The organism is Pseudomonas sp. GW821-FHT09C09 (assembly GCF_059418105.1).
In genome coordinates, this window is record NZ_JBWKPF010000006.1 from 169,452 (window position 1) to 227,122 (window position 57,671).

General features: G+C 63.2%; 18 protein-coding genes (2 of these 18 cut by a window edge). 6 read left to right on the top strand and 12 right to left on the bottom strand.

The features are described 5' to 3' along the window. Window positions 1–1,419 carry the 3' portion of a TonB-dependent receptor gene (locus AC07NR_RS20475; RefSeq protein ID WP_495079297.1) on the top strand. Its footprint begins 612 nt before the window's first position, so only the last 1,419 of its 2,031 coding nucleotides appear in the window; its start codon lies off the left edge, out of view; the stop codon is at window positions 1,417–1,419. Between the two features lie 57 nt (window positions 1,420–1,476). On the opposite strand, the gene AC07NR_RS20480 is transcribed toward AC07NR_RS20475, so the two are convergent. From AC07NR_RS20480 to AC07NR_RS20500, 5 genes are all read right to left on the bottom strand, one after another. After that, window positions 1,477–3,687 (bottom strand): LTA synthase family protein, encoded by a 2,211-nt coding sequence (locus AC07NR_RS20480; protein WP_495079298.1) that lies wholly within the window; start codon window positions 3,685–3,687, stop codon window positions 1,477–1,479. Window positions 3,688–4,011: 324 nt separating this feature from the next. Continuing rightward, window positions 4,012–4,491 carry a copper chaperone PCu(A)C gene (locus AC07NR_RS20485; RefSeq protein ID WP_085708576.1) on the bottom strand — a complete coding sequence of 160 codons (480 nt, stop codon included), beginning with the start codon at window positions 4,489–4,491 and terminating at the stop codon, window positions 4,012–4,014. Then, a complete protein-coding gene (locus AC07NR_RS20490) occupies window positions 4,491–5,096 on the bottom strand; it encodes an SCO family protein (RefSeq protein ID WP_085708575.1) in 606 nt (201 codons plus the stop codon). The genes AC07NR_RS20485 and AC07NR_RS20490 overlap by 1 nt, the downstream gene beginning before the upstream one ends. 156 nt (window positions 5,097–5,252) lie before the next feature. Continuing rightward, window positions 5,253–6,665: an AdeC/AdeK/OprM family multidrug efflux complex outer membrane factor gene (gene adeC / locus AC07NR_RS20495; protein ID WP_495079299.1), complete on the bottom strand. Its 1,413-nt coding sequence runs from the start codon at window positions 6,663–6,665 to the stop codon at window positions 5,253–5,255. A 60-nt stretch (window positions 6,666–6,725) separates the two neighbouring features. Then, window positions 6,726–7,520, bottom strand: coding sequence for a helix-turn-helix transcriptional regulator (locus AC07NR_RS20500; RefSeq protein ID WP_085708573.1), 795 nt, complete (start codon window positions 7,518–7,520; stop codon window positions 6,726–6,728). A gap of 491 nt (window positions 7,521–8,011) precedes the next feature. On the opposite strand from AC07NR_RS20500, the gene AC07NR_RS20505 reads away from it, so the two are divergent. The 5 genes from AC07NR_RS20505 (at window position 8,012) to AC07NR_RS20525 (ending at window position 48,698) form a co-directional block, all read left to right on the top strand. Continuing rightward, window positions 8,012–14,422, top strand: coding sequence for an amino acid adenylation domain-containing protein (locus tag AC07NR_RS20505; protein ID WP_495079300.1), 6,411 nt, complete (start codon window positions 8,012–8,014; stop codon window positions 14,420–14,422). Window positions 14,423–14,608: 186 nt separating this feature from the next. Further along, window positions 14,609–30,877: an amino acid adenylation domain-containing protein gene (locus AC07NR_RS20510; protein WP_495079301.1), complete on the top strand. Its 16,269-nt coding sequence runs from the start codon at window positions 14,609–14,611 to the stop codon at window positions 30,875–30,877. Next, the gene (locus tag AC07NR_RS20515) at window positions 30,874–45,522 is read left to right on the top strand and encodes an amino acid adenylation domain-containing protein (protein ID WP_495079302.1); all 14,649 of its coding nucleotides are present in this window, start codon (window positions 30,874–30,876) and stop codon (window positions 45,520–45,522) included. The genes AC07NR_RS20510 and AC07NR_RS20515 overlap by 4 nt, the downstream gene beginning before the upstream one ends. 66 nt (window positions 45,523–45,588) lie before the next feature. Then, window positions 45,589–46,737 (top strand): macrolide transporter subunit MacA, encoded by a 1,149-nt coding sequence (gene macA / locus AC07NR_RS20520; protein WP_119426608.1) that lies wholly within the window; start codon window positions 45,589–45,591, stop codon window positions 46,735–46,737. 2 nt (window positions 46,738–46,739) lie between these two features. Next, on the top strand, window positions 46,740–48,698 hold the full coding sequence (locus AC07NR_RS20525; protein ID WP_305836206.1) for a MacB family efflux pump subunit: 1,959 nt from the start codon (window positions 46,740–46,742) through the stop codon (window positions 48,696–48,698). A 63-nt stretch (window positions 48,699–48,761) separates the two neighbouring features. Here AC07NR_RS20525 and AC07NR_RS20530 read toward each other — a convergent pair whose 3' ends face one another. The 7 genes from AC07NR_RS20530 to AC07NR_RS20560 form a co-directional block, all read right to left on the bottom strand. Beyond that, on the bottom strand, window positions 48,762–49,535 hold the full coding sequence (locus AC07NR_RS20530; RefSeq protein ID WP_495079303.1) for a helix-turn-helix transcriptional regulator: 774 nt from the start codon (window positions 49,533–49,535) through the stop codon (window positions 48,762–48,764). 924 nt (window positions 49,536–50,459) lie between these two features. Beyond that, complete coding sequence (gene glcF, locus AC07NR_RS20535) at window positions 50,460–51,692, bottom strand: glycolate oxidase subunit GlcF (protein ID WP_305836207.1); 1,233 nt, start codon at window positions 51,690–51,692, stop codon at window positions 50,460–50,462. 3 nt (window positions 51,693–51,695) lie between these two features. Beyond that, window positions 51,696–52,760 carry a glycolate oxidase subunit GlcE gene (glcE, locus tag AC07NR_RS20540; protein ID WP_495079304.1) on the bottom strand — a complete coding sequence of 355 codons (1,065 nt, stop codon included), beginning with the start codon at window positions 52,758–52,760 and terminating at the stop codon, window positions 51,696–51,698. Further along, the gene (glcD, locus tag AC07NR_RS20545; protein ID WP_495079305.1) at window positions 52,760–54,259 is read right to left on the bottom strand and encodes a glycolate oxidase subunit GlcD; all 1,500 of its coding nucleotides are present in this window, start codon (window positions 54,257–54,259) and stop codon (window positions 52,760–52,762) included. Before glcD ends, glcE begins: the two co-directional genes overlap by 1 nt. Window positions 54,260–54,297: 38 nt before the next feature. After that, window positions 54,298–55,137: a glutathione-dependent disulfide-bond oxidoreductase gene (gene yghU, locus AC07NR_RS20550; RefSeq protein ID WP_248743505.1), complete on the bottom strand. Its 840-nt coding sequence runs from the start codon at window positions 55,135–55,137 to the stop codon at window positions 54,298–54,300. Between the two features lie 129 nt (window positions 55,138–55,266). After that, on the bottom strand, window positions 55,267–56,766 hold the full coding sequence (proP, locus tag AC07NR_RS20555) for a glycine betaine/L-proline transporter ProP (RefSeq protein ID WP_114882313.1): 1,500 nt from the start codon (window positions 56,764–56,766) through the stop codon (window positions 55,267–55,269). Window positions 56,767–56,891: 125 nt separating this feature from the next. Next, on the bottom strand, window positions 56,892–57,671 hold the 3' portion of the coding sequence (locus AC07NR_RS20560) for a helix-turn-helix transcriptional regulator (RefSeq protein WP_248739007.1). The gene runs 66 nt beyond the window's last position; the window shows 780 of its 846 coding nt (coding positions 67–846); its start codon lies off the right edge, out of view; its stop codon occupies window positions 56,892–56,894.

Below are 57,671 nucleotides of genomic sequence, written 5' to 3' on the forward strand. Positions count from 1 at the left end.
GACCTGAAAATCCCCGGCTACGCCAAAAGCAGCCGCGAACGGGCAGGGGACGATGGCGATTCCAGCAAGCATCGCCTGGCCAACAGCGACGGTCGTCAGGACGGCAGCGCGGTGGGCGGGTCGTACACTTGGGATGACGGTTACGCGGGGTTGTCGTACAGCAACTACGACTCCAATTACGGCTCGCCGGCCGAAGACGATGTGCGGATTCGCATGCAGCAGGAGCACTACGCGTTCGCCTCGGAAATTCGCAACCTCCAAGGGCCGTTCAGTTCGGTCAAGTTCGACGCCGGCTACACCGATTATCAGCATCGCGAAATCGAGGGCGGCGAGGTCGGCACCACGTTCAAGAACAAGGGTTACGAGGCGCGGGTCGAAGCCCGGCACCAGCCGTTGGGGCCGTTCAACGGGGTAATTGGCGCGCAGGTCAGTCGCAATGAATTCTCGGCGCTGGGCGAAGAAGCCTTTGTGCCGCACACCGATACCAATGCCGGTGCACTGTTCATTCTGGAAGAGCTGCAAGCCACGGATCGCCTGCTGTTCACCCTCGGCGGTCGCCTGGAACACACCACGGTCGACCCGGACGCCAAAGGCAACGAGCGCTTCGCCAACGCCGACCGCTCCAGCAGTTTCACCGCCGGCAGCCTGTCGTCCGGTGCGGTCTACACGCTGACGCCGGTCTGGTCGGTTGCCGCCACGCTGGGCTACACCGAGCGGGCGCCGACGTTCTATGAGCTGTACGCCAATGGCGCCCACGTCGCGACCGGCACGTATGAAGTCGGGGATGCGGGTCTGTCGAAAGAGAAAGCCGTCTCCAGCGATCTGGCCCTGCGTTTCGACAATGGCACGCACAAGGGCAGCGTCGGTGTGTTCTATAGCCACTTCTCCAACTACATTGGTCTGCTCGGCACCGGTCGCACGCTGAATGACGAAGGGGAAGAGGACGCCGGCGGAATTCCCGAATACGCCTATTCCGGTGTTCGCGCGCGCTTCAGTGGCATCGAAGCACAGGATCGCTGGCAGCTCGGCGAGAGCGCCTACGGCAAGTTCGCGCTGGAATTGTCGGGCGACTACACCCGGGCCAAGAACCTCGACAACGGCCAGGATCTGCCGCGCATCGCGCCGTTGCGCTTGAATACCGGGCTGTTGTGGGAGCTGGATCGCTGGCAGGCACGGATCGATGTGGAGCACGCCAGTTCCCAGCATCGGGTGCCGGACAATGAAAGCAGCACCGATGGCTACACCACGCTGGGTGCGAATGTGGGGTATCACTTCGACGTCGGCCAGAGCAAATGGCTGGCCTTCGTCAATGCCGAGAACCTGACCAACCAGACCGTGCGCTACGCCAGCTCGATCCTGCGCGACATTGCGCCGGCAGAAGGGCGGAGCATTCAGGTCGGCCTGCGCACCACGTTCTGATCGTTCTCCGCGATCTTTCGCCAGCGTCCCGCGAACCGCGTGACGCTGGCGTCGACATCAGCTCGACTGAGCGGTGTCGTCTTCCGGGAGTTCCTCCCGCAGATCCTGTTGCCCCGGCAGCTCGGTGATCACGCTGAAATCCGTGACTTCCACCGCCCCCAGCCCATACCCCAGCAAGTGGAACGAGAAGGCCTTGCGCGGTTGCGGGTTGTCGAAGCTGAAATCCATTTCCAGCGGCTGCTCCGCCGTGGCGACCATTTCTGATGGCAGGCCCAGTTGCACATCCTGTTCGAATTCCTTGGCCTTGAGCTGGATGTACGCCGCCTGTTGCGGGTCCATCGAGCGCACGGTCAGGCGCACGCGGGTGTGCGAGCCCTTGGGCATTTCCAGGTACTGCGCGCCGATCAGGTTGTCGGCCCAGTCATCCTTGATCTGCGCTTGCAGCGGGATGACGTTGTCGCTGCCGAACTGGTAGCGCTGATTCAGTGGAGTACGCAGCAGCGACAGGTCCAGTGCATCGGCGCGGGCCGCAATCTGCCGCGCATTCTGGCCGCTGGCATTGCCCTTGAACGTCGCACTTTCGGCGATGAAGCCTTCACTGGCGTAAGCCCGGCAGCGTCGCGGCATATCGCACTCGGTCAGGATGCCGTGGCCGTCGTGGTAGCGCAGTTTGCCGTTGGTGAACGAAATGATTTCGCGCCCGGTGTCGTAGTCGCGAAACAGTGAGCGGCCGCTGAGAGCGGCGGGCACCGGCAGGTCAAAGTAGTCGAGGATCGATGCGCTCAGATCGACATGTCCGTAGACACCGGCGTTCAGGTGCGGCAACTGGGCCTGTTCCGGTGCGAGGGTCAGGTTGAAGCCCCAGGACGAGGCGAGCCGCACGCCGTCGATGCCATGGGATTCGTCCGAGGTGATCACCACCAGCGTGTCTTTCAGTACGCCCTGACGTTCGAGGCCGCTGAGGAACTGGTCCAAAGCGTCGTCCAGATAACCGACGGCAGCCTGTTTCGGCGTGTCGTAGCGTTGCAGGTATTCATCCGGCGCGGAGTAGGGCTGATGGGTGCCGACGGTCAGCAGGGTCAGCATCCACGGTTTTTTCTGTTTCTTCAGTTGGCCGACGTAACCCAGCGCGCCTTCGAAGAAGGCCTTGTCGTCCTTGCCCCACGGGAATTCCAGGTAATTGGTGTTGGTGAACCACTCCAGGCCATGGGTCGCATCGAAGCCGATGTGCGGCATGATCTTGTCTTTGGCCATGAAGCGCAGGCCGGCGCCTTGCAGGTAGTGCGTGGTGAAACCGTTCTGACGCAATTGGGCCGGCAGGCAGGCCTGGTTGCGTTCGTTCTGGGTCAGCATTTCCACGCCTTTGGGCGTGCCGTTGTTCAACTTGTCGTAATCGCCGCAGAGCATGGCGTACAGGCCGCGAATGGTCTGGTGCGTGTGCAATACGTAATCCGGCGTGTTCATGCCGCGCTCGGCCCACCGGCTGAGCTTGGGCATCAGGTCTTCCTGATAATGGCTGCCGATGGCCTCGCGATTGGCGCGGATGTAGGCGCCGGGAATGCCTTCTACGGCAACGATCAGCACGTTGCGTGCCTGACCTTTTGCGGCCAGTAACGAGTGGCCGTTCAAGTCGAGGTCGGTGAGCCCGGCCATCGAGGGTGGAGGTACTTCGCTACCGCCTTCCAGCCATTCTTCGGCCTGCATCTGCGCGTCGGCGACCTGGGCGGCGAGCAACTGATGCGGCAGGTTGTACAGGCGCCAGGGGTCGGCGTCGCTTGGCGAGAGATTCTGTGCGCCCCAATGGGCGGCGAACAGCAACACCGGTGCCGACCACACGGCGCGGGGCAGGGCCGGCGCCAGCGTTCCGCGGTTTGCCCACTGCGTCGCGAGCCACATCAACAGGCCCAGCAGCAATGCACCGGCCACTCCCGGATGGGCGAAGCCGCCGCCGGTGGAGTTCTCGACGAATTGCGGGTCGATCAGGTAATGCAGGTCCTGGGGATTGGGCAGGCGCCCGACCGCGCTGACCAGTTCCGCCGTCGCCACCGCCAGCAAACCCCAGAACACCAGCACCGGCAGGGCCAGCCACCACGGCCGGCGATGCAACAGAACCACCAGCAGGCTGCCGATAGCCAGGTCCGACAAGTAGCCGAAAAGGCTCGACCAGCCGAGTGCCGCACGCAGGCACACCGGCACGATCAGTACCAGAAAAACCAGAGAAAGAAGACGGGCGTCGGGGTGCCGAAGCCGTTGAAAAAGAGCGCTCACAAAAAAGACCTTCCAGCCATCAAACCGTCATAAAAGTGTGCGCGATGATACCAAGGGTGAGCTGTCTGATCGCTTTTTTAAACACGGGGCTGATCTGTTGTCGGAAGGCTGTAAGATCTTTGTGAATTGCCGAAGCCTTGACCTGCACCCGTATCAGCGGCAAGGGCCGCATTTTTCAGGGGCGAAGCAGGAGGGGGATTAATTGTTTCAGGCTGTTTATCCGTGTCCGCGGTGACATGACGGTGCAGACGCAAACGGGGCGACATGATCGTCGATCGTGCCGCCCCGTTTGTTTTTTGAAGCCGTAAAGCCGTCAGCCAGCGATCAATGCATCTTGCTGTGATCGTGGCCTTCCATGTTGGTCAACGAGCGTACTGGCGCCTGGACTTCGATGGCCTGTTTCTCGCCCTTGGCATTTTCCACGGTCAGGGTCAGCGGCACGGTTTCGCCTTCCTTCAGTTGACCGTTCAGGCCCATCAGCATCACGTGGTAGCCGTTCGGATCGAACTTCACAGCCTTGCCGGCCGGCAGGTCGACCGAGTTGACCGGGCCCATGCTCATCACGTCGTTCTTCATGGTCATTTCATGAATCTGTACGTCCTTGGCCACCGGCGAAGCAACGCTGAGCAGCTTGCTGTCGCTGTCGGCGGTGACGGTCATGAACGCGCCGCTGGCCGACTGGTTCGGCACGGTTGCACGGACCCAGGCGTCATCGACCCTGGTCTGCGCGGAAACCTGGAAGGCCAGGCCCAGCAGGGACAGGCCCAGTGCGGCACGTTTGATGTTGTTCAGAAAAGGGTTCATCAGCAGACCTCCATGACGGTTTGCAAATCTTCCGTACACTCTTGTGCAGAAAGCGATTGGGACAGACCCACGCGCAGGTTGCCGCGGGTGTCGTAGACATAACTGGTGGACGTGTGCGACAGGGTGTAGGTGTCGCCGGCAGGGACTTTTTCGTAGAAGACGTCGAATTCCTTGGCGGTGGCCTTGGTTTCCTCGAGGGTGCCGTACAGGGCGACGAAGCTCGGGTCGAAGGTCTTGACGTAGGCGTCGAGGATTTGCGGCGTGTCGCGTTCCGGGTCGAGGGTGATGAACACCACTTGCAGGATGTCGCCATCCTTGCCCATCAGCTTCTTGATTTTCGCCGCGCGGGCCAGGGTCGTCGGGCAGACGGCCGGGCATTGGGTGAAACCGAAGAAAATCATCGGCATCAGGCCGCGAAAGCTCGACAGCGTCACGGTGTTGCCTTCGGTGTCCTTGAGCTTGAAGGTGCGTCCGAGGATCTTGTCGCTCAGATCCTTGCCGTACTTGTACGACAGTTGGCCACGGGTGTCGCAGCCGGCGAGCAGGCCCAGACCGAGCACGCCCATTCCCGCAAGCACCTTGCGGCGAGTCAACAAAGCCGTCATCTAATACCGCCTTTTGCAGCCCGCCGGTCAGCAAGACAGGCGGGGGGTTAACCGTAAAAGCGGCGCATGATACCAAAATGAACCGGCAGGTCGGTTTTTGATCACCGACGGATGTCAGATCTGGCGACAAAAGGTGTAAGAAAACATGACCTGCGGTTATTGCGGCGACGGTTCCGCAGGGCTCCAGCTACCGCCCAGGGCGGTGTACAGGTTCACTTGCGCCACCAGTTGCGCCAACCGGTCGGAGATCAGACCTTGCTGCGAACTGAACAGCGAACGCTGGGCATCGAGAAATGTCAGGCTGCTGTCGACACCGGTCCGGTAGCGGTGCTGCGCCATGTCGTAGTAGTCCTGAGTCGCCTGCACCAGATCGCGTTGGGCCTGTAGCTGCTGCTGATAGGTCTCCCGCGCGGCGAGTCCATCGGACACTTCCTGAAATGCTGTCTGAATGGTCTTTTCGTATTCGGCGACCGTGATGTCCTTCTGCAGCTTCGCGTAATCGAGGCTGGCGCGCAGGCTGCCGGCGTTGAAGATTGGCAGGTTGATCTGCGGCTGGAAGGTCCAGGCACCGGAGCCGCCCTTGAACAGCCCCGACAGGTCCCGACTCGACGTGCCGGCATTGGCGGTCAGGCTGACACTGGGGAAAAACGCCGCCCGGGCTGCGCCGATATTGGCGTTGGCAGCTTTCAGCTTGTATTCGGCCTGGAGAATGTCCGGCCGGCGTTGCAGCAGATCCGACGGCAACCCGGCCGGTATTTGCGCCACCAGATCACTGGCCAGCGGGCGCGCCGGCAGGGTTTCCGGAACCGGCGCCCCGACCAGCAACGTCAGGCTATTAAGGTCCTGGGCCACCTGGCGTTGATAGCGGGCGAGGCTGGCACGGGTGCTGTCGACGCTGGTCTGCGCCTGGATCTGATCCAGCGCCGAGGATTTGCCGGCCTCCCGGTTGCGGGTGGTCAGGTGCAGGCTTTTCTCGTCAGCTGCCAGGGTTTCCTGGGCCAGGGCCAGCAACTCCTGGTCGGCGCGCCAGGTCAGGTAGGCGTTGGCGACGTTGGCCACCAGGCTTAGTTGCGCACTGCGGCGGGCTTCTTCGGTGGCCAGCCAGCTCATCAAGGCCTGCTCGCTGAGGCTGCGGACCCGGCCGAAAAAATCCAGTTCGTAGGCGCTGATGCCGAGGTTCGCCGAGTAGGTCGAGGTGATCGCCGCTTTGGTTTTGGTCACGGTCGCCGGCACCCGTTGGCGCAGCTCATTGGCATTGGCTGAAACTGCCGGCAGCAGATCGGCGCGCTGGATGCGGTACTGCGCCTGGAATGCTTCGACATTCAGTGCCGCAACGCGCAAGTCGCGGTTGTTGACCAGTGCGCTTTCAATCAATTGCTGCAACGCCGGGTCATTGAACAGCCCGCGCCAGTCCTCGACAGCGGTCGTGGTCCGGGTTGGCGCAGGGTAGGCGGGGCCTTTTGGATACTGCGCCGCGCTGGGTGACGCCGGGCGCTGGTAATCGGGAATCAGCGAGCAGCCGCCCATCAGCAACGCCATGGACAGCAGGGAGATCGGCAACCTGGACATCAAACAGCCTCGTTCACAAATAGGAGTGGGCGCGAAGGCCCGTGATGAGAAAACGCCGGATCAGGCCCCGGCCATCCATTTCGCCAGACCGTGACGCCCGCTGACCCCGAGTTTGGCCGCCGCGCGCTTGAGGTAGGTCTCGATCGAGCTGTTCTTGACCCGCAACCGCTCGGCCATCTGCGGCACGGTGCCGCCGGTCAGCAGGCCCAGGCAGACTTCCTTCTCGCGCACTGACAGGGTGATGTCGCCCAGTGCCAGGCGCTCGTCGAACACCTGCTGCAACGGTGTCTGCTCCTGATCGGCCTGAAGTGGACGCGGTTGTCTGGCGATGATTTGACGACGGATCTGCGCATGACGCTCGATCAACGGCAGCAGGGTGTCGGACAGGCTTTTGAGAAACGACAGCTCCGGCAGGGAAAACACCCGGTGCGTGTGAGGGCGGCAGAATGAGATGACACAGCGGCGGTTGGAGGTGCGTGACACCAGATTGCACTGGTGGACGCTGTGGTGCGGGTGTCGTTGCTGCAGCGAGGCCTTGAGTTGAATCAACAGCGAGTCATTCATCTCGATCATCTTCTGCAACAGCGGATGATCGTCCTGGCATTGCAGCGGGTCCGGGGGCGGGAAGGTATCCGGCAAACCGGCGCTGCCCAGGGCCTTGATCTCGACCACGCTAGCCTCGCGCTCGTCGAGTGTCCATTCGCTGAGATCGACCCGGTTGACCGGCACCAGGGTGTCGACCAACTGAAACATGTTGGAGGCGAATCGTTCGTTCCCCGTACTGGCGATCAACTCGCCCAGTTGCCAGTAGAAGTGCGGGTTTTCCATGTTGCGAAGACTGCCGGTCAGATTCATATCCTTGTCATCCCTGATTTAAAGCCATTGCCGAATCATCTGCCGTGCATACACCTGTGAAACCGCCAACCAGCGTTTCTCCTTGAAATCGATCTGGAGCGGGATTTAAGCCTATGCATTTGTCCTACGTCTGTAGGGGAAAACGGGGACACAAAGTGCCACTAATTCCGAAAAAATGGCGTCACGTTTCTGTCAGATCAATGTGTAAGGACTCGTAGTCCGTGACTGTACGGTCTAGTGGGAACCCCGAAATTCGGGGCTCGCACCGCCGCGTCCAACATTTGCGAGGCGCTGGTCGGTAATAGCGTGTGGCGATTGTCCTACAGGATTTTCAGCCATTTCTTTCCGAACTTTCGGGGGAATAACTGACTTGTCCGGGGCTGGCGCCCCTCGGGGCGGGGTAAAGAGGGGGGAGTTGTCCGGGTTTTACGTGTCATGCGGGTTTCGGGGCCGATGCTTGAATACGCGCCAAATCACATGAGACGGATCTTATGAACCAATTTGCTGCCGATGCGGCGGACGGTCTGTCCGCGATTTCCGAAGCCTTCCCGCTGACCGCTGCCCAGCGTGACATCTGGCTCGATCAACTGCGTCAGGGGGATTCGCCGGTGTACAACATCGGTGGTTATGTCGAGATGACCGGCGCCCTTGACCCTGCGTTGATGCACGCGTCCCTTGAAGGCCTCGTGGCACGGCATGACGCCTTGCGCACCAGCCTGCTGCTGGGGGCCGGTGAGCACGGTCTGCCGTTGCAGCGTTTTGCGCCCTCGATGCCGGTGCCGATGCCGTTCCATGACTTCAGTGCCCATCCCGAGCCGGAGACGGCGGCGCGCCGATTGACCCAGGAGCGCATCGAACTGCCGTTCACGCTGGACGGCGGCCCGCTGTTCCGTTTCTGCCTGATCCGTCTCGATGATCGCTGCCATTGGTTTTCGCTCCAGGCCCACCACCTGATTGTCGATGGCTGGGGCTTTGGCGAAATGCTCAAGTCCCTCGACGAGATCTACAACGCCCTGGCGCTCGGGCAACAGCCGCCGGATTCGGCGCCGTCCTATGTCGACTTCATCCATGACGACGCACGATATTACGAGTCCGCCCGCTACGCGCGTGACCGTGCGTACTGGCTGGACAAATACCGGCATCTTCCCGAGCCGCTGTTGTTGCCGCGCTATCAGGAACGCTTTGCCGGCGCGACGGCACCGACGCGGATTTTCTCGCAGGTGTTTCCGGCCCGCCTTCACGACCGTATGAAGCAGGTGGCCGCAGAATACGGGGCTTCGGCGCTGCACTTCCTGCTGGCGGCGATGCATGTGTACTTCAGCCGCACTGGCCAGCGTGATGAGTGGGTGGTGGGCTTGCCGTTGCTCAATCGATCCGGGGCCCGTTTCAAGTCGACCCTGGGGCTGTTCACCCAGGTCAGCGCCGTGCGCATGGGGTTCGGACGCGAGCAGGCGTTCGGTGCGCTGGTCAAGGCCGTTCGCGATGAGCTGAAACAGGATTTTCGCCATCAGCGTTTTCCCCTGAGTGAGATGAACCGTGCGCTGGGTCTGCTGCGCGAGGATCGTTCACAGCTGTTCGAAGTGACCGTCTCCTACGAGCGGGACGCCCATGAATACCGCTACGGAGAGGCCCGGGGGCGGGTGGTCAAAGTGTCCAACCACGAAGAGGGCACGCCGCTGTCCGTGCACCTGTTGAGCAGCCGTGGCGACGAAGAGGACAGTTTGTACCTGGTGTACAACGAGGCCTACTTTGACGCGGATGAAATCGCGGCGCTGTGCGGCCGATTGCTGTGGGTGCTGGAGCAGGGGCTTGAAGACACCTCGCTGGCGGTGGGCGATTTCAGTCTGAACCTGCCAGCCGAGTCGATCTTGCTGCAAGAGTGGAATGACACCCGCGCCGATTACTCCGACGGGCTGACCATCCATCAGCGCATCGAAGCGCAAGCGGCGATGCGGCCGGATGCGGTGGCTGCAGAATCCCGGGGACAACGGCTGACCTATGCCGAGCTGAACCGAAAGGCCAACGCCCTGGCCCATCATTTGATCGGGCTCGGTGTGCGACCCGATGACCGTGTTGCGCTGGTCGCCCGTCGAGGGCTGGACACGCTGGTCGCGCTGCTGGCAATCCTCAAGTCCGGCGCCGGTTATGTGCCAGTCGATCCGGCCCATCCTGCGGAACGTTTGAGCTATTTATTGAGCGACAGCGCGCCGGTCGTAGTCCTGACCCAAGGCAATCTGCGTGAACGTCTGCCGGTGCTGAATGTACCGCTGATCGACATCGACTCGCGCACCTGGCCGGTCAACGATCTCAACCCCGAGGTCTCGGGCCTGACCACCGCGCATCTGGCCTACGTGATCTACACCTCCGGTTCCACCGGCCAGCCCAAAGGCGTAATGGTCGAACATCGCACCCTGTCGAATCTGGTGGACTGGCACTGTGAGGCTTTTGATCTGAATGCTGGAGGTCACACGTCAAGCCTCGCCGGTTTTGGTTTCGACGCCATGGCCTGGGAAGTCTGGCCCGCATTGTGCGTCGGCGCGACCCTGCACCTGGCGCCGTCCCGCGACGGCGGCGAAGACATCGACGCGCTGCTCGACTGGTGGCGCGCACAACCGCTGGACGTGAGTTTCCTGCCGACCCCGATTGCCGAATACGCCTTCAGCCGCCACCTCGAACATCCGACTTTACGCACGCTGCTGATCGGCGGTGACCGTCTGCGTCAGTTCAATCGTGAGCAAACGTTTGAGGTGATCAACAACTACGGCCCGACCGAAGCGACGGTGGTCGCCACCTCAGGTCGCATCGAACCGGGCCGGACGCTGCACATCGGCAAACCCGTGAGCAACGCCACGACCTATCTGCTGGATGACCGACAGCGACCGGTGCCGATTGGCGTGGCCGGTGAGCTCTACGTCGGCGGTGCCGGGGTAGCGCGGGGTTACTTCAACCGGCCGGAACTGACCGCCGAACGCTTTCTCGACGATCCGTTCAGCGGCCAGCCCAACGCGCGGATGTACCGCACCGGCGACCTCGCACGCTGGCGCCAGGACGGCAATATCGAATATCTGGGCCGCAACGACGATCAGGTGAAAATCCGTGGCGTACGCATCGAACCCGGCGAAATCGAAGCCGCGTTGAGCAGTCATGAATCGGTGCGTGATGCGGTGGTGCAGGTGCGCGACGGGCAGTTGCTGGCCTGGTTCACCGAGCGCCAACCGCTGGACATCACGCAGCTGCATGCCCATCTGCAAACCCGTCTGCCCAGCGCGATGCTTCCATCGGCCTACGTGCGCTTGACGGCGTTGCCGCTGACAGCCAACGGCAAACTGGATCGCCAGGCGTTGCCGGCTCCGGGGCCGGAAGCGTTGATCCGCCGCGAGTACGAAGCGCCGAATGGTGACGTCGAAATCCTCCTGGCGCAGATCTGGGCCGAGGTGCTGCAAGTCGAAAAGGTCGGGCGTCACGATCACTTCTTCGAGCTGGGCGGGCATTCGTTGCTGGCGGTCAATCTGATCGAGCGCATGCGCCAGCTTGGCATGAGCAGCGACGTGCGCGTGCTGTTCGGCCAGCCGACCCTGGCGGCGCTGGCCGCGTCGGTGGGCACTGGCCGTGAGGTCGAAGTGCCGGCCAACCGCATTCCGCCGGGTTGCACGCAGATCACCCCGGACCTATTGCCGTTGGTCGAGCTGGATCAAACCACCCTCGACCGGATCATCGCCACTGTGCCGGGTGGCGCAGCCAACGTGCAGGACATTTACCCGCTGGCGCCGTTACAGGAAGGCATCCTTTATCACCACATCACCGCCGCCCAAGGCGATCCGTACCTGCTGCAATCGCAGTTGGCGTTCGACAGCGTCGAGCGGGTCGAGGCCTATGCGGCCGCGTTGCGTCAGGTCATGGCGCGGCACGACATTTTGCGCACTGCGGTGGTCTGGGAAGGCTTGACCACGCCAGTGCAGGTGGTCTGGCGCCAGGCTGAATTGCCGGTGCAGGAAATCATGCTCGACTCGGCTGAGGGCGATGTCCTCGCGCAGCTGCATGAGCGCTTCGATGCCCGGCGTTATCGCATCGACGTCAGTCAGGCGCCGCTGATCCGGCTGATGTATGCCCGCGATCCGGCCCATGGGCGGATCGTGGCGATTCTGTTGTTCCATCACCTGGCGCTGGATCACATCGCCCTGGAAGTCCTGCGCCATGAAATGCGCGCCAACCTGCTGGGGCAGGGTGAGCCGTTGCCGCCAGCGGTGCCGTATCGCAATTACGTGGCCCAGACCCGGCTCGGTGTCAGCGAGCAGGAACACGAAGCGTTCTTCCGCGAAATGCTTGCCGACATCGACGAGCCGACCCTGCCGTTCGGTTTGCAGGACGTGCAGGGCGACGGGCGCGGCATCGACGAAGCCGTGCGAACCCTTGCGCCTGAACTGGATCGCCGCTTGCGTCTGCAAGCACGGCAGGCAGGCGTCAGCGTGGCCAGCCTGATTCACCTGGCCTGGGCGCAGGTGCTGGCGGTGACCTCGGGGCAGGAACGTGTGGTGTTCGGCAGCGTGTTCATGGGCCGCATGCAGGGCGGCGAGGGCGCGGACCGGGCGCTCGGGGTGTTCATCAACACCTTGCCTTTGCGAGTGGACATGGACCGAGGCGCGCGTGATGCCGTGTTGCTTACCCACGCCCGACTGACCGACCTGCTCGGGCATGAGCATGCATCGCTGGCGTTGGCCCAGCGGTGCAGCGGTGTTGCGTCACCGGCACCGCTATTCAGTGCGCTGCTCAACTATCGGCACACCGATCTTGAGGTGCAGGAATCGACGGCGGATCCGGCCTGGCAAGGCATCCAGACCCTGGATAACGAAGAACGCACCAACTACCCGCTGACCTTGAGCGTCGATGACCTGGGCAGCGCCTTGCAGATCACCACGCGAACCCTGATCAGCATCGGCGCCCGGCGCATCGGCGACTACGTGCAAACCGCGTTGCAGGCGCTGGTCGATGCGCTGGAGCAAGCGCCGCAACAGCCGCTGAATCGCTTGTCGATCCTGCCGGCGGCGGAGCTTGAACAACTGCTGGTCGAGTTCAATGCCAGCGAAGTCGATTGCCCGATCGATCAGCCGCTTCAGGTGTTGTTCGAGCAGCAGGTGCAACGCCGTCCTGACGCCATCGCCTTGCAGGCCGGTGAACAACAGCTGACGTATCGCCAGTTGAATGAGCAGGCCAACCGCTTGGCGCATCACCTAAGCGAGCAAGGCGTGCAGCCCGATTCCCGGGTGGCGATCTGCGTCGAACGCAGCCCGGATTTGATAGTCGGCCTGCTGGGCATTCTCAAGGCGGGCGGCGCGTATGTGCCGCTGGATCCCGACTATCCGCTGGATCGCCTGCATTACATGTTGCAAGACAGCACCCCGGTGGCGGTGCTGGTACACGAGGCCACCCGCAATCTGCTGAATGATCCCGGTGTGCCGGTCATCGATTTCGACCGTTGCACCTGGCAGGAAGCACCGGCCTATAACCTGCAAGTTCCGGGTTTGAGCGCTGCGAACCTGGCCTACATGATCTACACCTCGGGTTCCACCGGCACGCCGAAGGGCGTGATGATCGAGCACCGCAGCGCCTGCAACATGGTGCACTGGGGTTCGCAGATCAGCCCGCCGACCGGGCACGGCGCGCTGTTGCAGAAGGCGCCGTTCAGTTTCGACAGTTCGGTGTGGGAGATCTTCTGGCCGCTGTGTTCAGGCCTGCGGCTGGTGCTGGCGCGTCCCGACGGCAACCGCGATTCGGCCTATGTGACCCAGGTGATTCGCCAACGGCAGATCACCGTGGTCAAGTTCGTGCCGGCGCTGCTGCAACAGTTCATCGAGCAGGACGATGTCAGCCAGTGCACCAGCCTGACCGACGTGCTCAACGGTGGCGGTGAACTGACGGCCGCACTGGCCCGGCGCGTCCGCGAGCGCCTGCCATGGGTGCGTCTGCATAACGTTTACGGCCCGACCGAAACCACGGTCGACAGTACCGGCTGGACGCTGGAGCCGGATCAATCGGTGCCGGAAGCGGTGGTGCCAATCGGCAAGGCGTTGAGCAACACCCGACTCTACGTGCTGGATGCCCACGACCAACCGGTGCCATTCGGGGTGAGCGGTCACTTGCACATCGGCGGGGTCGGGGTCGCGCGGGGTTATCTGGGACTTCCGGACATGCAGGCCGAGCGCTTCATCGACAGCCCGTTCGTGGCCGGTGATCGCCTGTACCGCACCGGCGATCTGGTGCGCTACCGGGCGGACGGCAACCTCGAATTCCTCGGGCGCAACGACTTCCAGGTCAAACTGCGTGGCCTGCGTCTGGAGCCGGGGGAAATCGAGGCGCGGCTGATCGAGCATCCGGCGGTGCGTGAAGCGGTGGTGCTGGTGCGGGACGAGCGACTGGTGGCGTATTTCACCGTCCGCGAAGGCTTCGACGCGCCACGTATCGAAAGCTTGCGCGCCCACGTGCTGGAGCGTTTGCCGGAGTACATGGCGCCGGGCGCCTACGTGAAGCTCGATGCGTTGCCCCTGACCCCCAACGACAAGGTCGATCGCAAGGCCTTGCCGGCACCGGGGGCGGAGGCGGTGCTCAGTCGTCGCTACGAGGCGCCCGAAGGAGAGGTCGAAATCAGGCTGGCGCAGATCTGGGCCGAGGTGCTGCAACTGGAGCAGGTCGGGCGCAACGATCACTTCTTCGAACTCGGCGGGCATTCGTTGCTGGCGGTCAGTCTGGTGGCGCGCATGCGTCAGGCCGGGCTGCATGTCGATGCCCGCACGCTGTTCAGCCAACCGACCCTGGCCGCGCTGGCGGCCCAGACTTCGGCGCAGGCCAGACAGGTTGAAGTCCCGCAAACCACCATACCGACGCTCAACCGCAAACGCCGGCTCTGAGCCGACATCGGCGTCGATTCGCAGTTCCCGCGGATCGACGCCATGACTGGCCGGTCACGGGGCTTGTCCCCGCTTCCCATGTCAGACACCCAAGCCCCGATGTTTTAGCTTTTCCGGGCTGCGCGTGGCCGCACGGATTCGCCGCTGCGCGCTCCTTTTTTCCCGAATTTACAGCAGGTTACCCCCATGCAATTTCGCGAGCTGATGGCTGTTATTTCCACCCATGCGATCCGCCTTCAACAGGACGATGAAGACCTGGTCATTCTGGGCGACGACGAGGCGCTGGACGACGCGCTTTGGGACAGCCTCGCCAAACACAAGGCGCAGTTGCTGGAGCTGGTGGCGAGCCATGGCGGCGACTGGTCGAGCCCGGCGCTGCGCATCACCCCGGACATGCTGCCGCTGGTGCAACTGGATCAGCCGGCCATCGACCGCATCGTCGCCACCGTGCCGGGCGGCGTGGCGAATGTGCAGGACATCTATCCGCTGGCGCCGTTGCAGGAGGGCATGCTGTATCTGCACCTCGCCGCCGGTGAAGGCGATCTGTATGTGCAACAGGCGCAATTCACTTTCGACAGTCACCAGCGCCTCGATGCGTTTGCCCAGGCCTTGCAATGGGTGATCGACCGTCACGACATTTTGCGTACCTCGTTTGTCTGGGAGCGCCTGGACGAGCCGGTGCAAGTGGTCTGGCGCCAGGCGCCGCTGGTCTGCGAAGAGGTGCAACTCGACACGTCCACGGACGTGTTCAGCCAGTTGCAGGCGCGTTACGACGCCCGTCACTTGCGCCTTGATCTGCAACAGGCGCCGCTGCTGCGGCTGGTCTATTCACGGGATCCGGCACAGGGGCGGATCGTCGCGTTGCTGCTGTTCCATCACATGATCATCGACCACGTGGCACTGGACGTGGTGCGCCGGGAAATCCAGGCCTGGCTGCAAGGGCAGACCGAACAGGTGGCGCCGGCCGTGCCGTTTCGCAATCACCTGGCGCGGGCGCGCATGGCGCTCGATGAGCAGGCCCACGAAACGTTCTTCCGCGAGATGCTTGGCGATATCGACGAGCCGACACTGCCGTGGGGGTTGCAGGATGTTCAGGGCGGCGGACAGGATTTCGAAGACGCGCAGCTGACACTCAGCGACGCACTGAACCTGCGACTGCGCACGCAGGCGCGGCAGCTCGGCGTGAGCGTGGCGAGCCTGATGCACCTGGCGCTGGCGCGTGTGTTGGGCCAGTTGTCCGGGCGCACCTCGGTGGTGTTCGGCACGGTGTTGCTGGGGCGCATGGAGGCGGGCGACGGTGGTGAGCAGGCGCTGGGCATGTTCATCAACACCTTGCCGCTGCGGGTCGATGTCGGCGCGCAAAGCGTTCACGACAGCGTGCTCGCCACGCATCGACGGCTGAGCGCCTTGCTCGCCCATGAACAGGCCTCGCTGGCACTGGCCCAGCGGTGCAGCGCGTTGAATGCGCAGACGCCGCTGTTCAGCGCCATGCTCAACTATCGCCACAGCGCTGTCGGTGATGTTGCCGCGGTGATCGAACTGGCCCCGGGCGTCCAGGTCCTGAGTGGCAAGGAACCGACCAACTATCCGCTGACCCTGAGCGTCGATGACCTGGGCAGTGGTTTCCGGCTGTCCGCCATCGCCCCGAGCAGCATCGGCGCCGAACGGGTCTGCGCCTATGTGCAAACCGCACTCGACGCCTTGCTCGATGCCCTGGAGCAATCGCCCCAGACGCTGATCAACCAGTTGCCGGTTTTGCCGGAGCAGGAGCGGCAGCAATTGCTGGTGGGCTTCAATGACAGCCGCGTCGAGCTCGACCTGGAGCGGACCGTTCATGGCCTGTTCGAGGCTCAGGTTCAGCGCACGCCGCAGGCCATCGCGTTGCAGTCCGGTGAGCAATCACTGACGTATGTTGAACTCAATGCGCGAGCCAATCGTCTGGCTCACCGCTTGCGTGAGCTGGGTGTCGGGCCGGATACACCGGTGGCGATCTGCGTCGAACGTGGGCCTGAACTGGTGATCGGCCTGCTGGGCATTCTCAAGGCCGGCGGTGCTTATGTGCCGCTGGATCCGGCGTACCCGGCGGAACGCCTGAATTACATGCTCAAGGACAGCGCCCCGGTGGCGCTGCTGGCGCACGGCGCGACCCGGGCGCTGTTCGAAGCGGGTGGCGTGCCGCTGCTCGATTTCGATCAGGATCACTGGCAGGACTACCCCGATCAAAATCCTCAGGTGCCGGGCCTGAACGCTTCGAACCTGGCCTACGTGATTTACACCTCGGGCTCCACCGGCACGCCGAAAGGGGTGATGGTCGAGCACCGTGGCCTGGGCAATCTGCTGCACTGGAGCTCGCAGGTTTGCCCGCCCGTGGCGGACGGCGCCCTGTTGCAGAAAACCCCTTACAGTTTCGACGCTTCGGTCTGGGAGCTGTTCTGGCCGCTGACATCGGGTCTGCGTCTGGTACTGGCGCGCCCCGACGCGCACTTCGAACCGGCGTATCTGACGCAAGTGGTGCGCGAGCAGCGCATCAGCGTGATCCAGTTCGTGCCGGCGCTGTTGCAACAGTTCCTCGACGTGGCAGACGTCAGCCAGTGCACCAGCCTCACGGATGTGTTCTGTGGCGGCGGCGAGCTGACGCCGGCGTTGGCCCGTCAAGTCCGCGAGCGTCTGCCGCAGGTGCGCTTGCACAACGTCTACGGCCCGACCGAAACCACGGTCGACAGCACGGTGTGGACGTTGGAGCCGTCGATGCCGGTGCCTGAGGTGCTGTTGCCCATCGGCCGGCCGGTCAGCAATACCTGTTTGTACATTCTCGATGAACAGTTGCAACCACTGCCGCTGGGTGTAGCCGGTGAGCTGTACATCGGTGGCGTGCAGGTGACGCGTGGATACCTGAATCTTGCGTCGCTCACCGCCGAGCGTTTCCTCGACGATCCGTTCAGCGACCAGCCGAACGCGCGGCTGTACCGCACCGGTGACCTGTGCCGCTATCGGGCCGACGGCAACCTCGAATACCTCGGTCGCAACGACGATCAGGTGAAGATTCGCGGCTTGCGTATCGAACTCGGGGAAATCCAGGCGCGGCTGATTCAACTCGACACCGTGCTCGCCGCCGAAGTGCTGGTGCGCGAAGACGTGGCCGGCGATCCACGGCTGGTGGGGTATTACACCGGCGAACCGTTGGACATCGGCGAGCTGCGCAGCCATCTGCTGGAGCAACTGCCGGATTACATGGTGCCGACGGCGTTCGTCCATCTCGACGCCATGCCCCTGAGTCCCAACGGCAAACTTGACCGCAAGGCCTTGCCGGCTCCGGATCAAAGCGGCCAGTTGCTGCGCGGATACGAGGCGCCGCTTGGCGATGTGGAATGCCGAATCGCCGGGATCTGGCAGGCCCTGCTGAACGTCGAGCAGGTCGGGCGTCATGACAATTTCTTCGAGCTGGGTGGGCATTCCCTGTTGGCCGTGAAATTGGTCGAACGCATGCGCCAGCAGGAATTGAGCTGCGATGTGCGGGTCCTGTTCGGTCGGCCGACCGTGGCAGGACTGGCGGCAACCCTGGGCGCGTCGCCCAGTGTTCAAGTACCGGTCAATCGCATCACCCCTGACTGCCAACACATCACGCCCGACATGCTGCCCCTGGCCTCACTCGATCAGGCCGGCATCGACCGGATCGTGGAAAGCGTTCCCGGTGGCGTCGCCAACGTGCAGGACATCTACGCGCTGGCGCCGTTGCAGGCGGGGATTCTGTATCACCACATGGCCGCGACTGCCGGTGATCCTTACGTGTTGCAGGCGCAGTTCGTATTTGACGGGATCAAGTCGGTCAAGGCGTTCGTCCGTGCCGTCAACGTGGTGATCGCGCGCCACGACATTCTGCGTTCCAGCGTGGTCTGGGAAGGCCTCGAAGAGCCGGTGCAAGTGGTCTGGCGTGCGGCGCCGCTGGCGCTTGAGCGGGTGGATGACGAAGCACTGGAAGGCGACGTGCTGCAACAGATGCAGGCACGTTTCGACCCGCGTCACTACCGTTTGAATCTGGGCCGCGCACCGATGATGCGTTTTGCCTACACCGAGGATCCGCAGCAAAAGCGCTGGGTTGGCATCCTGCTGATGCACCACCTGATGCTCGACCACACCGCGCTGGAAGTGCTGGTGAGCGAGATGAACAGCGTGCTGCACGGTCACGCCGCCGAACTGGCGACCCCGGTGCAGTACCGCAACTACGTCGCACAGGCCCGGCTTGGCGCGGATGTCGAGGTGCATGAAGCGTTTTTCCGCGACATGCTCGGCGACATCGACGAGCCGACCCTGGCGTTCGGTGTGCAGGACGTGCACGGCGACGGCAGTGCAGTGATCGACAGCCAACTTACGCTGGACACCGCGCTGGCCTTGCGTCTGCGCGAGCAGGCACGGCGGCTCGGCATCAGCGTGGCGAGTCTGGCGCACCAGGCCTGGGCGCAGGTCCTGGCGCAGATCAGCGGCCGGGACGAAGTGGTGTTCGGCACCGTACTGCTGGGCCGGATGCAGGGCGGCGAGGGCGCCGACCGGGCGTTAGGCCTGTTCATCAACACCTTGCCGCTGCGGGTCAGCATGACCGCCACCGCGGTGCGCGACAGCGTGCTCGCCACCCATGAACGGCTGGCGCAATTGCTCGGCCATGAACAGGCGTCACTGGCGCTGGCCCAGCGTTGCAGCGGGGTTTCCGGCTCGTTGCCGCTGTTCGGCACGTTGCTCAACTATCGCCACAGCGCACCGCAGGCTGCGGGGCTGACGCTGGATGGCATTGAACTGCTCAGCTCCCGCGAGCGCAGCAACTATCCGCTGGTGGTCAGCGTCGATGACCTTGGCGAAGGTTTGCGTCTGAGCGTGCAGGCGGTACCGGGCATCGATGGGGCGCGGGTCTGCGAGTACATCAATATTGCCTTCGACAGTCTGGTGCAGGCGCTGGAGCAGACGCCGCAACGGGGTGTCGATCAGTTGTCGATTTTGCCGCCGGAGGAACGGCGGGAATTGCTGGCCGGGTTCAATGCCACCCACCGGGATTACCCGTCGGGTTCGACGGTTCATGGTCTGTTCGAGCAGCAAGTGAAACGGCATCCGCAAGCCGCGGCGGCGGTGCATGGCAACACCGCGTTGACCTATGAAGAACTGAATCAACGGGCCAATCGCCTGGCCCATTACCTGATCGGGCAGGGCGTTCGGCCGGGCGATCACGTGGCGATCCTGCTGCCGCGCTCGCTGGATCTGCTGGTCGCGCAACTGGCGATCGGCAAGTGTGCGGCGGGTTATGTGCCGTTGGACATTAATGCTCCGGCCGAGCGTCAGGCGTTCATGGTTGAGGATTGCGGGGCGAAAGCGCTGCTGACCTTGAGCACCGAGTCAGTCGGCTACAGCGTGCGTCGGATCGACCTCGATGCGCTGAAACTCGACGCGCAACCGCCACATAACCCGGACCTGCCGCAGTCTTCGGAATCCGTGGCCTACATCATGTACACCTCCGGCTCCACCGGTACGCCGAAAGGGGTAATGGTGCCGCACCGGGCGATCGGTCGACTGGTGATCAACAACGGCTACGCCGATTTCAACCCGCAGGATCGTGTGGCGTTCGCCTCCAACCCGGCGTTCGACGCGAGCACCATGGACGTCTGGGGCCCGCTGCTCAACGGTGGGCGCGTGGTGGTGATCGATCACGCGACGTTGCTCGATCCTCACGTAATCGGGCAGGAACTGGCGGCTTCGGGCGTCACGATCCTGTTCGTCACCACCGCGCTGTTCAACCAGTACGTGCAGTTGATCCCTGAAGTCCTCAAAGGCTTGCGCATGGTGCTGTGCGGTGGCGAACGTGCCGATCCGGCCGCTTTCCGCCGCTTGCTGGCCGAGGCGCCGGACCTGCGTATCGTCCACTGCTACGGCCCGACCGAAACCACCACCTACGCCACAACCTTCGAAGTGCGCGAAGTGGCAGAAGATGCCGACAGCGTGCCGATTGGCGGACCGATCTCCAACACTCAGGTGTATGTACTAGATGCCCGTCAGCAACCCGTGCCGATGGGCGTGACCGGCGAGTTGTACATCGGCGGGCAAGGCGTGGCACTGGGCTATCTGAATCGCCCGGACCTGACCGCCGAAAAGTTCTTGCAAGACCCGTTCAGCGATCAGCCGGGCGCGCTGCTGTACCGCACCGGTGACCTCGCACGCTGGGTGGCGCCGGGGCAACTGGAATGCATCGGCCGCAACGACGATCAGGTGAAAATCCGTGGTTTCCGCATCGAACTGGGAGAAATCGAAAACCGCCTGCTGAACTGCGAAGGGGTCAAGGAAGCCATCGTGCTGGCCCGTCAGGACGGCCAGGAACCGCTGCGTCTGGTGGCGTATTTCACAGCCGAGGAGGGCGTTGACAGCGCCAGCCTGCGCGAACAATTACAGTCGCGCCTGCCGGAATACATGGTGCCCTCGGCCTGGGTGCAACTCGACGCCTTGCCGCTGAATAACAACGGCAAGGTCGACCGCAAAGCCTTGCCAATGCCGGATCCGGGCGCCTGGCTCAGTCAGGCATACGAAGCCCCGCAAGGCCCGGTGGAAACCGCGCTGGCGCAGATCTGGGCCGATGTCCTGAAGCTGGAAAAGGTTGGCCGTCACGACAACTTCTTCGAACTGGGCGGGCACTCGTTGCTGGCGGTGAGCCTGATCGAGCGCCTGCGCCGGATCGGCCTGAGCACCGACGTGCGCGTACTGTTCAGTCAACCGACCCTTGCAGCACTGGCCGCAGCGGTGGGCAGTGGTCGCGAAATCGAAGTGCCGGCCAACCGCATTCCTGCTGATTGCACTCGCATCACCCCGAACCTGCTGAGCCTCACCGCACTGGATCAGGCCGGCATCGACCGGATCGTCGCCACGGTGCCGGGCGGCGCCGCCAACGTGCAGGACATCTATCCGCTGGCGCCGTTGCAGGAAGGCATCCTTTATCACCACTTGAGCGCGGAGCAGGGCGACCCGTACCTGCTGCAATCACGGCTGGCCTTCGACAGTGTCGAGCGCCTGCGCACCTTCACCGATACCTTGCAACAGGTCATCGCTCGCCACGACATCCTGCGCACCAGCGTTGTCCACGAAGGCCTGGCGACGCCTCATCAAGTGGTGTGGCGCCACGCCGAACTGGTGGTACAGCACGTCGCGCTGGATTCAGCAAACGGCGACATCCTTGAACAGTTGCACGAGCGCTTCGATGCCCGTCACTACCGCCTCGACATCAGCCAGGGGCCGCTGCTGCGCATGGTGTATGCCGAAGATACGAAGCAGCAGCGCGTGGTGGCGATCCTGCTGTCCCACCACCTGATTCTTGATCACACCGCACTGGAAGTGATCGTCGAGGAAATGCGCGGTGTGATGTTCGGTGAGATCGACCATCTTTCAGCGCCGATTCCCTATCGCAACTATGTGGCCCAGGCGCGCCTGGGGCTCAGCGAGCAGGAACACGAAGCGTTTTTCCGCGAGATGCTCGGCGATATCGACGAGCCGACCCTGCCGCTGGGGCTGCGGGACGTGCAGGGCGACGGTCACGGCATCGAGGAAGCGTTGCAACCGGTGGCCACCGAGCTCAACGTGCGTCTGCGTGAACAGGCGCGGCAACTGGGCGTGAGTGCCGCCAGCCTGATGCACCTGGCCTGGGCGCAAGTGCTGGGCGTGCTGTCGAACCGCCGCGATGTGGTGTTCGGCACGGTGATGATGGGACGGATGCAGGGCGGCGATGGCGCCGACCGGGCGCTGGGGGTGTTCATCAACACCTTGCCGCTGCGCATCGATGTCGGCGCCGGCGCGCGGGACGGGGTCAAGGCAACCCATGCACGACTGACCGCGCTGCTGGGGCATGAACATGCCTCGCTGGCGCTGGCCCAGCGTTGCAGTGGTGTTGCGGCGTCGTCGCCGCTGTTCAGTGCCTTGTTCAACTATCGTCACAGTGCCCCCGCGCAGCCGTCGCAGAACGGCCAGGGCATCTGGGAAGGTGTGCAGAAACTCGGTGGTGAAGAACGTACCAACTACCCGCTGACCCTGAGCGTGGACGATCTGGGTGAAGGGTTCGCCTTGTCGGTTCTGGCGGTGAGCCAGATCGGTGCGCAACGGATTTGCAGTTACATGCACACCGCGCTGGAACAACTGGTGCAGGCGCTGGAACAGACGCCGCAAAAGCCGTTGAACCGCTTGCCGATCCTTTCGACTGCGGAGCTGGAGCGTCTGGTCGAAGGTTTCAATCCCCCGGTCACGGCCTATCCCCGTGGTGCGACGATTCACGCATTGGTCGAGGCGCAGGCCCGGCGCAACCCGAATGCCCTCGCCGTGATTCAGGGCGCGCAACAGCTGACCTACGGGCAGCTCAATCAGCGCGCCAGCCAATTGGCCCATCACTTGATCGGCCTCGGCGTGCAACCGGACGACCGCGTCGCCATTTGCGTGCGTCGCGGCCCGCAGATGCTGGTGGGGTTGCTGGCGATTCTCAAGGCTGGCGCCGGTTATGTGCCGGTGGATCCGGCGCACCCGGCGGAGCGCATTGCCTACCTGTTGCAGGACAGCGATCCGGTGGCCGTGCTGGTCCAGGCCTCGACCCGGGATCTGCCGGGCATGATGCCGGTGATCGATCTGGACAGCGACGCCTGGCAACACCTGCCCGACAGCAACCCGCAACTGCCGTACCTGACTCCGGCAAATCTGGCGTACGTCATCTACACCTCGGGCTCCACCGGCCAGCCGAAAGGGGTGATGGTCGAACACGCGACTTTGGAAAACCTCGTGCACTGGCACGCCGAAGCCTTCGACCTGCACGCCGGCAGCCACACCGCCAGCGTTGCCGGGTTCGGTTTCGATGCGATGGCCTGGGAAGTCTGGCCGGCACTGTGCGTCGGCGCGACCCTGCACCTGCCGCCGGAATCGGTGAGCAACGAGCATCTGGACGAACTGCTCGACTGGTGGCGGGCGCAGCCGTTGCACGTGAGCTTCCTGCCGACCCCGGTGGCCGAATACGCCTTCAGTCGCGAGTTGCAACACCCGACCCTGCGCACGCTGCTGATCGGTGGCGACAAACTGCGTCAGTTCAGCCGTGAACAGAGCTTCGCGGTGATCAACAACTACGGCCCGACCGAGGCCACGGTGGTCGCGACGTCCGGGCCGGTGGAAGTCGGTCAGTCGCTGCACATTGGCCAGCCGATTGCCAACGCCCGTATCTATCTGCTCGACGATCAGCAGCGCCCTGTGCCGGTAGGTGTCACGGGCGAGTTGTATGTCGCCGGCGCCGGCGTGGCCCGGGGTTACCTGAATCGTCCAGAAATGACCGCCGAACGCTTCCTCGCCGACCCGTTCAGCGACCAGCCGCAGGCGCGGATGTACCGCACCGGTGACCTCGCGCGCTGGCTGGCGGACGGTAACATCGAATACCTGGGCCGCAACGACGATCAGGTGAAACTGCGCGGCGTGCGGGTCGAACTGGGGGAAATCGAAGCCGCGCTGGCCAGCCATCCGACGGTGCAGGACGCCGTGGCGCTGGTGCGCGACGGGCAGTTGCTGGTGTGGTTCACCGAACGGGCACCGGCCGATATCGAAGCCTTGCGCAATCATCTGCAAGGGCTTCTGCCGCAAGCCTTGATCCCGGCGGCGTATGTGCGACTCGACACGTTGCCGCTGACCGCCAACGGCAAACTCGACCGCAAGGCCTTGCCGGAGCCGGGTCAGAACGCCTGGCTCAGCCGTGAATACGAAGCCCCGCAGGGCCCGGTGGAAACCGCCCTGGCGCAGATCTGGGCCGATGTCCTGAAGCTGGAAAAGGTCGGTCGCCACGACAACTTCTTCGAACTGGGCGGCCATTCGCTGCTGGCCGTCAGCCTGATCGAACGTCTGCGCCAGATCGGCCTGAATACAGATGTGCGCGTGCTGTTCAGCCAGCCAACACTGGCTGCGCTGGCCGCTGCGGTGGGCAGCGGTCGTGAGATCGAAGTACCGGCCAACCGCATTCCTGCTGATTGCACCCATATCACCCCGGACCTGTTGAGCCTGGCCGAACTGGATCAGTCGAGCATCGACCGCATCGTTGCCACGGTGCCCGGCGGCGCCGTGAATGTGCAGGACATTTATCCGCTGGCACCGTTGCAGGAAGGCATCCTTTATCACCACTTGAGCGCGGAGCAGGGTGACCCGTACCTGCTGCAATCGCGGCTGGCCTTCGACAGCGTCGAACGTGTGGAAGCGTTTGCGGCGGCGCTGCGTCAGGTCATTGCCCGCCACGACATCCTGCGCACGGCGGTGATCTGGCAGGAACTGGCCGCGCCGATGCAGGTGGTGTGGCGTCACGCCGGACTGGCGGTGCAGGAAATCGTGCTCGACCCTGCACAGGGCGACATCCTCGAGCAATTGCACGGGCGTTTCGATGCCCGTCATTACCGCCTCGACATCAGTCAGGCACCGTTGCTGCGGCTGGTGTATGCCCGTGATCCGGCCCACGATCGGGTGGTCGCGATGTTGCTGTTCCACCATGTGGTGATGGATCACACCGCGCTGGACGTGGTGCAGCACGAAATGCTCGCCTGCCTGCAAGGGCGCGAAGCCTCGCTGGGCGCAGCGGTGCCTTATCGTAATTACGTGGCGCAGGCGCGGCTGGGTGTCAGCGAGCAGGACCACGAAGCATTCTTCCGCGACATGCTCGGCGACATCGACGAGCCGACCCTGCCGTTCGGCTTGCAGGATGTGCAAGGCGACGGTCGCGACATCGAGGAAACGCAACAGGCCCTGACGGCTGCAACCGGCCAGCGTCTGCGCAGCCTGGCCCGGCAACTGGGCATCAGCGTGGCCAGCCTGTTCCACCTTGCGTGGGGTCAGGTGCTGGCGGCGACATCCGGGCAGGAGCGGGTGGTGTTCGGCACGGTGCTGATGGGCCGGATGCAGGGCGGCGAGGGGGCCGACCGGGCGCTGGGGATGTTCATCAACACCTTGCCGCTGCGGGTCGATCTCGGTGAAACCCCGGTGCGCGAAGGGGCTCGGGCGACGCATGCACGTCTGAGCGCATTGCTCGGTCATGAGCACGCTTCGCTGGCGCTGGCCCAGCGTTGCAGTGGGGTGGCCGCGCCGTCGCCGCTGTTCAGTTCGATGCTCAACTACCGGCACAGCGCCGACGAGGCGCAACAACAAAGCGTCCGTCAGGCCTGGCAAGGCATCGAGACCCTGAGCAGCGAAGAACGCACCAACTATCCGCTGAGCCTGGGCGTCGATGATCTGGGCAACGGTTTCGTGCTCACCGCCATGACCCCGGCGAACATCGGTTCGCAGCGCATCTGCAACTACATGCAGACCGCGCTGGAGAAACTGGCGGATGCCCTGGAACAGACACCGGATCAGCCGCTGAATCGCTTGCCGATCCTCGACGGTGCAGAACGTCAGCAGGTGCTGTACGACCTTAACGCCACCGGCACCGCAGACAATCTGGAGCAAACCGTTCACGGGCTGTTCGAAGCGCAAGTCCAACGTACGCCGCAAGCCGTTGCGTTGCAGGCCGGTGAGCAGCGGCGGACCTACGCCGAACTCAACGCTCAGGCCAACCGTCTGGCCCATCACCTGCGCGAGCTGGGTGTGGGGCCGGATTCGCGGGTGGCGATCTGCGTCGAGCGCGGGCTGGAACTGATGGTCGGTCTGCTCGGCATCCTCAAGGCGGGCGGTGCCTATGTGCCGCTGGACCCGGCGTATCCGGCGGAACGTCTGGATTACATGCTCAAGGACAGCGCTCCGGTTGCGGTGCTGGTGCATGGGGCGACTCGTGAGTTGCTGGGTGAGAGTAGTGCGCTGGTGATCGATCTGGATCAGGCTCACTGGACATTCAACCCGCAGGACAACCCGCAAGTGCCAGGCCTGAGCGCGTCGAACCTGGCCTACGTGATCTACACCTCTGGTTCGACCGGTGCGCCGAAAGGCGTGATGGTCGAGCACCGCGGCGTCGGCAATTTGCTGCACTGGAGTTCGCAACTTTGCCTGGCCGTGAAGGAAGGTGCCCTGTTGCAGAAAACCCCGTTCAGTTTCGATGCCTCGGTCTGGGAGCTGTTCTGGCCGTTGAGCGCCGGGCTGCGACTGGTGCTGGCGCGTCCTGACGGACACCGCGAGCCGGCGTATCTGGCGCAGGTGATTCGTGAACAGCGGATCAACGTGATCCAGTTCGTGCCGGTGCTGTTGCAACAGTTCCTCGAACACGACGACGTCAGCCAGTGCAGCAGCCTCACCGATGTGTTCTGCGGCGGAGGCGACCTGACACCGGCGCTTGCTCGCCTTGTGCGTGAGCGCCTGCCGCAGGTGCGTTTGCACAACGTTTACGGCCCGACTGAAGCCACGGTCGACAGCACGGTGTGGACGCTGGAGCCGTCGATGCCGGTGCCGGACAACGCCTTGCCGATCGGGCGACCGATCAACAACACTCGTCTGTATGTACTGGATACCGCCGAGCGGCCGGTGCCGATGGGCGTCATAGGTCAGTTGTTCATTGGTGGTGCCGGGGTCGCGCGGGGCTATCTGGGCCTGCCGCAATTGATGGCCGAACGGTTTATCCCGAGCCCGTTCGTGGCCGGCGATCGGCTGTACGCCACGGGTGACCTGGTGCGCTACCGCGCCGATGGCCAGCTCGAATTCATCGGGCGCAACGACTTCCAGGTCAAGCTGCGTGGCCTGCGCCTTGAACCGGGTGAAATCGAAGCGCAACTGCTCAGCCATCCGGCCCTGCGTGAAACCGTGGTGCTGGTGCGTGAAGAACGTCTGGTGGCGTACTTCACCTGGCACGCCGAGGCCAGGCAACCGGGGATCGAGGCGTTGCGTGAACACTTGCTCGCATGCCTGCCGGACTACATGGTGCCGTCGGCCTTCGTCGCGCTCGACAGCCTGCCACTGAGCCCCAACGGCAAGGTGGATCGCAAGGCACTGCCGGCTCCCGGCGCCGAGTCGGTGCTGGTGCGCGAGTACGAGGCTCCGCTCGGCGAGACCGAAATCGCCCTGGCCCGACTGTGGGGCGAGGTGCTGAACGTCGAGCGGGTCGGGCGCCACGATCACTTCTTCGAACTGGGCGGGCACTCGCTGCTGGCGGTGAGCCTGATCGAACGCATGCGCCAGATCGGCCTGAGCACCGATGTGCGGGTGCTGTTCAGTCAGCCGACCCTGGCCGCGCTGGCTGCGGCCGTGGGCAGCGGTCGTGAAATCGAAGTGCCGGCCAATCGCATCGCCGCCGGTTGCACTCGCATCACTCCGCAGATGCTGACGCTGGTGACGCTGGATCAAGCCGCCATCGACCGCGTGGTGTCCAGCGTGCCGGGCGGCGCTGCCAATGTGCAGGACATCTATCCGCTGGCGCCGTTGCAGGAAGGCATTCTTTACCATCACTTGAGTGCGGGCGAAGGCGATCCGTACCTGCTGCAATCGCGTATTGCATTCGACAGTCTTGAACGTGTGCAGCGTTTCAGCGCGGCGTTGCAACAGGTCATCGACCGCCATGACGTGCTGCGCACGGGTGTGGTGTGGGAAGGCTTGAGCGTGCCGGTGCAGGTGGTGTGGCGTCAGGCTGAACTGGTGGTGCAGGAGGTCGTGCTGGATCCTGCGGCCGGCGACATCCTTGAACAGTTGCATGCCCGTTTCGATGCCCGGCATTACCGCCTCGACATCGCCCAGGCGCCGTTGCTGCGTCTGGTGTATGCCCGGGATCCGGCCCGTGGCCGGGTGGTGGCGATGCTGCTGTTCCATCACATTGTGCTCGACCACACCGCGCTGGAAGTGGTGCGCCACGAAATGCAGGCGTACCTGCGCGGTTCCGACGAGCCGTTGCCGGCGGCGGTGCCGTATCGCAATTACGTGGCACAGGCGCGTCTGGGTGTCACGGAATCGGAGCACGAAGTGTTTTTCCGCGACATGCTCGGCGACATCGACGAGCCGACCCTGCCGTTCAGCCTGCGCGATGTGCGCGGTGACGGACGCGGCATCGAGGAAGTGCAGCAGGTAATCGACAGCGGCCTGAGTCTGCGTCTGCGCAGTCAGGCGCGGCAGATGGGCATCAGCGTGGCCAGCCTGTTCCACCTTGCCTGGGCCCAGGTACTGGCGGCGACCTCCGGGCAGGACAACGTGGTGTTCGGCACCGTGCTGATGGGCCGGATGCAGGGCGGCCAAGGCGCCGACCGCGCACTGGGCATGTTCATCAATACCTTGCCGTTGCGGGTCGATCTGGGCGAAACCCCGGTGCGCGAGGCGGTCAAGGCGACGCATCAGCGTCTCACTGCGTTGCTGGGCCACGAACACGCTTCGCTGGCACTGGCCCAGCGTTGCAGCGGGATCACGGCGCCGTCGCCGTTGTTCAGCGCGATGCTCAACTATCGACACAGCCACGGCGCCGAGCATGCGGACAGCGTGGTTCAGGCCTGGCAAGGCATCGAGACCCTGAGCAGCGAAGAGCGCACCAACTACCCGCTGAGCCTGAACGTCGATGACCTGGGCAACGGCTTCTCGCTGATTGCCATGGTGCCGGCGGACATTGGCGCGCAGCGGATTTGCGGCTACATGCAGACGGCGTTGCTGGCGTTGGTGGAGGCGCTGGAACAGGCACCGACGCAGGCGATGAATCGTTTGCCGGTTCTTGAGGGGGCGGAGCGGCAGCGACTGTTGTTCGACTTCAACGCGACCGATGTCGGTTATGACCTTCAGCAGAGCATTCACGGTCTGTTCGAAGCGCAGGTCTTGCGGTCGCCACAGGCTGTGGCGGTGCTTTCCGGCGAGCAGCAACTGAGTTATGTCGAGCTGAATGCTCGGGCCAATCGCTTGGCCCATCACTTGCGCGGACTGGGCGTTGGCCCGGATGCGCGGGTGGCGATCTGCGTCGAGCGCGGGCTGGAGATGGTGGTCGGGTTGCTGGCGATTCTGAAGGCTGGCGGCGGTTATGTGCCGCTGGATCCGGCGTATCCGCTGGAGCGGCTGGCCTACATGCTGGAGGACAGTGCGCCGTCGGCAGTGTTGGTGCAGGGCTCGACCCGCTCGTTGCTGGGTGAAGTCGCGGTGCCGGTGGTCGATCTGGGTCACGACACCTGGCAATCGTTGTCGGCGGATAACCTTTACGTCGATGGGCTGACTCCGCAACACACGGCTTACGTGATCTACACCTCGGGTTCGACCGGTCAGCCGAAAGGCGTGATCAACGAGCACAGCGGGGTGGTCAACCGCTTGCTGTGGATGCAGGACGCTTATCGCCTGACGGCTGAAGATTCAGTGCTGCAAAAGACGCCATTCAGCTTCGACGTCTCGGTGTGGGAATTCTTCTGGCCGTTGATGACCGGCGCGCGACTGGTCATGGCTCGTCCGGGCGGTCACAAGGATCCGCTGTACCTCAGCGAAATAATCGAACGCGAACGCATCACCACGCTGCACTTTGTACCGTCGATGCTCGACGTGTTCCTCGCCCATGGCGACACAGCCCGTTGCAACGGTTTGCGTCAGGTGATGTGCAGCGGCGAGGCCTTGCCGGGCAGTCTGGTGCGGCGCTTCAAGCAGCAATTGCCGAACACTGGATTGCATAACTTGTACGGCCCGACCGAAGCGGCAGTGGACGTCACGGCGTGGGATTGCTCTGGTCCGCTGGAGCAAACGCCGGACAACACGCCGATCGGCAAACCGATCGCCAACACCCGGATGTACATCCTCGACGCCCAACAGCAACCGGTGCCGCAAGGCGTAGTCGGCGAGCTGTACATCGGTGGTGTGCAAGTGGCGCGCGGTTATCTGAACCGTCCAGAACTGAGTGCCGAACGTTTCCTTCAGGATCCGTTCCAGCCAAACGGCCGCCTGTACCGCACCGGCGACGTCGCCCGTTACCTGGCCGACGGCAACATCGAATACCTGGGCCGTAACGACGATCAGGTGAAGATCCGTGGCCTGCGTATCGAACTGGGTGAAATCCAGTCCCGCCTGACCGACATAGGTGGCGTGCAGGAAGCGGCGGTGCTGGCCCGCGAGGATGTGCCGGGGGACAAACGTCTGGTGGCCTATTACACCGGCGCCCGGTTGGAAATCGACGTGCTGCGCGGTCATCTGCTGGAACACCTGCCGGATTACATGGTGCCGGCGGTGTTCGTGCATCTCGATGCATTGCCGCTGAGCCCCAACGGCAAGCTCGACCGCAAGGCCTTGCCGGCGCCGGATCAGGCCTCGGTGATCACTCGCGAGTACGAAGCGCCGGTCGGCGAGGTGGAAATCCTGCTGGCCGGACTCTGGGCCGAACTGCTCAACGTGGAACGGGTAGGGCGCCACGACAACTTTTTTGAACTGGGCGGGCACTCATTGCTGGCGGTCAGTCTGATCGGCCGGTTACGTCAGGAAGGCATGGAAGCCGAGGTCAGGGCGTTGTTCGAACAACCGACCCTGGCCGGTTACGCCGCAATTACGGAAAGAATGGAGATCGTCCTGTGAACGTGATCGAACTGTTGGCAACACTTAAAGCGAAAGACATCCAGTTGGCGGTCACCGACGACCAGTTGCGCGTTCAGGGCAACAAACAGGCGCTGAGCGATCCGGCAGTGCTGGCGCTGTTGCGCGAGCACAAACCGGCGCTGATCGAGCTGATCAAGGCCGGGCAATATTCAGCGACCAAGAGCGGTCAGGTCGACGTGCCGGCCAATGGCATTGCACCCGGCACCACGCGCATCACACCGGCGATGCTGACCCTGGCCGAACTCGATCAGGCGACCATCGACCGTCTGGTCGACAATGTACCGGGCGGCGCGGCCAATGTGCAGGACATCTACCCGCTGGCGCCGTTGCAGGAAGGCATCCTTTACCACCATGTCAGCGCAACGCAGGGTGATCCGTATGTGATGCAGGCGCATTTCGCTTTCGCTGACCGTGATCGGTTGAACGCCTTCATTGAGGCATTGCAGGCCGTCATCGATCGCCACGACATCCTCCGTACGGCGGTGGTCTGGGAGGGGCTGGATACACCGCAACAAGTTGTCTGGCGTGAGGCCGCATTGCCGGTGGAACAGATCGATGCCGAAGGCGATGCGCTGGCGTACTTGCACGAGCGTTTCGATGCCCGGGAATTCCGCATGGATGTAAGCCGGGCGCCGATGATGCGCCTGGCCCATGCCTGGGACGAAGCCGGGCAACGGGTGGTCGCGACATTGCTGTTCCATCACATGGCGCTGGATCACTCGGCGCTCGACGTGGTGCGTCACGAGATGCGTGCGTTCCTCACGGGGCAGGGCAATCTGCTGGGGCGGCCGGTCGCGTTTCGGGATTACGTGGCGCAGGCGCGGCTGGGTGTCAGCGAAGCCGAGCACGAAGTGTTTTTCCGCGACATGCTCGGCGACATCGACGAACCGACCTTGCCGTTCGGTTTGCAGGATGTGCAGGGCGACGGGCACGGCATCACCGAACTGAGCGTGCCGGTCGAACCGGCCTTGGGCCAACGCCTGCGAGGTCAGGCGCGGCAGCTCGGGGTCAGCGCGGCCAGTCTGTTTCACCTGGCCTGGGCGCAGGTGCTGGCCACGCTCGCCGGCAAGCAACGCGTGGTGTTCGGCACGGTACTGATGGGGCGTCTGCAAGGTGCCGAAGCCACCGACCGGGCGCTGGGCATCTTCATCAACACCTTGCCGGTGCGAGTGGACGTCGATGCTCAGAGCGTGCGCAGCGCCGTGCAGGCGACCCACGCACGCCTGACCACCTTGATGCGCCATGAACACGCGCCGCTGGCGCTGGCCCAGCGCTGCAGCAGCGTGGCCGCGCCAACGCCGCTGTTCAGCGCCTTGCTCAATTACCGTCACAGCCATGGCGCCGCTTCGGCCAGCGCACAAACCCTGTCGGCATGGGAAGGCATTACCACCCTGCACTCGGAAGAGCGCACCAACTATCCGCTGACCCTGAGTATCGACGACCTGGGCGAAGCCTTCAGCCTGACCCTGCTCGCCACCACTGAAGTCGACCCGCAACGGGTGTGCGATTACATGCTCGGCGCCCTGAACGGGCTGGTGTCCGCACTGGAACAGGCGCCGGATTCACCGGTCAGCCAGGTGTCGATCCTCCCGGACGCGGAGCGCGAGCAGATCCTGCGCGACTTCAACGCCACCCGGGCCGACTACCCGCAAGGGCTGACGATTCATCAGCGTTTCGAGGCGCAAGTCATCGAACGACCGGAAGCGGTGGCGGCGGTGTTCCTCGGTGAACAAGTGACCTACGCCGAGCTGAACCTGCACGCCAACGCCCTGGCCCATCATCTGATCAGCCTGGGTGTTCGTCCTGATGATCGCGTGGCCATCGTCGCCCGCCGCGGGCTCGATACGCTGGCGGGACTGCTGGCGATTCTCAAGGCCGGGGCCGGTTATGTGCCGGTTGACCCGGCGCATCCGCCCGAGCGCCTGAGCTACCTGCTCAGCGACAGTGCCCCGGCGGTGGTGCTGACCCAGAGCGATCTGCGTGATCGGTTGCCGACACTGGACGTCCCGGTGATCGACCTCGACCGCCGCACCTGGCCACTGAGCCTGGCCCTTGATCCGCAGGTGCCGGACTTGACCGCCGGACATCTGGCTTACGTGATCTACACCTCGGGCTCGACCGGTCTGCCCAAGGGCGTGATGGTCGAACACCGCACCCTGTCCAACCTCGTCGACTGGCATTGCGGCGCGTTCGATCTGTGCGCCGGTCGTCACACTTCAAGCCTTGCCGGGTTTGGCTTCGACGCCATGGCCTGGGAAGTCTGGCCCGCCCTGTGTGCCGGCGCGACGCTGCACCTGGCCCCGACCCGCGATGGCAACGAAGACATCGACGCCTTGCTCGACTGGTGGCGTGCGCAACCGTTGGATGTGAGCTTCCTGCCAACGCCGGTGGCCGAATATGCCTTCAGTCAAAACCTCGAACACCCGACCTTGCGCACACTGTTGATCGGCGGGGATCGCCTGCGGCAGTTCAGCCGTCACCGGCATTTCGATGTGATCAACAATTACGGTCCGACCGAAACCACGGTGGTGGCGACCTCGGGCAAGGTCGAAGCGGGGCAGACGCTGCACATCGGTCGCCCGGTGAGCAATGCCACGGTGTATTTGCTGGATGAGCAGCAACGTCCGGTGCCCATCGGCGTAGCGGGGGAGTTGTATGTCGGTGGCGCCGGGGTTGCCCGGGGTTATCTGAACCGTCCGGACCTGACGGCCGAACGCTTTCTCGACGATCCGTTCAACGGCGGGCGCATGTACCGCACCGGTGACCTGGCTCGCTGGCAGGACGACGGCACCCTCGAATACCTGGGCCGCAACGACGATCAGGTGAAGATTCGCGGCGTGCGCATCGAATTGGGCGAGATTGAAACCCGTCTCAACCAGCTCCCCGGCATTCAGGAAGCGGTGTTGCTGGCCCGTGAAGACGAACCCGGCCAGCCGCGCCTCGTCGCCTATTACACCGAACAGGCTCAGGTCGAACCGCAACCGGTGGCCGAGCTGCGCGCTTGTCTGCTGGCGCAGTTGCCCGAGTACATGGTGCCAGCGGCCTTCGTGCGACTGGACGCATTGCCGCTGACCGCCAACGGCAAGGTCGACCGCAAGGCCCTGCCAGCGCCGGATCGCGCGGCGTTGTTCACCCGCCATTACGAAGCACCGCACGGCGAGCTGGAAATCGCGCTCGCACGGATCTGGGGCGAAGTGCTGCAGGTCGGGCAGGTCGGGCGCCGGGATCACTTCTTCGAACTGGGTGGCCACTCGTTGCTGGCGATGCGCATGGTGTCCCAGGTTCGCCAACGTCTGGGCGTCGAACTGGCCCTGAGCGACTTGTTTGCCAATGCCGAACTGGCAGCGGTCGCCGAAGTGCTGGCCCAGGCCGGGCGCAGCTCGCAACCGGCCATGTTGCCGGTGCCACGGGACGGCGCGCTGCCGCTGTCGTTCGCCCAGCAGCGGCTGTGGTTTCTGGCGCGGATGGAAGGGGTCAACACCGCCTACAACATCCCGCTGGGCCTGCGTTTGCGCGGTCATCTCGACGAGGCGGCGCTGCAACGGTCACTGGCGCGGATCATCGACCGCCACGAAACCCTGCGCAGCCGTTTCGTCCCGCACGACGATGACGTGCAGGTGATGATTGCGCCGGTGGACAGCGGCGTGCTGCTGCGGGTCGAGGATCTGCGTCAGCATCCGCACGCCGACGACGCCATGCAGGCGTTGATCCGTGAACAGGCCTCGACCCCGTTCGACTTGCAGAACGATCCGTTGATTCGCGGATGTCTGGTGCGGCTGGCCGACGATCACCATGTGTTGCTGTTGACCCTGCACCACATCATTTCCGACGGCTGGTCGATGGGCGTGCTGACCCGTGAACTGATGGCGCTGTATCAAGCGTTCAGCCAGGGTGAGGCCGATCCGCTGCCGCCACTGGCGCTGCAATATGCCGACTACGCGATCTGGCAACGCCGCTGGTTGAGCGGCGAAGTGCTGCAACAACAGAGCGATTACTGGCAGCAAACCCTCGCCGGGGCCCCGACCTTGCTGGTGCTGCCGACCGACCGTCCGCGTCCGGCGCAGCAGGATTACACCGGCAGCAGTGTCGAGTTCCGGCTGGACGAACCGCTGAGCGCCGGCCTTAAGGCCCTGAGCCAGCGCCATGGCGTGACGATGTACATGACGATGGTGAGCGCCTGGGCCCTGTTGCTCAGTCGCTTGTCCGGCCAGTCGGACGTTGTGATCGGCTCGCCGGTTGCCAACCGTGGTCGCGCGGAAATCGAAGGGCTGATCGGCTTGTTCATCAATACCCTGGCCCTGCGCATCGACACCTCCGGCGGGCTCAGCGTCGAGGCGCTGCTGGCCCGGGTCAAGACGTTGACGTTGCAAGCGCAGGCCCATCAGGACCTGCCGTTCGAGCAGGTGGTGGAAGTCACCCGGCCGGCGCGCAGCCTGTCCCACAGTCCGTTGTTCCAGACCACCCTGAGCTGGGAAAACAGCGTCGGGCCGGCGCTGGAACTGGGGGAGATGGCGCTGGAAAACGTGGCCGGTCCGACCCGCTTCGCCAAGTTCGACCTGTCGCTGACATTGGGCGAAACCCGCGACGGCATTCGCGGCGTGCTGGAATACGCCACGGCGCTGTTCGATGAATCGACGATCCAGCGTTATGTCGGCTACTTCGAGCAGTTGCTGCACGCGATGGTCGCCAATGATCAGGCGCAGCTGGAACAGCTCGAGATGGTTCAGGCTCACGAGCGTGAACAATTGCTGGTTACGTTCAACGACACCCATGCGGAGTTTGTGTCGGGGCTGACCATTGCGCAGCGATTCGAGACGCAAGTGATCGAGCGGCCCGAAGCGGTCGCGGCAGTCTGTCAGAGGCAGGCGTTGACCTTTGCCGAGCTGAACCGGCAGGCCAACACCTTGGCTCATCACCTGATCGGGCTGGGCGTTCGCCCTGATGATCGCGTGGCCATCGTCGCCCGGCGCGGGCTGGAAACGCTGGTCGGGCTGGTGGCCATTCTCAAGGCCGGCGCCGGTTATGTGCCGGTGGATCCGGCGCACCCGGCGGAGCGTTTGAACTACCTGCTGAGCGACAGTGCGCCCGTGGCGGTGCTCTGCCTGAGTGATTTGCGTGAACGACTGCCGGCGCTGGACGTGCCGGTGATCGACATCGATTTGCAGGCCTGGCCGGACACCGAGACCGGTAATCCACAGATGCCGGATCTGACTGCCGAACACCTGGCCTATGTCATCTACACCTCGGGCTCCACCGGCCTGCCCAAGGGCGTGATGGTCGAACACCACACCTTGAGCAACCTCGTCGACTGGCACTGCAAGGCGTTCGATCTGTGCGCCGGTCGCCACACGTCGAGCCTTGCGGGATTCGGTTTCGACGCCATGGCCTGGGAAGTCTGGCCGGCCCTGTGCGCTGGCGCGACCCTGCACCTGGCGCCGGCCCGCGATGGCAGCGAAGACGTGGATGCGTTGCTCGACTGGTGGCGCGCGCAGCCGCTGGACGTGAGCTTCCTGCCGACACCGGTGGCCGAATACGCGTTCAGCCAGAGCCTCGAACACCCGACCCTGCGCACACTGCTGATTGGCGGCGACCGTCTGCGTCAGTTCAATCGTCAGCAGTCCTTTGATGTGGTCAACAACTACGGCCCGACCGAGGCTACCGTGGTGGCCACTTCGGGAATCGTCGAGGCGGGGCAGGCGCTGCACATCGGTAAACCGATCGCCAACGCGACGGTGTACCTGCTCGATGAACAGCAGCGTCCGGTGCCGGTTGGTGTGGCCGGAGAGCTGTATGTGGGCGGCGCCGGTGTAGCCCGGGGTTACCTCAATCGACCTGATCTGACCGAAGAACGCTTCCTGCGCGACCCGTTCAACCACGGTCGCATGTACCGCACTGGCGACCTGGCGCGCTGGCGCGCCGACGGTTCCATCGAGTACCTGGGGCGCAACGACGATCAAGTGAAAATCCGTGGTGTGCGCGTCGAGCTGGGGGAAATCGAAACTCGCCTCAATCAGTTGCCCGGCATCCAGGAAGCCGTACTGGTGGCCCGCGAAGACGAACCCGGGCAGGTGCGACTGGTGGCGTATTTCACTGAACAGGCGCAGTGCGAAGCGCTGGCGGTGTCCGACCTGAGGGCACATCTGCTCGGTCAACTGCCGGAATACATGGTGCCGGCGGCCTTCGTCAGACTCGATGCGCTGCCGCTGACCGCCAACGGCAAGGTCGATCGCAAGGCCTTGCCGGTGCCGGATCGCAGCGCCTTGTTCACCCGCGACTATCAGGCGCCGCAAGGTGAACTGGAAACCACCCTGGCGCAGATCTGGGCCGAGGTGCTGCAGGTCGAGCAGGTCGGACGGCAGGATCATTTCTTTGAACTGGGCGGCCACTCGCTGCTGGCGATGCGCATGCTGTCTCAGGTTCGCCAGCGGCTCGGGGTGGAACTGACCCTCGCCGAACTGTTTGCCAACGCCGAGCTCGCCGCTGTCGCCGAGGTGCTGGCCCAGGCCGGACGCTGCACGCAACCGGCGATCATGCCGGCGCCGCGTGACGGCACGCTGCCGTTGTCGTTTGCCCAGCAACGGTTGTGGTTCATGGCGCAACTGGAAGGCGCAAACACCGCCTACAACATTCCCCTCGGTCTGCGCCTGCGCGGTCGACTCGACGAAGCGGCCCTGCAACGGGCATTGGTGCGGATCGTCGAACGTCACGAAACCCTGCGCAGCCGCTTCGCCCAGTTCAACGATGAAGCCCAGGTGCTGATCGCGCCGCTCGACAGCGGTGTGCTGCTGCGGGTCGAGGACTTGCGCCGGCACTCGCAGGCCGACGATGCCTTGCTCGCGCTGATTCAGGGTGAAGCCTCTGGGCCGTTCGATTTGCAGGACGATCCGCTGATTCGCGGGCGTCTGGTGCGACTGGCCGATGATCATCATGTGTTGCTGCTGACCCTGCACCACATCGTCTCCGATGGCTGGTCGATGGGTGTGCTGACCCGCGAACTGATGGCGCTGTACCAGGCGTTCAGCCACGGCGAGGGCGATCCGCTGCCGCCGCTGGCGTTGCAGTACAGCGACTACGCCGTGTGGCAGCGCCGCTGGTTGAGCGGTGAAGTCTTGCAGCGTCAGAGCGATTACTGGCAACAGGCACTGGCCGGAGCGCCGGCCTTGCTGATGCTGCCGACCGACCGCCCACGCCCAGCCTTGCAGGATTATGCCGGCAGCAGTGTCGACATCCGGCTGGATGAGCGTTTGAGCGCAGACCTCAAGGCGCTGTGCCAACGCCACGGCGTGACGCCGTACATGGCGGTGATGAGCGCCTGGGCGATGTTGCTCGGTCGCTTGTCCGGGCAGTCGGATGTGGTGATCGGTTCGCCGGTCGCCAACCGTAACCGGGCGGAAATAGAAGGGTTGATCGGACTGTTCGTCAACACGCTCGCCGTGCGCATCGACACTTCGGGCGCGCTCACCGTCGAGGCATTGCTGGCCCGGGTCAAGGCCCGCACCCTCGAAGCCCAGGCCCATCAGGATCTGCCGTTCGAACAAGTGGTGGAAATCACCCGCCCGGTGCGCAGCCTGTCCCATAGTCCGTTGTTCCAGACGCTGTTGAGCTGGGACAGCGGCAGCGGCGCAACGCTGGCCCTCGGTGATCTGACACTGGAAGGCGTGGCCGAGCCGAGCCACTTTGCCAAGTTCGACCTGTCGCTGACATTGGGCGAGGCCCAGGGCGTGATCCGGGGTTCGCTGGAATACGCCACGGCGCTGTTCGATGAATCGACGGTTCAGCGTTATGCCGGTTACTTGCAGCAATTGCTGCACGCCATGGTCAGCAATGATCAGGCGTTGCTGGAGCAGGTCGATGTGCTGGCGGAGGATGAGCGCCGGCATTTGCTGCACCGCTTCAATGCCACTGACGTTGATTACAACCTTCAGCAAAGCATTCACGGTCTGTTCGAGGCGCAGGTCTTGCGCACGCCGCAGGCTGTGGCGGTGCTTTCCGGTGAGCAGCGACTGAGCTATGCCGAGCTGAATGCTCGGGCCAATCGTCTGGCCCATCACTTGCGCGGTCTGGGCGTTGGCCCGGATGCACGAGTGGCGATCTGTGTCGAGCGCGGGCTGGAAATGGTGGTCGGGTTGCTGGCCATTTTGAAGGCTGGCGGCGGTTATGTGCCGCTGGATCCGGCGTATCCGCTGGAGCGGCTGGCCTACATGCTGGAGGACAGCGCACCTTCGGCAGTGTTGGTGCAAGGCTCGACCCGCGCCTTGTTGGGCGAAGTGTCGGTGCCGGTGGTCGATCTGGATCACGACACCTGGCAATCGTTGTCGGCGGATAAGCTTTCCGTCGATGGGCTGACCCCGCAACACACGGCCTACGTGATCTACACCTCAGGTTCCACCGGCCAGCCAAAAGGCGTGATCAACGAGCACAGCGGGGTAGTCAACCGCTTGCTGTGGATGCAGGACGCTTATCGCCTGACCTCCGAAGATTCAGTCCTGCAGAAAACACCGTTCAGCTTCGACGTCTCGGTGTGGGAGTTCTTCTGGCCACTGATGACTGGCGCCCGGTTGGTGATGGCCCGTCCCGGCGGTCACAAGGATCCGCTGTACCTGAGCGAAGTGATCGAGCAAGAACGCATCACCACGCTGCACTTCGTGCCGTCGATGCTCGACGTGTTTCTCGCCCATGGCGACAGCGCGCGTTGTCATGGTTTGCGTCAGGTGATGTGCAGCGGTGAAGCGCTGCCGGGCAGTCTGGTGCGGCGCTTCAAGCAGCAATTGCCGGGCAGTGGTTTGCACAACCTCTACGGCCCGACCGAAGCGGCCGTGGACGTCACAGCGTGGGATTGCGCCGGACCTGTCGACACCACGCCGGACAACACGCCAATCGGCAAGCCGATCGCCAACACCCGCATGTACATCCTCGACGCCCAGCAACAACCGGTGCCGCAAGGTGTGGTCGGCGAGCTGTACATCGGTGGCGTGCAGGTTGCTCGGGGTTATCTGAACCGTCCTGAGTTGAGCGCTGAGCGGTTCCTCAACGACCCGTTCCAGCCCAATGGCCGCCTGTACCGCACCGGCGACGTCGCCCGTTATCTGGCCGACGGCAACATCGAATACCTGGGCCGTAACGACGATCAGGTGAAGATCCGTGGCCTGCGCATCGAACTGGGTGAAATCCAGTCCCGCCTGACCGACATCGGCGGTGTGCAGGAAGCTGCGGTACTGGCTCGCGAAGACGTGCCGGGAGACAAGCGTTTGGTCGCTTACTACACCGGCGCCCGACTGGAAATCGACGTGTTGCGCGGTCATCTGCTGGAACACCTGCCGGATTACATGGTGCCGGCGGTGTTCGTGCATCTCGATGCGCTGCCGCTGAGTCCGAACGGCAAGCTCGACCGCAAGGCCTTGCCGGTGCCGGATCAGGCTTCGGTCATCACTCGCGAGTACGAAGCGCCGGTTGGCGAGGTGGAAATTCTCCTCGCAGGGTTGTGGGCCGAACTGCTCAAGGTGGAGCGGGTAGGGCGCCACGACAACTTCTTCGAACTGGGCGGACATTCGCTGATGGCGGTCAATCTGGTGGCGCGGATGCGCCATGTCGGGCTGACGGCCGATGTGCGTGTGCTGTTCAGCCAGCCGACGCTCGCCGCTCTGGCCGCTGCGGTCGGCGATGAGATGGAGGCTGAAATCCCGGCCAACCGGATTGCGCCGGACTGTAAACACATCACCGCTGACATGCTGCCACTGGTTGCACTGGATCAGCTCGCCATCGACCGTATCGTCGCCAGCATTCCCGGCGGCGCCGCGAACGTGCAGGACATTTACCCGCTGGCGCCGTTGCAGGCCGGCATCCTGTTCCACCACTTGTCGGCACCCCAGGGCGATCCGTATGTGTTGCAGGCGCAATTCGCGTTCGCCGATGAATCCCGTCTGCGGGTGTTCGCCGAAGCCTTGCAGGCCGTGATCGAACGCCATGACATCCTGCGCACGTCGCTGTTCTGGGACGGGCTGGAGGAACCGGTGCAAGTGGTCTGGCGTCAGGCGTCGCTGGTGTGTGAAACGGTGGAGCTGGACGAGAGTGAAACGGATGCATTGAGCCAGTTGCGCAGCCGGTTCGATACCCGGCACTACCGCATGGCCGTCACTCAGGCGCCGCTGATGCGCGTGGTGCACAGCTGGGACGCGGTCAATCGGCGTGTGGTGGCGCTGCTGCTGTTCCATCACCTGGTCATGGACCACATTGCGCTGGAGGTGCTGCGCCACGAGATGCAGTCGGTCCTGCTCGGCCAGTTGCGGCAGCTGGCCGAACCGGTGCCGTATCGCACCTATGTCGCCCGTACTCGCTCGGGGTTGAGCGAGGAGGAACATGAGACGTTCTTCCGCGACATGCTCGGCGATATCGACGAGCCGACCCTGCCGTATGGCCAGGGCAGTGTTGCGGACAGTGGCAACGGGCATGCGCAGCGGCTGCTGAGCACCGCGTTGAGCCAACGGGTCAGGGCCAAGGCCAGGCGTCTGGGCATCAGCGCTGCCAGCCTGATGCACCTGGCCTGGGCCAGCGTGCTGGGGCAACTGTCGGGGCGTGAAAACGTGGTGTTCGGCACCGTAATGCTCGGACGGTTACACGGTGGTGAAGGCGCCGAGCGGGCGCTGGGCGTGTTCATCAACACGCTGCCGCTGCGCATCGATCTGGACGGGCAAACGGTGAAAGAAGCCGCGTTGGCGACCCATCAGCGCTTGAACCGCTTGCTGCATCACGAACACGCGCCGCTGGCGCTGGTGCAACGTTGCAGCGCCATGGCGCCGGGGGTACCGCTGTTCAATGCGTTGTTCAATTACCGCCACAGTGGTGGCGGGGGCACGCCGTCCGATGAAGTCGTTGCGGCATGGCAGGGCATGCAGTTGCTCGATGCCGAAGAACACAGCAACTACCGCCTGAGCCTGAGCGTCGATGATCTGGGCGAAGACTTCAGCCTGACTGCGTTGACCATGTCCGGGATCGACGCCGAGCGGATCTGCGACTACATGGATCTTGCGGTCGACAGCTTGTTGCAGGCGCTGGAGCGGACGCCGCAACTGGGCATCGATCAGTTGTCGATCCTGCCGCGGGATGAGCGGCGGCAACTGCTGGTCGAGTTCAACGCCACTCAACGGGATTACCCGGCGACGTTGACGGTTCATCGTCTGTTCGAACAGCAGGTGACGAAGCAACCGCAAGCGGTGGCGGTGGTGCATGGCCGCGCGGCGTTGACTTATGAAGAGTTGAATCAACGGGCCAATCGCCTGGCCCATTACTTGATCGGACAGGGCGTGCAACCGGGCGACCATGTGGCGATCCTGCTGCCGCGTTCGCTAGATCTGTTGATCGCACAACTGGCCATCGGCAAATGTGCGGCGGCTTATGTGCCGCTGGACATCAATGCGCCGGCTGAACGTCAGGCGTTCATGGTCGAGGACTGCGGGGCGAAAGCGCTGTTGACCTTGAGCACTGAAACGGCTGATTACGCTGTGCGCCGGATTGATCTGGATTTGCTGTCGTTGGACGCACAACCGGTTCACAACCCGGATTTGCCGCAGTCTTCCGAGTCCCTGGCCTACATCATGTACACCTCCGGTTCCACCGGCACACCGAAGGGTGTGATGGTGCCGCACCGGGCGATTGGCCGGTTGGTGATCAACAACGGCTATGCGGATTTCAACCCGCAGGATCGCGTGGCATTCGCTTCCAACCCGGCGTTCGACGCCAGCACGATGGATGTCTGGGGGCCGCTGCTCAATGGCGGTCGAGTGGTAGTCATCGATCACGCGACCTTGCTTGATCCGCAAGCCTTCGGACGTGAACTGGCCAACACCGGTGCCACGATCCTGTTTGTCACCACCGCGCTGTTCAACCAGTACGTGCAGTTGATCCCCGAAGCCCTTAAAAGCTTGCGCATCGTGCTGTGTGGTGGCGAACGCGCCGATCCAGCGGCCTTCCGCCGCTTGCTGGCCGAGGCGCCGAATCTGCGCATCGTCCACTGCTACGGCCCGACCGAAACCACGACTTACGCCACGACGTTCGAAGTGCGCGAAGTGGCGGACGATGCCGACAGCGTGCCGATTGGCGGCCCGATCTCCAACACCCAGGTCTACGTACTCGACGCCCGTCAGCAGCCGGTGCCGATGGGCGTGACCGGTGAGCTGTACATCGGTGGGCAAGGTGTGGCGCTGGGCTATTTGAATCGCCCGGACCTGACCGCCGAAAAATTCCTGCAAGATCCGTTCGGCGATCAACCGGGTGCGTTGCTGTACCGCACCGGCGACCTCGCACGCTGGCTGGCACCGGGGCAACTGGAGTGCATCGGCCGCAACGACGATCAGGTGAAAATCCGTGGTTTCCGCATCGAACTGGGGGAAATCGAAAACCGCCTGCTGAACTGCGAAGGGGTGAAGGAAGCCATCGTGCTGGCCCGTCAGGACGGCCAGGAACCGCTGCGTCTGGTGGCGTATTTCACCGCCGAAGAGGGCGTCGACAGCACTGCTTTACGCAGCCAATTGCAGGCACGCCTGCCGGAATACATGGTGCCCTCGGCCTGGGTGCAGCTCGATGCGTTGCCGCTGAACAACAACGGCAAGGTGGATCGCAAGGCGTTGCCGATCCCGGCGCAGGACGCGCTGCTCAGCCGCGCCTATGAGGCCCCGGCCAATCCGCTGGAAGAGACTTTGGCTCAGTTGTGGGCCGAGGTGTTGCAGGTCGAGCAGGTGGGTCGTCACGACAACTTCTTCGAACTCGGCGGCCATTCGCTATTGGCTATTCGTCTGGTCAACCTGATGCAACAGAACGGGCTGGAAGTGACGCTGGCCGAGCTGTTCCAGCACGCCAGCATCGAGTCGCTCGGCACGTTGCTCGGCCAGCGCACCGGTGCAGAACAACAGGATGACGGACTGGTCGTGGTGCGGGCCGGTGGGGCAGGCTCGCCGCTGTTCCTGATGCATGAGTTCAGCGGGATGGACGCGTACTTCCCGGCGCTGGGCCTGCACATCGAGGGCGATTTCCCGATCTACGGCCTGCCGGGCATCCCGTTCGGCCAGGCACAGCTGCGCACCATGGAATGCCTGGCGGCGCGCATGGTGGAGATCATCCGTTCGGTGCAGCCACAGGGGCCTTATCGTCTGGCCGGCTGGTCGTTCGGCGGGGTGTTGGCCTACGAAGTGGCAATGCAGTTGCTTGGCATGGATGAGACGGTGGCGTTCGTTGGCCTGATCGACAGTTTCGTGCCGCGCCTGACCGATCAGGGCAAGGCGCGCTGGAGCGACGAACATGCGCACAAGCGTCAGTTGTTGCAGCACTGCACGATGTACCGGGCCTCTCTTGGTGACGCGGGGCAAGCCGCACTGGCGCATCTGGCGCTGTTGCAGACCGAACTGGAGCAGATTGACTTCCAGTTGCTGTTGCAGCGCTGCCGGGACCAGCAATTGCTGCATCCGGAGATGGCCGCCGCCGCGCCGCAAGACCTTTGGCATTACCTCGACCGCGAGGTCGCCCACGGGCATGCGCTGGCGCATTACCGGATCAATCCATTGGGCTTGCCGTTGCATCTGTTCCGGGCGCAGGAGCATCCGACGGAGCTGTCTCGTCGTCACCCGACTCTGGGCTGGTCGGATGAAGTGCCGGCCACGCTCCTGCACTGCATCGACGTGCCGGGCGATCACCAGAGCATGATGCAGGCGCCACATGTGCAGGTGCTTGGTCAGTCGCTCAGTCAGGCAGTTCAGGCGTCGGCAGTGATCGAATCCCGGGCGTATCAGCCGCTGTTGACGATCCAGACCGGTCACGCCGGGCATGCGCCGATTTTCTGTGTGCCGGGGGCCGGCGACAGTGTCACCGGGTTCATCCACCTGACCGAGGCGCTGGGGCCGGAGTGGCCGATTTACGGGCTGCAACCCCGAGGCCTCGACGGTGCGACCGTGCCCCACAGCCGGGTCGAAAGTGCGGCCACGTTCTACCTGCGGGCACTTGAGCAGTTGTATCCGCAAGGACCGGTGCACCTGATCGGGCATTCGTTCGGTGGCTGGGTGGCCTACGCCATGGCGGCGCAGTTGCAGGCGGTGGGGCGCGAGGTGGCATCCCTGACCCTGATCGACAGCGAATCGCCGGGTGGCAACAGCGTCGTGGGCAAGCCTTACACCACGACGGCGGCGTTGTTGCGACTGATCGAGTCGCTGCAACTGTCCAGCGGCAAGTCTTTGGGCATCGATGCACTGGCCTTCGCCGAAGCCGATGACGCTACGCAAATGCGTCTGCTGCATGACGGCATGGTGCATGCCGGCGTGCTGTCCGAACGCTCGTCAGCTGACGCGATGCAGGGCCCGGTGCGCACCTTCGCCACGGCGCTGCGCACGGTCTATCAGCCGGCGCTGGCCTACACCGGGCCGGTGCGTCTGGCGCTGGTGGACGATCCGACACTGGACGCCTCGGGCAACCAGCGCGAACAGGCAGCGATGCTCGAAGGCTGGCAGCGCGAGGCCCGGGATCTGGCGGTGTGGTACGGCCCCGGCAACCACTTCACGATCCTCAAGGCGCCCAACGTCTTCAGTCTCGCGGCGTGGTGGCATGACGGGCTGACGGTGGCGGCGGGTCAAGTGTTGTCCTGATTGAAGTTTTTATCCTGGAACCCGGCCGCTGGCCGGGCTCAACCCTGAACGGAATTGTGGTCATTTATGGAACAGTCGAAGTTGCGCAAAGTCGGTCTGGGAATCGCGTTGACGCTTGTGGCCGGGTTGGTGTTCTACACGGTGCAGGCACCGGCTGAAGCACCGCAGTACCTGACCGCCACGGTTGAACGCGGTGACATTGAAAACGCGGTGCTGGCCACCGGATTGCTGGAAGGCATCAAGCAGGTGGACGTCGGTGCCCAGGTCTCGGGGCAGTTGAAGTCGCTCAAGGTCAAGGTCGGCGACAAGGTCAAGAAGGGCCAGTGGCTGGCGGAAATCGACCCGCTGGTGCTGCAGAACACCTTGCGTCAGGCGCAGGTCGACGAGGAAAACCTGCAAGCCCAGCGTCGGGCGACTCAGGCTCAACTCCGGCAGACCAAGGCAATCTACGAGCGCTATCAGAACCTGCAAGAGGACGCGTCGATCTCGCGGCAGGATTTTGAAACCGCGCAATCGAACTACGAGGTGCAGCAGGCCAACCTGTTGTCGCTGGATGCGCAGATCAAGAGCGCGCACATCCAGATCGACACCGCCAAGGTCAATCTGGCCTACACGCGGATCGTCGCGCCCATCGACGGCGACGTGGTGGGTATCGTCACCCAGGAAGGCCAGACCGTGATCGCCAACCAACTGGCGCCGATCCTGTTGAAACTGGCGGACCTGGACACCATGACCGTCAAGGCTCAGGTGTCGGAGGCGGACGTCATTCACATCGCGCCGGGGCAGGAGGTGTATTTCACCATACTGGGTGAGGACAAGCGTTATTACGGCAAGCTGCGCGGCACTGAGCCCGCACCGCAGAACTTTCTGGAAACCCCGCCCGCCGGCACGCCGAAACAGAACACGGCAGTGTTCTACAACGCACTGTTCGAGGTGCCCAACCCGGATCATCGTCTGCGTATTTCCATGACGGCGCAGGTACGCGTGGTGCTCGACACCGCCAAGTCGGTGCTGACGATTCCGGTGGCGGCACTCGGTCCGCGCAACAACGACGGCAGCTTCCCGGTGCGGGTGCTGGACGCCAAGGGGCAGGCGCAGTCGCGCAATGTGCAGACCGGGATCAACAACAACGTCAAGGTGCAGGTCAACGACGGTCTGGCCGAAGGCGACCGGGTGGTGATCGGTGATCCGGTGGCGAAAGTGGCAGGGGCATGAGCATGACCGAACCTCTGCTGCAACTGACCGGCATCAGCCGCAGTTTCACTGCGGGCGACCGTGAATTCCTGGCGCTGAAGAATATCGACCTGACGATCCATGCCGGGGAAATGGTGGCGATCATCGGTGCCTCGGGCTCCGGCAAATCGACTCTGATGAACATCCTCGGCTGCCTCGACTACGCCACGGCCGGCAGCTACAAGATCAACGGCCGGGAAACCCGGGATCTGGACAATCAGGCGCTGGCCGAACTGCGCCGCGACTATTTCGGCTTCATCTTCCAGCGCTATCACTTGCTGCCGCATCTGAGCGCGATGCACAACGTCGAAATGCCGGCGATCTACGCCGGCACGCCAGAGCCGCAGCGCCACGCCCGGGCCCGTGAGCTGTTGGCACGCCTGGGGCTGGAAGGGCACCTGACGCACCGCCCCAGCCAGCTGTCGGGTGGCCAGCAGCAGCGGGTGAGTATCGCCCGGGCCTTGATGAACGGCGGTGAAGTGATCCTCGCCGACGAGCCCACCGGCGCCCTCGATACCACCAGCGGCAAGGAGGTGATGCGCATTCTGCTGGAGCTGCACGCCGCCGGGCACACGGTGATCCTGGTGACTCACGACCCCAAGGTCGCCGCCAACGCTGAACGCATCATCGAAGTCAGCGACGGCGAAATCCTCAGCGACCGCCGCAACGAGCGCGACACCACGGCACTGACCAACGAAGACGCGGTGTCGCGCAAATCCGGTGCGGCACGACGTCTGGTGGCCAGTTTCGGCTTGTTCAAGGAAGCGTTCAATATGGCCTGGGTCGCACTGATCTCCCATCGGATGCGCACCTTGCTGACCATGCTCGGGATCGTTATCGGCATCACCTCGGTGGTGTCGATTTCGGCCATCGGTGAAGGGGCCAAGCGCTACGTGCTGAAAGACATTCAGGCCATTGGCAGCAACACCATCGATATCTATTCCGGCACCAGTTTCGGTGACAGTCGCTCGGCGGCCATCGAAACCCTGGTGCCGGCGGATGTGACCGCTCTCAATCAGCTCTACTACGTCGACAGCGCTACGCCGGTGGTCGGGCGCAATCTGTTGCTGCGCTATCGCAATATCGACCTCGATGCGCAGGTCAACGGCGTCAGCGATCTGTATTTCCAGGTGCGCGGAATCAAGATGGAGTCAGGCATTCCGTTCAGCGAAAGCGATGCCCGGCGTCAGGCGCAGGTGGTGGTGATCGATCACAACACCCGGCATCGGTTGTTCGGCGAGGGCGTCGACCCGCTGGGGCAGGTGATCCTGATCGGCAATTTGCCGTGTACCGTGATCGGTGTGGCGGCGGAAAACAAAAACATCTTCTCGTCGAGCAAGTCGCTCAATGTCTGGGTGCCTTATGAAACCGCCGCCGGCCGACTGTTGGGCCAGCGTTACCTGGACAGCATCAGTGTGCGGATCAAGGACGGTCAGCCGAGCAAGGTAGTGGAAGACAACGTCAACAAACTGATGCTGCAGCGCCACGGCACCAAGGACTTCTTCACCAACAACCTCGACAGCGTGATGCAGACCGTGCAGAAAACCAGCCGCTCACTGGCCTTGCTGCTGTCGCTGATTGCGGTGATTTCGCTGGTGGTGGGCGGTATCGGCGTGATGAACATCATGCTGGTGTCGGTCACCGAGCGTACCCGTGAGATCGGTATCCGCATGGCGGTCGGGGCGCGGCAGTCGGACATCCGCCAGCAGTTTCTGGTGGAGGCGGTGATGGTCTGCCTGCTCGGTGGCGCCATCGGTATCTCGTTGAGTTATGCCATCGGCCACCTGTTCTCGCTGTTCATCAAGGAATGGGAAATGGTGTTCTCGCTGACTTCCGTGTTGACTGCCGTGATCTGCTCGACCCTGATCGGCATCGTGTTCGGCTTTGTGCCGGCACGCAATGCGTCGCGGCTCGATCCGATCGAGGCGCTGGCCCGGGATTGAAGCGGGCACGAAAAAACCGCCGTCCTTTGCAGGAGGGCGGTTTCGTCAGAGGTGTGTGAGCCTTCAGGCGGCGTTCGAAGGGCCGCAGGCTGCCGGGCAGTCCTTCGGCGAATACATCCAGCGCATCAGCGAGTGACGTCCGCTGATACCCAGTTTGATGGCTGCGCGTTTGAGGTAGCTTTCCACGGTATTGACCTTCAGTTGCAACTGTTCGGCCAGTTCAGGCGCGGTGCGTCCGGCCAGCAGACCGACACACACTTCCATTTCGCGGTTCGACAGGCTCAGCCCCAGTTGCTCCACTCGTTCGCAAAAGCGCAGGCGCAGGGTTTCCAGGCCCAGCAGGGTGGAATCCGATTGCTCCTGGGATTGTCCCAGGGCGTCAGTGTTTGACGGTTGCAGGGCGTTGATGTGTTTTTCCACCATCGGCAGCAGCACTGGGGAAATGTCCTGCAACAAGCTGCGCTCGTGAGCGGAGAAGCGTTTTGCCGGGCCGCAACGGTAGACCGAGATCACATAGCGATAACCGTCCTTGCGCCGGGTCAGGTGCAATTGCGAGGCGTCGGTGACCGTCGAGGGCTCGGGAGCGGGCAAATCATTGGCACTCGGCAGGGTGCTCAGTTCGGAATACACCGTTTCAGCCGGCAGTGGCGCTTCCTTGATGCATTCGGGTTCGCCGCGCGGTTGCGTGCGTCCGACCGGTTCCACGCGCATCTGCCGGATATGCGTGGCGTCCACGGCCAGTTGGGTCAGGATCAGGTCGTGCAGCATCCGTGGGAAATGTCGGCTGCCAGTGCTGGCGATGACCTTGCCAATGTGAGGAAACAGCTGTGAGTTCATGTCGTTCATCCATGAGTTGCAGTGTGGTACTCGTGTTCCTGAACCACCGGAAAACAGCTCCATGCCCGGCGACAGCGAATCAGGAAATTGGATCCTATCCTAGTACAACGTTTCAGCGACGGTTTAATGAAGGTGCTATTAGCTCATAACTGACGGTGAGGAGGATGTCGGGATGACAGATGTCAGAGAAATGCCTTACAGCTGAACAGGATCAATTTTATAAAAAATCCTACAAGTGACAGTTTTTAAGAACAAAAAAAGCCCGTTCAGCCGAAGCCAAAACGGGCTTTTTCCCGCATCGACAACCGTTACTTCAGGTTGTCAAAGTGGTCTCGCAGGAACTCGTAAAAGCGAAACGCTTGAAACGATCTCCATACGAGGCTCAGCGTACGCAGCAAAAGCTTCATACGTTTTGGCCTCCATGTCGGGGGCCAATCCTCCAGCGCACTTACCGGATCATGTGTGCCTTTGGACATGCTCGTCAGAGTTGCCCATGAGGCGGCCGGTTGTGATCCCTCCGAGCCATCATTCCGGCACGGGTGCAAACCGTGTCGAAGGGCATGAAACCGTTATGGTTCCAGCCAAACCTCATGGAAGCACTGGCGAGTGAGCGTCGGCATATTAACCTGTCCTGAGGCGGGATTTTGAGAATGCTGGGGGAAAGCTTTGGTATGTTTTGTAATTCGTTATTTCTGTCAGTATGGTTTGATGTGGTCAAGGCTCGCCAGGAATACGGATCTTTCGAATAACGCCATTCAGCGCACGCAAAATAACGTTGCAACGAAAACCAAAGATTAATAGTATTCCCGCACGTCAGAGTTGTCCGTGAGACAGCAGACCCCAGCCGCAAACTGAGGCTTGCCGAAAAAACCGCCCCGCAAAGGCGGTTTTTTTTGGCCCTTCGTTTGACCACCGCCAGCAATCCTACGCGTCTCTCACCAAGGGCATCGCGGCATCCATCAGCTCGATCCAGTGCCTGACCGGCGTGCGTCCCGCGCCGTCGAGATGGGCCTGGCAGCCGATATTGGCGGTAGCGATGACATCCGGATGACCGCTTTCCAGTGCATTGAGCTTTTGGTCGCGCAGTTGCCGGGCCAATGCCGGCTGGGTTATCGAATAGGTGCCCGCCGAGCCACAGCACAGATGGGCGTCCGGCACAGTCGTGAGGCTGAAGCCCAGCCGGGTCAGCACCGACTCCACCGCGCCGCCGAGTTTCTGTGCGTGTTGCAAGGTGCAGGGGCAGTGGAAAGCCAGGCGTTGATCGGCATGAATACCAAGGGATTCGAGCGGTTCCTCACGCAACACTTCCACCAGATCCTTTGCCAGCGCACTCACGGTTTTCGCCTTCTCGGCATAGGCCGGGTCGGTGCAGAGAAGGTGCCCATAATCCTTGATGAACGCACCGCAGCCGCTGGCGGTCTGCACGATCGCTTCGGCGCCTTGCTCGATGGCCGGCCACCAGGCGTCGATATTCTTGCGGGCCCGCTCAAGTCCTTTGGCCTGGGCGTCGAGGTGATAGTCCACGGCGCCGCAGCAGCCGGCATTCAGCGCCGGAGTAATGCCGATCCCCAGTCGATCCAGCACCCGTGCCGCCGCCGTGTTGGTGTTGGGCGACAGACCCGGTTGCACGCAGCCTTCAAGCATCAACACCTGGCGGGCATGCCGGGTTACCGGGCGGCGCTCGGTTGCAGAAGTACTGCGCGGCAGTTTGGTTTGCAGAGTCTCGGGCAGCAGCGCACGGAAGATCCGGCCAGCACCGAGCAGTCCCTTGAACAAAGAAGCATCGGGCGCCACTGCGCGCAAACCTCCGCGCAACAAGCGTTGGCCGATGGGCCGCGGCACAGCGGCATCCACCACGGCGCGGCCGATATCGAGCAGGTTGTGATAGTCCACCCCCGACGGGCAGGTGGTTTCGCAATTGCGGCAGGACAGGCAACGATCCAGGTGCAGTTGGGTCTTGCGGGTGACTTCGTTGCCCTCCAGCACCTGTTTGATCAGGTAGATGCGACCCCGTGGGCCGTCGAGTTCGTCGCCGAGCAACTGATAGGTCGGGCAGGTCGCGTTGCAGAAACCGCAGTGCACGCAGGTGCGCAGGATGCTTTCGGCTTCTTCGGCGCGGGGCAGTTGTCGGGCCTTTTCGCTGAGAGTGGTTTGCATGGCTCAAAGCTCCGCGTACAGGCGACCAGGATTGAAGATGCCCTGAGGGTCGAGTTGCTGCTTGAGTCGACGGTGATAGTGCAGGAGGGCGGGTGGCAGCGGGTGAAACGGCGTGTCGATCAAACCATGGCTGTAGCAGGTAGCATGCCCGCCAACAGCCGAAACCACCTGCCGAATCAATGCCGCTTCCGCGCCTGACTTGAGCCAACGCTGTGCGCCGCCCCAGTCGAGCATTTGTGCGCCGGCCAAGGTCAGCGGCGGGGTGTTGTTCGGCACCGACAGGCGCCACAGGGGCTGGTCCTCATCAAAAAAATCCAGGCGCTGTTCATTCAGATTTGCCCAGTAAGCACCATCGAGTCGTTCGCCACCGAGCCGATCACGGGCCGCCGCCACCGAGCCTTCGCCACCTTCCAGACGCAAGTGCAGGCGCTGGCCATCGTGGCAGGCGGCGCTGATCGGCAACGGTTGTTGGCCCCATTCCGCCAGGCGCTGCAAGGCACGCTCGCTGTCCATTTCCAGGCTGATGCTGAGGCACTCACGCGGCTTGGGCAGGACTTTAAGCGAGACTTCGGTAATCACTCCCAGCGAGCCGTAACTGCCGGCCATCAGCCGCGACAGGTCATAACCGGCGACGTTTTTCATGACTTCACCGCCAAAGCGCAGGTGCTTGCCATGGCCGGTGATGATCCGTGTACCCAGCACGACATCCCGCACCGACCCCGACCACGGCCGCCGCGGGCCAGACAGTCCGCTGGCGATCATCCCGCCCACCGTTGCATCGTCGGCGAAGGCCGGTGGTTCGCACGGCAACATCTGTTGTGAAGCATCCAGCACGGCAAGCAGTTCGCTCAGCGGTGTACCGCAACGTGCGGTGATCACCAGTTCTGTCGGATCGTAGCTGACGATGCCGCGATGGGTGCGAGTGTCGAGGATTTCTCCGGCAACGATGCGCCCCAGAAACGCTTTGCTGTTGGCGCCCTGAATCCGCAGGGGCGTGGCGTCCTGCAACGCCTGATTGACCTGATCGAGCAGCGCGGCGCCGTCGTCGACATCCTTTTCTCGGACCATCAGAAGCGCTCCAGCTCGGGGAAGGGCAATTGCCCGGCGTGAACATGCATGGCGCCGAATTCGGCGCAGCGGTGCAGGGTCGGGATGTTCTTGCCCGGGTTGAGCAGACCGCCGGGGTCGAACGCCGCTTTGACGGCGTGAAACAGGGTCAGCTCATCGTTGTTGAACTGCGCGCACATCTGGTTGATTTTCTCCCGCCCCACGCCGTGCTCGCCGGTGATGCTGCCGCCGACCTTCACGCACAATTCGAGGATTTTGCCTCCCAGGGTTTCGGCGCGTTCCAGCTCGCCGGGTTGATTGGCGTCGAACAGAATCAACGGGTGCATGTTGCCGTCGCCGGCATGGAACACGTTCGCCACGCGCAGGCCGTATTCGGCAGACAACTGTGCAATGGCTTGCAGCACACCGGGCAGTTCGCGGCGCGGGATGGTGCCGTCCATGCAGTAATAGTCCGGCGACAAGCGGCCCACGGCCGGAAAGGCATTCTTGCGACCGGCCCAGAAGCGCACGCGCTCGGCTTCGTCCCTGGCCTGGCGCACTTCGCTGGCGCCGGCGTTTTCCAGCACCTGGCGCACGCGAATGCAGTCATCGTGAACGTCGGCTTCGACGCCATCGAGTTCGCACAGCAAAATCGCTTCGGCGTCCACCGGGTAACCGGCGTGGATGAAGTCCTCGGCGGCGCGGATGGCCAGGTTGTCCATCATTTCCAGACCCCCGGGAATGATGCCGGCGGCGATGATGTCAGCCACGGCGCGGCCGGCGTTTTCCACGGAATCGAAAGCGGCCAGCAGGACTTTGGCGGTCTGCGGCTTGGGCAGCAGTTTGACCGTGACTTCGGTGATCACGCCCAGCAGACCCTCGGAGCCAGTGAACAGCGCCAGCAGATCGAAACCGGGAGAATCGAGCGCATCGGAGCCGAGCGTGAGGTGTTCGCCCTCGACCGTCAGGATCTCGACCTTGAGCAGGTTGTGCACGGTCAGGCCGTACTTGAGGCAATGCACGCCGCCGGCGTTTTCCGCGACATTGCCGCCGATGGAACAGGCGATCTGCGAGGACGGATCCGGCGCGTAATACAGGCCGAACGGAGCGGCAGTCTGGGATATCGCCAGATTGCGCACACCGGGCTGAACCCGCGCGGTGCGGGCAGCCGGGTCGATGTGCAGAATGTTGTTGAAGCGCGCCATGACCAGCAGCACGCCTTTCTCCAGAGGCAACGCGCCGCCGGACAACCCGGTGCCGGCACCCCGGGCCACCACCGGCACGTTCATCTCATGACAGGTGCGCAAGATGCCCTGCACTTCATCCAGATGCCGAGGCAAAACCACCAGCAGTGGCGTGGTGCGATAGGCCGACAAACCGTCGCATTCGTACGGGGCGAGATCCTCGCGCTGATGCAGGATTTCCAGTGCCGGCCACCGGGTTTGCAGCGCCTGCAACAGCGCGGCTTTATCGACCTCCGGCAGTGCGCCGTCGACCTGTTCGTCGTAAAGAATGTTCATGCGGGCGCCCCTTGGTTTTTGTTATCGGGTGCGAGCGATCAGTCCAGATCAGCAGCCTCATGTCGCTCCGGCACCTGGCTCGCCTCATCGCCCCAGGTCCGGTTGACGCGCTGCCCACGAATGACCGCCGGCCGTTTGGCGATGTCCTCGGCCCAGCGTTGCACATGGGTGTATTCGTGCGCCGAAAGAAATTCGGCCGCGCCGTACACGTTGTTGCGCACCAGTTGCCCGTACCACGGCCAGACCGCGATGTCGGCGATGGTGTAGCGGTCGCCGGCAAGGTAAGGACTCTCGGCAAGACGCCGGTCGAGCACATCCAGCTGACGCTTGGCCTCCATGGTGAAACGGTCGATCGGGTATTCGAGTTTCTCCGGCGCATAGGCATAAAAATGCCCGAAACCGCCGCCCAGGTAGGGCGCCGAACCCATTTGCCAGAACAGCCAGTTCAGGGTTTCGGTGCGGCCGGCGAGGTCGGTGGGCAGGAAGGCGCCGAATTTTTCGGCGAGGTAAAGCAGGATCGAGCCGGATTCGAACACCCGGATCGCCGGCTCCACGCCACGATCCAGCAGCGCCGGGATCTTGGAGTTCGGGTTGATCTCGACAAAGCCGCTGGAGAACTGATCGCCTTCACCGATGCGGATCAGCCAGGCATCGTATTCGGCCCCGGTGTGCCCGAGCGCCAGCAACTCTTCGAGCAGGATCGTGACCTTGACGCCGTTGGGCGTGGCCAGCGAATACAGCTGCAACGGATGCTTGCCGACGGGCAGGGTTTTGTCATGGGTCGGCCCGGCAATCGGGCGGTTGATGTTGGCGAACTGGCCGCCGGACGGAGCGCTGTGTTTCCAGACCTTGGGTGGTACGTAAGGCGTTTTGCTCATGAAACGAACCTCATCGTCAGCTGCTGAACAGGTGTGAGCCGACGGAAAAAACCACCGGCTCCTGACGGACAGAACACCACAGAAGGGCGTTTGAATTCCACCCTGTTGTCCCATCAACTCTTTATATCGTTATTCAATTCGCGGGTGCTGCTGCACGAGGTGCTCGCGTTTGGCTTCCAGCTCGGCGATTTCGGCGTCGATGTCTTCGATCTTCTGTTCGATGTTGTCGTGATGCTCCTGCAGCAGCTCCTTGGCTTCCTCGATATCGGACGCCGCAGGGGCTGCGCCGCGCAGCGGTTTGTTGGCGGTTTCCTTCATGGTCACACCGGTGATCAGCCCGATGACGGCAGTCACCATCAGGTAATAGGCCGGCATGTACAGGTTCTGGGTGCTTTCCACCAGCCAGGCGACGACGGTCGGCGTCACACCAGCGATCAGCACCGAGACATTGAAGGCACTGGCCAGCGCGCTGTAGCGGATGTGGGTCGGAAACATCGCCGGCAGCGTAGAGGCCATGACCCCAATGAAGAAATTGAGCACCACGGCCAGTATCAGCAGGCCGGAAAAGATCAGGCCGATCTTGCCGCTGTTGATCAGCATGAACGCTGGAATGGCGAGGATGAACAGACCGATGCTGCCGAAGATGATGAAGGGACGACGGCCGATCTTGTCGCTGATGAAACCGATGGCAGGCTGCACGAACAACATGCCGACCATGATTGCGATGATGATCAGCACCCCGCGATTTTCGCTGTAGTGCAGGTTGTGCGACAGGTAGCTCGGCATGTAGGTGAGCAGCATGTAATAGGTGACGTTGGTCGCCGCCACCACGCCGATGCAGGTCATCAGGCTGCGCCAGTGTTTGGTCGCGACCTCCTTGAACGACACTTTCGGGCCGCCGGCCAGACCTTCGCGGTCACCTTGTTCAAGCTTTTCGACATGCTGCTGGAACGCCGGCGTCTCTTCGAGCGCATGGCGCAGGTAGAGCCCGATCATGCCCAGCGGCAGGGCGAGGAAGAACGGCAGGCGCCAGCCCCATTCCTGGAATTTTTCTTCGCCGATGATCGCGGAAATCAGTACCACCACGCCGGCGCCGAGAACGAAACCGGCGATGGAACCGAAGTCCAGCCAACTGCCGAGGAACCCGCGTTTGCGATCCGGCGCGTACTCAGCGACGAAGATCGAAGCACCGGTGTATTCGCCCCCGACCGAAAAACCCTGGGCCATTTTCGCCAGCAGCAGGAGGATCGGCGCCCAGATGCCGATCGAGGCATAGGAGGGGATCAACCCGATGGCAAAGGTGCTGAGCGACATGATCACGATGGTTGCCGCGAGGACTTTCTGCCGTCCGTACTTGTCACCCAGCGCACCGAAGAACAGCCCGCCCAGCGGCCGGATCAGGAACGGCACCGAGAAGGTCGCCAGTGCCGCGATCATCTGTACGCCGGGATCGGCGCCGGGGAAGAAGACCTTGCCCAGCACATAGGCGACGAAGCCGTAGACGCCGAAGTCGAACCACTCCATCGCGTTGCCCAGCGCGGCGGCGGTAATGGCTTTGCGCATCTTGGCATCGTCGACAATGGTGATGTCTTTCAGTCCGATCGGGCTGACGCTTTCCTTTGATTCCATGGGATTCACTCTGCATCTGATCTGTCTTTGTGCAAACCGCGAGTCAGAGCGGTTTGCCGTGGCCGATGCCATCTCTGTGATGGCACGGCTTCTTCCTGATCAGATACAAGTGGACACGAAAAAATTCACCACTGATTTGGTTTTTTGCCAATGGCCGGATTGTGACGCGATCCTGCACGCATTTGCGCCGGACTCACGCCAAGTCGCTGCTTGAACGCACTGGTCATGTGCGCCTGGGAATTGAAGCCGCAGGCGAGGGCGATTTCCGCCAGGCTGGCCTTCGAGTCACGCATCAATGCCCGGGCTCGGGCCAGGCGGCGGTCGATCAGGTAACTGTGGGGGCTTTTGCCGGTCGCCAGCTTGAAGGCACGAGTGAAATAGCCTTCGGACAATTCCAGCAGTTGCGCCATGGTGTGAAGGCCGAGCGGGCCGTCGAGACCGGCGTCGATGAATTCGTCGAGCAGGCGCATCCGGTTACCGGTGATCGAGCCCTGGAGCGACAAGGTATCTTTGCCTTCGGTACGTTCGGCCAAGGCGAGCGCCCAGGTTTGCCAGTCATCGTCCACGGAGGCATTCAACAAGGCACGGCGCATTCGCGAGGCGAGGTGAATGGCCTGTGGATCGATGCGATTGTTGAACGCGTGCTCGCCCGACAACGCGATGCCGTCGGTGCGGATCACCCGCAGGTATTCACCGCCCATGGGCGATTCGGACATCACGTCACAGCCGGCAGGTACAAACGCCAGGCCATTGGGCATGGCATCGAAGGGGCGCACCCGGTCGCTGCCGATGGCGTGCACGCCGCGCTGGCTGTCGAAGGCAAAGCCGATTGCCGACTGGCTCGCCACATATCGGGTAGCGTAGGCGGCGCCGGGCAGCAATTCGATCGCCCACGGGCCGGCCTC

Bases quoted from the DNA above. Each gene is read 5' to 3' on its own strand.
- AC07NR_RS20485 (WP_085708576.1), bottom strand. From the start codon at position 4,491: ATGAACCCTTTTCTGAACAACATCAAACGTGCCGCACTGGGCCTGTCC.
- AC07NR_RS20490 (WP_085708575.1), bottom strand. From the start codon at position 5,096: ATGACGGCTTTGTTGACTCGCCGCAAGGTGCTTGCGGGAATGGGCGTG.
- adeC (WP_495079299.1), bottom strand. From the start codon at position 6,665: ATGTCCAGGTTGCCGATCTCCCTGCTGTCCATGGCGTTGCTGATGGGC.
- AC07NR_RS20500 (WP_085708573.1), bottom strand. From the start codon at position 7,520: ATGAATCTGACCGGCAGTCTTCGCAACATGGAAAACCCGCACTTCTAC.
- AC07NR_RS20505 (WP_495079300.1), top strand. From the start codon at position 8,012: ATGAACCAATTTGCTGCCGATGCGGCGGACGGTCTGTCCGCGATTTCC.
- AC07NR_RS20510 (WP_495079301.1), top strand. From the start codon at position 14,609: ATGCAATTTCGCGAGCTGATGGCTGTTATTTCCACCCATGCGATCCGC.
- macA (WP_119426608.1), top strand. From the start codon at position 45,589: ATGGAACAGTCGAAGTTGCGCAAAGTCGGTCTGGGAATCGCGTTGACG.
- AC07NR_RS20525 (WP_305836206.1), top strand. From the start codon at position 46,740: ATGACCGAACCTCTGCTGCAACTGACCGGCATCAGCCGCAGTTTCACT.
- AC07NR_RS20530 (WP_495079303.1), bottom strand. From the start codon at position 49,535: ATGAACTCACAGCTGTTTCCTCACATTGGCAAGGTCATCGCCAGCACT.
- glcF (WP_305836207.1), bottom strand. From the start codon at position 51,692: ATGCAAACCACTCTCAGCGAAAAGGCCCGACAACTGCCCCGCGCCGAA.
- glcE (WP_495079304.1), bottom strand. From the start codon at position 52,760: ATGGTCCGAGAAAAGGATGTCGACGACGGCGCCGCGCTGCTCGATCAG.
- glcD (WP_495079305.1), bottom strand. From the start codon at position 54,259: ATGAACATTCTTTACGACGAACAGGTCGACGGCGCACTGCCGGAGGTC.
- yghU (WP_248743505.1), bottom strand. From the start codon at position 55,137: ATGAGCAAAACGCCTTACGTACCACCCAAGGTCTGGAAACACAGCGCT.
- proP (WP_114882313.1), bottom strand. From the start codon at position 56,766: ATGGAATCAAAGGAAAGCGTCAGCCCGATCGGACTGAAAGACATCACC.